We start from the raw sequence: 57,671 nt of genomic DNA on the forward strand, positions 1-57,671 counted from the left end.
CTGTACTGAAATCAAGGTATTATTGGGAATCCCAGCTTAAATCATAGATACCGTAAGGGATTTTATTCTTTATTTAAAACTTTGCAACAGAACCACCATTGAATATATAATCATCGACATAATCGATAATTCCCGTAGCACCATAATAAGGGTATTTACCTGAAATACGAAGATCTGAATCGATAGGAACACGTTTCCCGTCGAATGATTCAGTCAATTCCCCCAACTTCCGCTCTTCCCAATCCTCTGTAAATCCTGGGAAACGGATTTCTGGTCGTGTATCATTACTCATGCTTAAACACCTCCAGCGCACCTTGTAACCACGCTTCATTTTCAGGTGTTGTTTGCAGGGAAGAGATAGCTTCTAAAAGTTCTTTTTCTAGCACTTGCTGTTCTTGTCGTATCTTCTTGATGTCATTTCCGACATGAACCATATCAATTGGTTCTTCTTCTTCGAAAGTATCTACATAGCGTGGGATATTTAAGTTATAGTCATTTTCTTTGATTTCATCAAAGGTTGCCAAATGAGCGTATTTCTCGACATCTTTTCTTTCAGCGTAGGTTTCGAGGATTTTTTGAATGTTTTCTTCCGATAGTTTATTTTGATTTTTCCCTTTAACAAATTCACGACTAGCATCAATGAATAATACATCTCGAGTTTGACGATTCTTCTTCAACACAATCACCGTCGTTGGAATCGATGTCCCAAAGAACAAGTTCGCAGGCATACCGATCACAGCATAAATACTGCCATCTTCTAGTAATTTTTGACGGATGACCCCTTCTGCAGCGCCACGGAATAAAACTCCGTGTGGTAAGACGATGGCCATGGTACCTGTTTCCTTCAAATGATAGAACCCATGAAGAAGAAACGCAAAATCTGCTTTGGATTTTGGCGCTAATTTCCCATAACGATTAAACCGAGAATCATCTAAGAAAGTCGTATCTGCTGACCAATTAGCCGAATAAGGTGGGTTCATTACTACTGCATCAAATGTGTAAGGTTCATCTGTTGGCCAGTCCTTATTCAACGTATCCCCATTGCGGAGATTCATTTCTTCGGCGTCGACACCATGTAAAATCAAGTTCATTTTTGCTAGATTGTATGTCGTTGTATTTAGTTCTTGCCCATGATATTTAACGTTATCTGGGTGTGTTAAGTAGTTACGTACGTTTAACATCAATGAACCTGAACCCATCGTTGGATCAAAAACACTAAAGAATCGTCGTTCCTTTTGATCGAGCGTTACGATTTGCGCCATCATATCAGAAACCATATGAGGTGTGTAAAATTCTCCGGCTTTCTTCCCTGCTTCTGAAGCAAATTGACTGATCAGAAACTCATACGCATCCCCGATCACGTCCCCATCGTGTTCTAAAACATCTACATCATTCAATTTCTTGATGACTTCGGTAATCGTCACATTTCGTTGTTGCTCATCTGTTCCTAGTTTTTTTGATTGGAGATCCACATCATCAAATAACCCATTAAATTGATTGTAGGTAGATGCCAATTGCACAAAGGCTTTGTTTAGATCGTTCAATTGGAACGTTGCTTGTTTTGCTTGATCCGCTAAGACGTTGAAAAGATACTCTGGTGCAATTGCATATCCCAAAATATCAACGATTGTGGCAATCAGATCTTCTTTTGATTCTTCATCTGAAAGTAATTCACGATACAACATTGTTTGTTTGCTTACTGTGTCATATTCCTCTAAGGATTCATCTGCTAAAAGAACCACTTGTTCCAACAATCGATCGGATAAATATTTATAGAAAATCAGTCCCAATAAATAATTTTTATATTCTGACGCATCCATTTTACTACGGAGATTATCTGCCGCACTAAATAATTTTTGATTTAATTCTGCACCCAAAAAGATACACTCCTATCTCTTATTTAAAGTTGCTATATACCCTCTTATTTTAGCATACTCCCTTTTAGAAAAAGCAAAAAAAAAAGAAAGAAACTTATTCTTGCTAATAAACTACGCGAAAGGAGTCTAACGTTGTTTGATATAACTTAGACTGATCGTTAACTTATTTTTTATATTTCTACATAGTTATCTTTAGAACCATTTCAGATACATATGAAACAATTACATATGATTTTTTCATAAAAAAACAGTACTGTCTAGTAGTATAAAATATACAAATTTCTTAAAAATTTTTTCACTAAAATCACTACCTGAAACAGTCTAAAACACTTATATATCAACGTTTAATGAAACTATCTCCGTTTCATTTCAGATACAAATAAATATAGTCGGGCTCCAAATCCGAAAAAAAATACCCCCAGTAGCTTATCCTAAGCTACTGGAGATGTATAAGTACGGTCATATAACAACGGGGTAGGGTAAATAAATGAAAAAGATGGAAGAATCATTATTCAATAACTTTTTTAAATACTTCGTTGTAATCAGTTACCTGTCCGTTCTTAAATACCACAGAATAATCTTTTTTCCCATTTTCAAGTAACCGAAGTGGAATGTCTTTACCAACTTGCTCTGTCACTGCATTACTGATACCTGTTAGATTAGCTAATAAATCTGATAAAGATTGAGCATCTGTAGAAATCTCTGTATCAGTATTTATCGTGATTCCTTTATCTTCATTTACAAGCTTCCAAGTAGGTGGTATAGCTGTGTATGTTTCGATGAATGAATCAATTCTTTCATCTATCGTCTTCCCAGTATCTACTTCTGTCTCATTACTCTTAGATGAATCGATTCTTTCATCCATCGTCTGCTCCGTAACTGCTTCTGTCTCATTATTCTCACCGGAAACTCTCTTCACACCCAAACTTATATATTGTCCATCTTTAGTGTGCATAGTTAAAATTCCCACGCTTTTACTAATAAATTCACTATAACCAGTTCTTTCAATAGAGACTTCAATGTATTTCACACTATCATACTCAAAAGAAAAATAGACATGTAAAAGCATTTTGTTGTTTACATCTACATAATAATCCTTTGACTCTACTTGAGACCTTCCTATACGGAATACAGCTTTACTGTCTGATATCTCTATACCAGCATCCTTATTATTAATCTGCCAATCTCCAAGTAGCTCTTCTGGCAAGCTAGTAGTTTCTTGTGAACACTTTACCACTTCACTGGTAGAGGTCGAAACATTCACCTCCGCACTGTTAGAAGAATTTTCCAAGGAATCAGGAGCCTTAGCACAACCAACAAGTCTTTATATATTGTGCAGCCGATATTTTCTTCATTCAGTACACCCTTGAAATATGCAGTGTTAGATAAAGCAGTTCGTCCTGATTTGCTGAGGCACCCATCTCTTCTTGAACGTACTCCTTGATTTTCAAGGCCGCCCGATACTCTTTCGGAAAACGCTGCTTCACTGAAGCCAGCAAAAAATCATCCTTCTCCGGCAACTCTTCCTTCTTAATCATTCGGGCAATAAAAAACTGTAAATGCGTCACAAATCTTAAGTAAAGCATCGAATCTTTATCAACCTTTTTTTCGGGAAACAGATATCCTAGCATAGCCAAGATATCCTTTAGTGCTCTTACCGAGAGCATGGTTTCTTCCATATTTGCTTGTTCACTTTGGGCATTTACAATGTGAAACGCAATGTTTCCAGCCTCCTCTTCTGGCAACTGAACATTCATTTTTTTGTTGATCAATTGGATAGCATAGCAGCCGATCTCAAATTCTTTTGGGTAATACTTTTGAATTTCAATCAGCAGGCGATTTTGAAAAACAATGCCTTTTTGACTGCGTTCAATGGCATGCTTCAAGTGATCAACCAAGGTAAAAAATAGACTTTTATTCAGCTTAAAGTCAAACTTGGCGTTGGCATAATCGATAATTCGCTTGACGCAAATAATTAGATCATCCGGAGCAGCCTCAAACAGTTTAATGTAATCCTTTTTTAGAGCATCAGAAAGTGAATCTAATTTAAATACTTTTTGGATTTTGTCAGCCGGAACCAAATCGCCTTTCTTTAGTTGAAATCCAATCCCTTTCCCCATCAAAATTACTTCTTTGCCTTGCTTATCTAAGCAAAGAATTAAACTGTTGTTTAACGTTTTAATTACTCTCATTAGATTCACCGTTCTCTCTAAGCTAAGCCATTTCTTGCGATTACTTTTTGATACCAAAAGAAGCTTTCTTTTTTTATTCGTTTTAATTCTTTAAGATTCTCATCGGTTCGGTCAACATATATAAAACCATAACGCTTATTGAAGCCTTGATGGGTACTAACAACATCAATCGCTGACCAAGGTAAATAACCAAAAACATCTACACCATCTGTTAAAGCTGCTTGAATAGCCAGAATATGTTTGGCTAGATAATCAATTCGATCCTGGTCATTAATTCGTCTATCTTCCTCAACTATGTCGGGTGCCCCATAGCCATTTTCAGTAATTAAAATAGGTAAATCATAGCGATCGTACAATTTCCTCAATGTTAATCGTAGTCCAGTAGGGTCAACTACCCAGCCATATGGCGTTTTATCTACATAAGGATTTTCAGCTGCCCGGTAGACACCTTCTTCTCCCAACATGATCTGTTGATCCCCCGCTCTAGCGGAAACATCTGATCCGTCATTTTTGCTGGCAGCGATGGTGGCAGTTGAATAATAATTAATCGCAATAAAATCGGGTTTACCGGAGGATAAAATTGCCTGATCCTCTGCCTCAATTTTAGGATATAATCCACGATCATTCAAATAGTTTTCAAACAAATAATTGTATTTTCCCCGAACTGCTACATCTAAGAAAGACCAGCCTCTCAATGTTTCCCAATTATGGGCTGCAATTGCATCTTCTGGACTGGAGGTAGCTTGATACATAGCCGTTAAATTGATTGCTGGACCGATTTTTCCTTTAAGATTCAACTGATGATACAAGTGAATTACTCTAGCTTGAGCTAATAAAACATGGTGATTAATTTGAAAGAGTTCTTTTTTTGAAGGCAGCTCTCCACTTGGTGGCAAACCAATCGCTCCAGGATGAAGGATCATCGTGTTTTGCTCATTAATTGTCAGCCAATAGTTCACCTTGTCACCATACTCAGTAAGCAATACCTGTACATAGTCCACAAAATAATCGATAGTTGCTCGATTTAACCAACCGCCCTGCTCCTCTAGAAAATAAGGTAAATCGAAATGGTACATGGTGACAATCGGTTCGATTCCCTGATTCAGGCATTCATCAATTACTTGATGATAAAAAGAAATTCCCTTTTGATTGGTTTTATTATTTTCAATATCCATAATTCGCGTCCAAGCGATGGAAAAGCGAAAAGCTTTTAAGCCTAATTCTTTAAACAGCTGTATATCTTCTTTATAGTGATGGTAAAAATCCGAGGCAACTTCAAAATTAGCTACCCCTTCTGTATGCTGATACTTGTCAATAATAGACGGTTGTTTCCCATCCTCCTGATAGGCACCCTCTGCCTGGTAGGCACTAATGGAGGCACCCCATAAAAACTTCTCTGGAAATGCTGAAAGCTGTTTGTATTGCACAAAAATCCTCTCCTTAACTAATTTGCATCAATGGTTCGTGTTCCTTTAAGCTTCCGCTTGCTTCACTAATTCCTGCGTAATTTTCACTGTTGGTCACTACCACAATCACTGTATCATCGTAGCCAGCGTTTCTAATGGCAGCGAAATCGGCGTTGATTAATAATTGTCCTGCTGACACCTGATCTCCTGCTTTTACAAATACTTCAAAGGGTTCCCCTTTTAAATTCACGGTGTCGATCCCCACATGGATCAATAATTCAATACCTTCTTTAGAACGTAGACCAATCGCATGTTTAGATTCTAAAATAGTAATGACTTCTCCCTCAACAGGTGAATAAATGCTGTTTTCTTCTGGATGAATGGCTACGCCCTTTCCCAATAGTCCCTTAGAAAAGACAGCATCGTTCACTTCAGAAATAGGACACACGGTTCCTTTTACCGGATTTTCAACAATGACTGCTTCGGCTATTGCCGTTTGCTCTGATTCATCAGAAGTATCGTCAAATCCAATTAGATAAGCAATGATAAAGGTTGCAACAAAGGCGATTACACACGTAATAATTGCGTGAACAATATTCATTGGATTTTCTCCAATAAAGGCTGGTAAGGCTGCTAAGCCAGGGGAAACAAAGGCATATCTGACTAAACCGCTCAAGCCAGCATACAAACCAGCAATTGCACCACCAATCATGGAAGCAACTAATGGTTTTTTCAGCTTCAAGGTTACTCCATAGAGTGAAGGCTCAGTAATTCCCATTAAAGCAGTGATCCCAGTGGACACAGCTAGCTGCTTCAACTCTTTGTTTTTAGTTTTCGCGGCTACAGCAAAGGTAGCACCTGATTGAGCAATATTAGAAGCCAGCATTCCTGGCCCATTGATCATTTCAGAACCCGTACTGCTCAATTGCATAGTAGCGATTGGCGTCATTGCCCAAGCTGTACCCGTAACCACCAAAAATGGCTGCAAACCACCCATCAAAAATGGAATTAACCAAGCTGCTTTGCCGTTAATCCATTCAGCCCCCATTGCTATAAGATCGTTCAGCAACGTTCCAAACGGTCCAATGACAACCAACGCTAAAGGCCCCATAATTAAAAATACCAGCATCGGCTTAGTAAAGAATTTAATAAACGAAGGCGAAATTCGATCCGCAAAGGGCTCTACATAGGACATGATCCAAACAGTAAAGATAATCGGTAAAACTGATCCCGCATAATCTGCAGCTAATACCGGAATTCCTAGAAAAGAAACGGCATCGCCAGTAGAAAAAAGCTGTGAAATATTTGGATGAAGCAAAATGCCAGCAACAGTAATCGCCAAAATTGGGTTGACATCAAACTTTATGGCTGCCCCATAGGCTAATAGTACTGGCATAAAATAAAAGGCTGCATCAGCAATAGTATTCAAAATGATGTAAGTTTGACTACTGTCTGATAGTACACCAGTCAAAGTCAAGACGGCCAAAATGGCTTTTACCATCCCGGCACCTGTTATAGCTGGAATCATCGGTGTAAAGGTGGTAGAAATGACACTAATCAATCTTGAAATAATACTTTCTTGATTGTCTGAAGAGGGGCCCTTTTTAATTGAAGTTCCCACTTCCTTTTGAATTTCCTTGAAGGCTGTTTGGACTTCATTGCCAATCACCACTTGGTATTGTCCACCGCTATCCACCACACTAATTACACCAAGTGTTTTTTCTAAGGCTTTCGTATCGGCTTTCCTTTTATCTTTGAGTTCAAAACGCAGTCTGGTGGCACAATGGGTTAAGCTGACCACATTTTCTTTTCCCCCAACCTGTTGCAATACATTTCTTCCTACTTCTCTGTAATCCATTATTCTCTCTCCTTAAAGCAGTAAAAAAGACCAAGTCAAACCACGCCCCAATCAACATTGAAGTGTTAGTTTGTCTTGGTCTTGCCTGCATAATCAGTAACATGCCAATAACGTTATTTTGCTGTAATCCAATAATAGCACATTATGATAGCGCAATCAACAGGGAATTTAATTTTTTATCTTTTCGTTTGACCGTATAGGGTAATATAACAGTTAGATCACATCAACTAGGGTATATCTGCGTATACTTACTGCTAAAATAAGTATATCTAATATTAACTATACCAGTAAAACCATTCCTACATAACCAGCGGGAAATTCCCAAAATCGTGAAAGCATCAAAAATGCATATAACGGATCACACAACTTCAACAATTCTGCTCTTGGGAAAAATTGATGAATTTGGTGAGTAAAGGATGGAATAAACAGCATTCCAACAATATAGGCAACAATAGTGATACTTGTTTTTTTGGTAAAAATCAGTAAGCAATAGCCAATTTCAATCATTCCGAGATATAAAGGTATCGATAGAATGATTTGGGCTAGTATTCTTAAAAATTAACTAGCAAATGTTTAAACTGATTTATTTCTAATCTACATGTAGTAAGTATTTCAATTCCACCAATTATCAATAAAAATACCAAACATATCCATAATAATTTTTTCTTTTTCATTTCTTTTATATTGTTATAACAGTGAATAACATAAAAATTCCCGACAATCATTGTAATATTTTTTTGTCACCTGTATTAGTATTTAATTTATAGGAAACTATAAAAACTCCCTAGTGAATTTACACCTTTGGGAGTTCCTGTTTGGACGGTATGCATAATACATTTAAATCAATTTAACATTAACACCTCAGCATATGGTATCTCCACATATATACGGTCTTTCTTTGGATAGTACTCAATATTTATGTTGATAGCACTTCCATTGTCTAATATAGCTTTAGCCCGGTATGTGTTATCTCCATTTTCATGAGTAATCGTCACATCATCACATGATCGATTTAAGTTGTACTGTTCTTGTAAAATCTGTGTTACCAATGGTTTTGATGACTTCTCTAATCCAGATGTACCTGTCATTTTTGAAAAAATAATACCTATAATAGCCAAGACAACAATACCTATAATGACAAACTTCTTGTTCATATTTACTTTATTCAACTTTTTATCTCCTATCTCCAAAATAATTTGCTCTTATCCCTCTTATCAGTACATTGACATCCCTAAAAGTACACCAAAGATTGCTCCAGCTACCCCTGCTATCATCAAAATCGTACCCATTTTCTCATCTTTTTCTCGATATAAGTAGCCCATAATAACAGCAACAGCACCAAATACAACAGGAATAAATGCTAACGATACTACCATAGAAATCCAACCAATAATCAAATACAGCTTCCCTGTCTCTTGTCCATGTACGATTTGTTCCTTCATTTCATTAATTGTCTGCTCAGTACTTTTCTTTACTGTGTCTGTTCCGGTTGTCTCATCTGTTTCTTGTAGTGCTCCACAAAACTGGCAATACTTACTTTCATCTGTTATTTCTTTGCCACATTTTCTACAATACATGTCTTCTCCTCCTAAAATCATTCAATTGCTTATTAGTTAACTGTTTACTTTATTAAATACATCAGAAAACAGCTCATTCATTGGTACACTTAATATCTCAGAAAGCATCTTCATTTGATAGGGTTTAGGAATCGTTCTCCCTGTTTGCCACGAACTTACACATTGCTGTGTAACATTCATTTTTTTTGCTAACTCCGTTTGAGAAAGTCCTTTTTCTTTTCTGTATCGGCTGAGATTACTTACTTTTTTCATGATTCTCCCCTCCTGTTTTATTATATACAACAATATGATGTATTTCAACTCATAAAATATAAAAAACTTCAAATACCATTACAAATACAACAACTTGTTGTACTATACTGAGATGGGGGTGTATTAATGAAACAGAAACAATATGCAAAGGTCATTAGAGAAAAGCGAAAAGCTCTCGGGTGGACACAAAAAGAATTAGCTGAAAAAATCTTCTCTACACAACAGGCAGTAGCAAGATGGGAAAATTCTGTAACAGAGCCTAACCTCGATAGCTTAACAGCTCTTTCTAGAGCCCTAGGAACCCCTGTAAGCCATTTTCTAGACAATGTTGTCGTAGATTATGAGGAAGAGTTTTTGGCTCTCTATCGTTCTCTTAGCACTGAAGATGCAGTTCGAACAATTGACTATATGAAGCTATTAAAAAGGCAAGAAAATGAACGCAATCAGCTATTGAAAGATTGAAAAATAAATAACCCACCGAACTTTAACGGTGGGTGTATTGAGATGAAATAAGATTAAGAGCTATGGATAACCTGTCTAGTTTAATACAATTGGGTCTTTTCTCTTCCTTACTCTCCGTCCATCATCTCTTGTTACACTTGTAAATTGATAAAGAGGAACTAATTCAACTCCTGATAATATCAATTCTTTTATTACTTCATTTATCCCTGCTCCTTTTGCTAGGTAGACTAAAAAACTACTACTTGCTTTCACATTGTATAGTCTCTTAATATCCTTAGAAGCTCGTTCAAGAGTGAATCCTTGTTTAACAAAGTAGCCTCTGTTTTCTTTTAAAGCATTTTCCACGCTGTTATTCCCAACATTACGTAGACGTTCACAAACAGTGTTAGTAAGTTCTTTCTCTGTCATTATATATGTTCCTTGCCACGATAAGCCCTGTAAAACTTCATGTGCCTCATCTAGAATCAATTGTTTTTCCTTGCTAAGTTCTGATCGGGAATTTTGCGGGAATACTTTTTTAGCCTCTTCCTCGCTAAAGCACATCTTAACCCAAGCATAAGAAAAATGTTGATATATAAAGTGGTATTTTTCCAGTGAGGGCATAATATTTTCAGTCAATTCTTGAATCACAGAAGTTGCATTAAAGGCATTTAGTCGATAGACATTGCTTCTCTTATAACTAGAGTTCCCACCTTTTTCACGTAACGCTTTATCTTTCTTTTGCTTATTCAGATACTCGAGCATATCCATAGGGATATCATCGTCATCTAGTTTTTTTATCAAACCTATAAAAGTCATAAATGATAATAACTTATTCCATTTACCTACTGAGGAAACACTCTCTTCACCATAGTAAAAAGACATTTTTTTAGCTAGTTGTTCTCCCGACATAATACAAGTCACGCTTCCTTTACTGTAGTCAAGAAACTGAACATCCAAAAGCAAGGTATCATAGACACGTCGCATTTCCTCTAGATAATTCTTTATTGTCCTGAAAAGCTTGTCTTCCATAGATTCAAGAGTGTCAAAAAGTACTTTTGATTCCTCTTTCAATTTTCGAAAATGTGTAGGATACAGGTCTAGGTTCTCTAATAGCCAATTAAAGGCTTCTACCCGACTATCTTTCTTTAGAATTAACATCACAACCCCAATAAAATCTACACTGACACCACAATTACTAGAATGACAATGAAAAATGGAATGACCACTTTTCCCGGTAAAAATACTAGCAGAGGGATTATGGTCGTCGTGAAACAGACATCTTAAGTTTTTACTTGACTTAAGTAATTTGTTCATATCAATGGTTAACAATCTTTCATAAATCTCATTAAAAGACATGTCGGAGGGATCAAATAAGCAATCTTTAAACCACTGTTGCATTTCTTCCCTGTCTTCATTCTTTATTAACTTAACAAAATCGGTTTCATTTGCTACGTCATAATGTCTTCCTAAATTGTTCTGACAATTTTTAGAACTTGTCACGGTGAAGTCAATCGGATACTCAGCAATATCTAATGTGTTGGCTTCATTAATTATTATCACTGCATCTGACTTATACCCCCCAAAAAACATTCTATTCGAAGCCTTTACATTGTCATCACACCCAGGTATGTTCTTTTTCAAGTATTCGTAAACAGCAACCATTTTACTATGATCAGTAATGGCTTCTTTTAGAATAAAGACAATTTTGAATTTTTCTAGATGTTCAGAGTACCGGATGCTTTTTTGTATCGCAAACGCAAAGTTACGAACTAAATTGATAGATAAAGCCTTTTCTATGCTTAAGTATCTACTATCATCTTTACTCAAATCTACTACATTATTATTCTCATCTTTAACAGTGTTATCGACATCCAGAATAATTACTCTAGTTTCTACAAAGTCCTCATCTTTGTTACTTTTATTCTTTGTCTTGCTTGGAATAAAAGATAGTGATGAATTTAGTATCTCTACAAATTCATCTCTTGTAACTTCTCTATAGTTATCTAAACATCTTTCTCTTATATCAGTTTTTTCTTTTTTTGTAACTGGCTTCTCTAATAGTTTTTCTTGATCTACATAAATATTAATCATTGGTATTTCCTCCTTATAAAATTCTGTTAAAGACTAAAACATACAGATAATAAAAACAAACTCTTTATTACTATATGTTTTAGTCTTATTTGTTTACTCAACCTTTATACCGTTCCATGAAACTATCAATATCAGATTTTTTGAATCTAATGACCGTATCAATTTTTATAACAGGTAACCCGTATTGAGAAACATATTTTCTAATCGTTCCTACTGATACACCTAGATATTCACTTGCCTGCTGATAGTCCATATACTCTAGAGTAACACCAGAAATAATGTCTTCTAGCATAGGCTTTAGCACTGTAATTATCTCTTTCACTTGTTGTTCAACTTGTATAGAAACAATGCTATCAATGATTTGTAGAGACATATTTCCCCCTCCTTTCGTGATTACTTGAACAAATTTTCTAAGAATCATCTTCGTATTATTTGCTCAAAATAAAAGTATTTTGTTGTTATTAACCGATTAATCAAATAAAAAATGATTATCAGTTCATCGACATACACATAATACCTCGATATAAAAGGGGTGTTGATATGTTGTGTAAATTTATTTACAACACCCCCTTTTTTTGAGGTATACTAATTTTAGGAGGTGTGGTCAATATGATAAAGCGTCCACCAATAAATTATTTAGAACGAAAAAAGATACTCGGAACAAAAATAAAAGCTATAAGAAAGAGTAAAAAATTAACACAACCAGCATTTGGTCTTATGATTAACAATGGTCAATTGATTGACAAAAAAACTATCTACGAATGGGAGAAGGGAACCTATTTACCAATACCAGAGCGATTATCCCGAATTGCTGATTTGGGAAATATGAGTATAGAAGAGTTAGTTTGTGGCAATGTAGAAGAATATATTTTGGGAATTATTCTTTATAGAGATAGCATTGTACTAGATGGTATAACATTTCCAGATAAAAACCTGTTCCAGCATCTTCGTCAACAGTTCCCGCCAGTACACTCTAATTTAGATACATGGCTAGATAGATATTCCAAATTAGAACCAGAGATGCAAGAATTTATTGCTAACAAGACTTGTAATAAAGTTAAAAATGAAAAAATTAGTCTTTTCAATATCTTAAAAATAGAAGAATTATTCATCAATGCTATTGTAGAAGAATTTGACAATAACATTCTTTTCCTCACTAGCAGTATAGAAGAACTACTAGAAAGAATGGTAGATGAATGGCTACCTATTCAATTGAAAGACATGTCTTATCCCGAAGAAGCTGTGAGAGAAATTACTGATAATATAAACAAGCTAGAACAAACGATTTCATCAATTGGGAAAAAATACACTAAGAAAAAAATGAAGGGAGGTGATACCATCTAGTGGTAAGTACTCCTTGTAAACTAAGAGGAGATGATTTCATGGCAAAAATATCAAAGTACAAAAAGAAAAACGGTCAAGTGGCGTGGATGTATAAAGGACACATTGCCACCGATCCACGAACTGGTGAAAAAATAAATACTACGAGAAGAGGTTTTAGTAGCAAACAAGAAGCTCAAAAAGATTATGACGAGTACAGACATCAAATATTATACGGTGTTAAAAAGAAAGCACCTGATATGACATTTGAAGACCTGTATAATGAATGGATAACTCATCAGCGTACCAGTGTTAAAGCTTCAACAATCGCAATCTCAGTAAGATACGCAAATAATCAAGTACTTCCAGCATTTGGTAAGCTTAAACTATCGAATATCTCTGTCCCATATTGTCAAAAAGTGGTAGATGAATGGCACAGTAAATATGAAAGTTACGATTATATGAGAAAACAGACTGCACAAATTTTACGCTACGGGGTTGCAATGCAATATATTGACAATAATCCTATGGAAAAAACACTTCTTCCACGAAAAAAAGAGTATGAGAAAAATCGTAAATTTTACTCAAAAGAGGAGCTTAATAATTTACTGGATGCTTTTAAAGATTTTGGTAACATGAAACAATACGCCTTCTTCAGATTATTGGCATACACAGGTATGAGAAAGAGTGAAGTACTCGCTTTACAGTGGAAAGACATAGACACGTTTAATAAAGAACTACATGTCAATAAAACTCTTGCTGTAGATGAATTTGGTAAAGTTATAATTCAATCTCCGAAAACAAGAGCTTCTAGACGAGTTATCTCTTTAGATACTGAGACTCTTTCTATCCTCAACAACTGGAAATTACAGCAAAAAGAAGAGTATTTAAAACTTGGATACAATACTAGCTCTAAAGAGCAACATGTTTTTACAACAGTTAAAAACACTCTATACATTCCAAACACTGTTAATGATTGGTTAAGATATATTTTGAAAAAATATAACTTGCCTCGTATTACACCTCATGGGTTTAGACATACACATGCTAGTTTATTATTAGAAGCAGGAGAATCTGTCAAGGTAGTTCAACAACGATTAGGGCATGAAAATAGTAAAGTGACATTAGACATCTATGCACATCTTACAAATAATGCACCTAAGAAAACAGGTCAAGACTTTGCTGATATGATGGCTCATCAGTAAAAGAGCTGGTCAAAATCTGGTCATTTCTAGTATACAGGCAAAACAAAAAAGCTAGAACCCTTATATATCAAGGGTTCTAGCTCCTATAACAGGTTTACCCAACACTGCCTTCCATCTCATAACTGATCAATCGGTTGAGTTCGACTGCATATTCCATTGGAAGTTCTTTGGTGAATGGTTCAACAAAGCCCATGACGATCATTTCAGTTGCTTCAGATTCGGTCAGGCCTCGGCTCATCAGATAGTAGAGTTGTTCTTCTGAGATTTTTGAGACTTTGGCTTCGTGTTCTAAAGAGACTTGGCTGTTGTGGATCTCATTGAATGGGATCGTATCGGATTTCGACCATTCGTCCATGATGATCGTGTCACATTCGATATGAGAGATCGAACCCGCACTGTTTTTGGCAAAGGTTACTTGTCCTCGATAGTTTACTTCTCCGCCGTCTTTTGAAATTGATTTAGAGACGATAGAGCTAGATGTATTTGGTGCATTATGGATCATTTTTGCACCCGTATCTTGGATTTGGTTTGCTCCTGCAAAGGCGATGGAGAGCATGGTGCCTCGTGCACCTTTTCCATCTAAGTAAACACTTGGGTATTTCATCGTTGTTTTTGCACCTAAGTTTCCGTCGATCCATTCAACGGTTGCGCCTTCGTATGCTTTTGCTCGTTTGGTTACTAAGTTGTACACATTGTCTGACCAGTTTTGGATCGTGGTGTAACGGCAATACGCATCTTTTCTTGTAAAGATTTCTACGATGGCAGCATGCAGACTATTACTTGAATAAGTAGGTGCCGTACAACCTTCGACATAGTGGATGCTTGCTCCTTCGTCAACAATGATCAGCGTACGTTCGAATTGCCCCGTGTTTTCCGCATTGATCCGGAAGTACGTTTGTAATGGAACATCGACTTTGACGCCTTTTGGCACGTAAATAAAGGTGCCACCTGACCATACGGCTGAATTCAGCGCTGCTAATTTGTTGTCGGTTGGCGGTACAAGTTTTGAAAAGTACTCTTTGAATAATTCAGGGTATTCTTTCAAAGCAGAGTCAGTGTCAGTAAAGACGATTCCTAACTTTTCGAATTCATCTTTCATATTATGGTACACGACTTCTGATTCATATTGTGCGGAAGCACCGGCTAGATAAGCTCGTTCAGCTTCTGGTATACCAATCTTTTCAAATGTATCTTTGATTTTTTCTGGTACGTCTTCCCAGTCACGAGCGGGTTTGTCACTTGGTTTTTGGTAATATTTGATGGCATCGAAATCGATGTCTGAAAGGTCGGGCCCCCATGTTTGCATTGGCATTTTATTGAATGTTTCTAGAGATTTCAGACGGAATTCAAGCATCCATTCTGGTTCGCCTTTGATTCTTGACATCTCACGGATCACTTCTTCTGTCAAGCCTTCTCCTGTACTGAAAACCGGTTCGACATCATCGTGAAACCCGAATTTATATTCTTCTAATTCTGGTACGCCCATGTTCTCACTCCTCTTCCTTGTGGTAATGATGGAAAGCTGCGGTACCATCGTTTTCCATTGCTTTTCCTAGTGCTTTCCAGGCAAGTGTCGCACATTTGATCCGAGCGGGAAATTTAGCTACACCACCAAGCATAGCAGCATCGCCTAATTGGTCGGGATCTTTGACTTCTTTTCCTTGGACAAGCTGTAGAAAGTCTACAGTTAAATGTTCTGCTTCTTCTATTGATTTTCCAATGACGGCATCTGTCATCATCGAGGCACTTGCTGTACTGATGGAACAGCCGCTGCCGTCAAAGGCGATATTTTTGATGATTCCATCTTTTACATCAACTTGCAATTCGATCACATCTCCACATGTGGGGTTGTTCAATTCGATCTTGCTTGTCGAGTCAGTCAAGCTTCCACGATGATGTGGATGGGAAGAATGATCCAAGATCACTTGACGGTATAAATTGTCTAATTTAGATAGTCCCATGTTGGAAAAACTCCTTTGTTGCCATGATTGCTTCAACTAAACGGTCGGCGTCTTGCGTTGTGTTGTAGAAATAAAAGCTGGCGCGAGCAGTCGCTGATACTTCAAGGTACTTCAATAGCGGTTGCGCACAATGATGACCTGCTCTAACGGCTACCCCTTCCATGTCTAAAGCTGTCGCGACATCATGGGGATGTAACCCATCCAAATTGAACGCAATGACTCCTGTCCGAAAATTCGGGTCTTGCGGACCATAAACAGTCAATCCATCGATTGCTTGTAATTTTGGCAACACATAAGCGGCTAGTTCTTCTTCATATCGATGGATATTGTCCATGCCGAGTTCTTGCAAATAATCGATTGCATGACCTAATGCGATAGCGCCAGCGATATTTGGTGTCCCTGCTTCGAATTTCCAAGGTAGTTCTTTCCATGTACTGTCGTATAATTCGACAAAATCGATCATTTCGCCACCAAATTCAACAGGTTCCATTTCTTCTAACCATTTTCGTTTACCATATAAAACACCGATACCTGTTGGTCCGCACATTTTGTGTCCGCTGAAAGCAAAGAAATCACAGTCTAGTGCTTGAACATCAATGGTCATGTGCGGGGCAGATTGAGCACCATCTACTACGATGACCCCGCCGTTTTCATGGACAAGTTCAGCTAATTCTTGAACAGGATTGATGACACCTAAGACATTGGATACATGAGCAATGGAGACGATTTTGGTTTTGTCCGTAATCTTTTTCGCTGCATCCTCCATATCCAGGAAGCCTTCTTCTGTTAGTTCGATATATTTCAAGACAGCACCTGTTCGTTTTGCCAACTGCTGCCACGGGATAACATTAGAATGATGTTCCATGTAAGAGAGCACTATCTCGTCTCCTGCTTTGATATAGCGGTCGCCGAAGCTTCTGGCTACCCAATTCAAGCTTGTCGTCGTACCACGAGTAAACAGCACTTCTGCTGTTTCTTTTGCATGGATGAACGCCCGTACTTTTTCTCTTGCTTGTTCATAATCATGGGTCGCGCGTTCTGCTAACGTATGGACACCGCGATGAACATTGGCGTTATCGTGTTCGTAATAGTGCGCTAATGCCTGGAGTACTTGTTTTGGCTTTTGGGTCGTCGCTGCATTATCCAGATAAACTAAAGGTTCATCATTGACGTCTTGAAATAAGATAGGAAAATCATTGCGTAGCTTTTTAGCATCGATCATCCATTCAACTTCCCTTCGATTACTTCGACTAATTCTTTCCGAACTTGTTCTACAGGGATTGCTGTTAAGACAGAACCGAGGAATCCTCGAATCACTAAGCGCTCTGCTTCTTCTTTATGCAATCCTCGACTCATCAGATAGTACATTTCTTCTGGATCAACTCGTCCTACACTGGCAGCATGTCCAGCAGTTACTTCGTTTTCATCGATCAAAAGAATAGGATTCGCATCACCACGTGCTTTATCAGAAAGCATCAAGACACGACTTTCTTGTTGGGCATCTGCACCTTTTGCCCCTTTCAAGATGTGGCCGATACCATTAAAGGTCAATGTTCCTTTTTCTCGGATCACTCCGTGTTGCAAAATATGCCCGATCGTATGAGGGGCTTTATTGGTTACTCGCGTATCGATTCCTTGGATTTGTCTGCCCGAGCTGATTGCCACGATTTTGACTTCTGCGTGTGCACCTTCTCCTGCTAAATCTGAGTCAAAGTCAGCGATCACATGACCGTCATTCATGACACCAATTGCCCAGTCGACAGAAGCATCTCGTAAAATGTGCCCACGGCGATTCATATAAGAAGTAATATTTTCTCCTAATTGATCTACGGCTGAATATTTGATTTTTGAACCAGCTTTAGCGATGACTTCCACGATGATATTACCTGATGATTTTGCTACTTGTTCTTTGGTTGTCTGGAAACGTTCCAGATAAGAAAATTCACTATGTTCATCTGCCACGATCAACACATGCTTGAAGAAGTGCTCATCGGATGCGCCATCTTGAATGAATAAGGACTCGAGTGGTTCATCGATCACGACATTTTTAGGCACATACAGGAAAATACCGCTGTTCATAAAAGCTACATGGAGTGCAGTCAATTGGTCTTCGTTCATGTTTACTGCTTTTTTCATATAATATTCTTGGACTAGTTCTGGATATTCGATCATTGCAGTGAACAAGTCGGTAAAAATGACTCCTTTTTCTGCTAATTCCACAGGCAGTTGTTCAAAAATCGTCCATGAACCTTGTTGGACAAGCACAGGATTGTCTTTCATTGCATCAAATGCCGGAATCGTGCCTGTTTCACTGATGGTTTGTGTTTCTTTCACATCAAATAACGACCAGCGATGGAATTTCACCCGATCGATATGCGGCAATGGCAGTTCATCTGCTTTCGCTAGTGCGTCTTGACGGAAGGTTCTCATCCAATCAGGTTCGCCTTTACTTAAAGAAAAATCATTTACCGCGTCAAGATAATCGAGCCAGTTTTTTTCTTTCATTCTTGCTCCCCCTTACGCTTCTTCTTCTTTATAGTCGATTCCTAATTCTTTACTGATACCAGCGTAGCCTTCTGCTTCCAGACGTTTAGCTAGGTCAGCATTCCCTGTCATGACTACTCGGCCTTCCATCATGATGTGAACGACATCAGGTGTGATATAGTTCAATAATCGTTGATAGTGGGTGATGATCAATGCACCGAAATTGTCTCCGCGCATTTCATTTACTCCTTTAGCAACGACTTTCAAAGCATCGATATCCAGACCTGAATCGATTTCGTCTAAAATTGCAAATGTTGGTTCTAACATCAACAATTGCAGGATCTCATTCCGTTTCTTTTCTCCGCCAGAAAAACCTTCGTTCAGATAACGTTCAGCCATTTCTTCTGGCATATTTAGTAAAGCCATTTTTTCATCTAACTTTTTCAAAAATGCCATAACAGAAATTTTGTCGTTTTCATCACGTTTCGCATTGATCGCTGCACGCATGAATTCCGCATTCGTGATACCTGGTATCTCACTTGGATATTGCATAGCTAAAAATAAGCCAAGTCGCGCACGTTCATCTACTTCCAAGTCTAAAACATTTTTCCCGTCAAACAAAATTTCGCCTTCTGTTACTTCATAGTTTGGATTGCCCATGATAGCGGCAGATAAGGTAGATTTTCCTGTGCCGTTAGGTCCCATGATGGCATGGATTTCTCCGGTTTTCATTGTTAGGTTTACGCCTTTAAGGATTTCTTTTTCCTCGATCGACACATGTAGATTTTTTATTTCTAAGACAGACATGCATTATACCCCCAAATTATCTTTCGTTCTCACTCATTTTAGACTAATTGAGAATGAAGCGCAATGACCTTCCTTACTAAAATCAAATATCTTTTATTTATTATTAAACAATTTTGATTTCTAAATTAGAATAGGTATAAAAAAGATGAGAAATAAGCCATTACAGACTTATTTCTCATCTTTTTTGTTCCATACCTTATTTTGCATCAGCCTTTACTGGTTTAACAGAGCCGCCCCATTTGTCTGTGATCCATTCTTGGACTTCTTTGCGGTGAAGCACTTCAATCAGTTTTTTGATTTTGTCACTGTCTTCATCACCTTTACGAGTCGCAATAATATTCACGTAAGGAGAGTTGTCCTTTTCAAGCAATACGGCATCTTCTAATGGATTCAACCCTGCGCCGTAAGCGAAGTTTGCGTTGATTGCAACTAGGTCACCTTCATCATTTTGGTACGTAGAAGCTAAAAGTGATGGGTCGATCGTATGGTTGAACTTCAAGTTCTTAGGGTTTTCTTCAATATCATCGAATGTTGCTGTTTCCAGATCTACTCCATCTTTGACTTTGACTAAGCCAGCATCTTGTAGAATTGTGATGATGCGTCCCCAGTCTGATTCAGAATTTGAAGTAATGATTGTTGCACCATCTTTTAATTCGGAAACATCTTTGACTTTTTTAGAGTACAAGCCCATTGGTTCGATGTGGACAGCACCGGCATTGACAAAGTCATATCCTTTTTCTTTGATTTCTTTGTTCAAATAAGGAATATGCTGGAAGTAATTGGCATCAATGTCGCCTTCTTCCAAAGATTGGTTCGGTAATACATAGTCATCGAATTTGACGATTTCAAGATCGATTCCTTCATCTTTCAATAATGGTTTCACATGTTCCAAAATCTCTGCGTGCGGTGTCGGTGAAGCGCCGACTTTCAATGTCGTGTCGTCTGCTTTATTTGCTGAATCTTTGCTGTCGCTGTTGTTACCGCATGCTGCTAATCCTACAGTCAGCAAAAGCGCTGCTGCAAATCCAAAAATTTTCTTTTTCATATCCTACATCCCCCTATATCCTATTATCTTTTGTCTGTTTTCTTAGTTAAGAAATCACCGATTCCTTGAACGATAAATACGATTAGTAAAATAATTAAAGTCGCAACGAATGTCACTGTCAGATTACCACGCTGGTAGCCTTCCTGCCAAGCAAGACCTCCAAGTCCACCTGCGCCGATCGCGCCGGCCATCGCAGTAAATCCGATCATCGAGATCGTTGTAACTGTTAATCCAGAAATCAATGCGGGAATACTTTCAGGTATCAAGACCTTCCAGATGATTTCCCAGTAACTTGCTCCCATTGCATCTGCTGCTTCCAGTACACCAGGGCTGACTTCACGAAAAGCAATCTCTACTAGACGGGCATAAAATGGTGCTGCGGATAAAACAAGAGCTGGAATGGCTGCTTGCGCACCTAGCATAGTGCCTACGATTGCTTTAGTAAATGGAATGATCAAAACCATCAGGATCATAAATGGCGTTGACCGGAAAATATTACTGATGATCGATACGATTCCATAAATGATTCGAGCATACGGTTTGTTTTTGCGTCCAATAGAGTAAAGGATCAATCCCAAAACTAATCCGATGATCGTCACTAAGACCATTGAGATTAATGTCATATATAGTGTATCAAGGATAGCCTGATTCATCGTTTCCGGGTTGATTTGTTTAAAATCTAGATATGTTTCTGAAAAGCTTTTATCCACGATGGATCACCTCAATTCCTACTCCTTGTTCTTTGATGAACACTTCTGCTTGATCTAATTCTTTGGTTTCACCAGTCATCAAGACAGTCAATGAACCAAAGGAACCTTCTTTCACTTGTTTGATCTTTCCATACACAACGTTGACATCGATGTTATAGCGTCGAATCGCTTGGGAAATGACTGGCTCGTTGGCATTTCTTTCGCTAAAGGTCAAAGTTGCCAAACGGCCGCTTGGATTTTCTTTGATGAGTTCAGCTAATAGTTCTGTCGAATCAGCTTCTGGTTCGATGTCTTGTTGTACAAAGCGTTTGGTTACTTCTTTTTTCGGTTGTCTGAAGACAGTCAATACGTCTCCTTCTTCTACGACTTTCCCCAACTCCATCACAGCGACTTTGTTGCAGATTTTGCGGATCACATTCATTTCATGTGTGATCAAGACGATGGTCAAATTCAATTTCTTATTGATCGCTAACAATAAGTCTAATACTTCTTCTGTTGTTTGCGGGTCCAATGCGCTAGTAGCCTCATCACAAAGCAGGATCTCAGGATCATTTGCCAATGCTCGTGCGATACCGACGCGTTGTTTCTGTCCGCCGGAAAGTTGTGAAGGATATGCTTGTCCGCGTCCTTCTAACCCGACTAAACGCAACAGTTCTTCTGCCCGTTCTTTACGTTTGCTCTTTGGTACGCCAGCTAATTCCAGCGGCAGCTGGATATTTTCAAGTACAGTTCTTGACCATAACAGGTTGAAATGCTGGAAGATCATACCGATTTTCTTTCGGAATGTACGTAATTCTTTGTTTTTTAATTTTGTAATATCTTGATCGTTTACGATCACTTCGCCGCTCGTGGGAAGCTCAAGTCCATTCAGGAGACGGACTAATGTACTTTTTCCTGCGCCAGAATAGCCGACGATTCCATAAATATCCCCTTTTTCAACGTTTAGTGAAACGTCATTGACGGCTTGGATGTTTCCGTTTTTCCCATTGAATGTCTTTTTGACATTCGTTAGTTGGATTAATGACATGCCATTCACATCTTTCTCTTATGATTTTTCAAACAAAAAAGCCTTCGCCCTCTTGCCTTAAGCAAAAGGACGAAAGCTTGAACTTCCGTGTTACCACCTTGATTTACCGTTACTTCGCAATAACAGCCTCTTCCAGTACTTGGACTTAGCTTCTTTCCGTATACTGTCGCGCTGTAACGGGCACTCCCGTAGTAAGTTTGCTTACGCTCGCTTACTCTGCTCTAAGACCATCTTCCATCTCATTTTCGTTACCCATTTTCAGCAAACAGGGCTCTCTTCAAACGTCCGTGACATGTACTCTTCTTTTCAAAGCTTTCTCGTTTCATATAGGATTGCTTATGATTATAGCAACTGGAAGAATCAGTGTCAACTTTTTTCAAGTGATTTTCTGATTTTATAATTCGTCAAATTCTTTTGGATCAACATCTTTGAAACTTAAGATCCACGCATTCATTTCATCTGAATCATTCAAGATATTGATATCTTCACCGATTTTATCATTAACAGAAGAAACTGTACCCGTTAGCGGGCTGGCAAATTCATTGACCGCTTTTTCCGCTTCAACTTCGATCAGAGGTTCATCTTTTTTTAGCGATTGTCCTGCTTTTGGCAGATTGGCAAACGTGATGTCTCCAAGTTCTTCTTGCGCTTCATTTGTCAAACCAACACAGTATTCTTTTCCATTAAATAAGATCCAAAGGTTGTCCTTTTTCTTCAAATGCTTGCCTGCCATTTTATATCAGTTCTCCTTCATAAATTTTTTCATTGAATCCAATTGCAACAAGCTGGTCCTCTCGTAAGATCAGTGGCCGCTTGATCAGCATACCATCTGTCGATAAGACTTGGCTCGCTTTTGAAGCCGTAAACTCGCCTACTTGATCTTTCAGTCCAAGTTCCCGATATTTCATCCCGCTTGTGTTGAACAGGCGACGGATTGGTACTTGACTCGTTTCTAGCCAAGTCTCAATCGTTGAGGCCTTCGGTACTTCTTTGATCATATCAACAGTTTGATAACTAACGCCATGCTGGTCTAACCACGCTTTGGCTTTTTTGCATGTTGAACATTTCGGGTACCAGTAAAAGGTGTACAATTTTCTTACCTCCTTGAAGATCTTGCAGGTGCTTCATTTTGGTATCTCATCGATAATATCAACCCGATACCGATCATGTTCCCTAAAATCGAAGATCCTCCCTGACTAATGAAAGGCAATGGGATCCCTGTTAAAGGAAGTAATCCGATATTTGCTCCAATATTCTCAAAGACATGGAACAGCAGCATCATGATCAAACCGCTTGCGATATAGGCGTAAAATTCATTATTCGTATCGAAACACACCCGAATCATACGATAGATTAAAATAAAATACAAGAAAATGACGAATGCACCACCGATAAAGCCGAAGTTTTCACCGATAACGGTAAAAATCATATCGGACTCACGAACAGGCACATAAATATTGCTTACGTTGAATCCTTTACCAAACAAGCCACCGGTACCAATTGCCAAAAGTCCTTGGGCCGGCTGATAACTCATTCCTGACGTATCATGGAAAGGGTCCAGCCATGAATCAATACGTGCAAACTGATAAGATTTGAAGCCAACTTTGTAAAGCAAGTCTCTTCCGCCTTCAGTCGTAACCAAGAAGATCGTTCCTGCTCCAACGACTACTGCCAAGATTACTACAGGTGCGATGATGCGCCAAGAGATTCCAGACATCAAGAAAATCCCGCCAAAGATCGCAAGAAAGACAAGCATCGTTCCAAAGTCATCTTGGGCCATGATCAATGCTAAAACCGGTATTGTCACGATCAAGAGCTTCCCAATCAGCCAAAAGTCCGATTTCATCGTCCGTTCTTTTACTTGCGTATTATGTTTAGTTACGATCAGTGCCATCATCAAGATGTACGCAATCTTCATCAACTCTGCTGGCTGGAAAGTAAACGCACCGAATCGAAACCAGTTTTTAGACCCTGTTGAAGCAGCTAAATTCTGATCATAGAATTTGAGCAAGAGTCCCATTACCACTAACCCCAAACCATAAAGGTAAGGAGTCAGTTTCCAGATCCATTTGGAATTCAAATGCATGATGACAACGATTGCTGCCGCTCCAACTAAATACCAGACAACTTGCATCCCTACGCCTTTCAAGACTGCTGGATTGTTCGGATCATGGCTAAGTGCTACATATAATGAGAGCAGACCAATCAAACATAACAGAAAGACTGGTAAAATCACGCCATAATCAATACGATTATCGTTCGAAGCTTTTAATTTTTTTTCCATGTTTCATCCCTTTTCTTAAAAACCATACTGCTGATTATTATAGCGGTCCAGTTAGATAATGGAAAGTCTTTCCATAGACATTTGGGAAAAATTAACTTTCCGTTTGTGCAGTTGCTTGAGCAAATGCAGTACAAAAGCCTACTGCTTATCTTTAGTGTATCATAGAACTTTTTTTGATACATGCAATTATCTACCAGCTGAGATTCTCCTCGCTGTGAGAAGTTTCTGTGCTTTCATTGTATCGAAGGATCTCTTCGGCAATCTCTAGCAGCTGATCAGAAACCAGATTGGTTCGTTGGATGAAATAAAAATATCGATGGAAATTCAACGGAGTCATTGGCACATTTTCTGGAACAGAGCGCTTAGACAAAATCGAGCGACCGATTCCTTCCTTCAGCAACGCAACAATTACATCGTTACTTTTCACGATCATCTTCTTATCTTGGATATTCATCTCTTCAAAATAACGCTGCGTATAATGAAAAACACCAGAGTTTGCTTCTCTTACAAGCCACAATTTGCTTTTTGGGTCCCCAGCGATGACTAGCTGGTCTTCCATCAAAGAGTATCTTTGTACGCCGGAAGTCTCTAATGGCTTTTCGATAAAACCAAAATCGGATTCATGTTTCGCTACTTGTTCTAATGATTCATGAGAATTCGCGATTTCGATCTCAAAATGCACTTTAGGAAACCTTTTGATCAGATGTTTCATCAACTGAGGCAAAAGATAGACAGCAAAGGTGTGGGAAGCAACGATCCGACATACTTCTTCTTCATTTTGTTCATTGAGCAATTTTTGCTGAGTTTCTTCCCATTCTTCTAACAAAACCAGTGTCCGTTCATATAATAAGTCGGCTTGCTTAGTTGGAAGCATCTCTTTTCTTCCGTTACGTTGAAAAAGATCGATATTCAATTCCCGCTCCAACTGTTTGATTTGATTCGAGACTGCTGGTTGAGATAAAAACAGTACTTCTGCTGCTCTGGAAAAATTTCTTGTTTCATATACTGCTCGAAAAGTCGTTAATAACTTAAACATGGCACCACTTCCATAACTTTTTATGATAATTACTATAAAAACTATTTGATTTAAATATACAAAAAACCATCTATAATAGAAATGTACAACAAAACAGTTGCTGATCCAACTAGTAAATTAGATGAAGACAATCAGCTGTCTGCTTGCTCGTAATCATACATTCCTATTCATTTTACAATGTATTCGTTCATCTTGGTACTAAAATCTATTAAATAAAAAGGAGAATATTATATATGAAGAACTTTTTGAAAATTATTCCGATCCCGATCTGCGGGTTGATCCTTGGGTTAGCTTCCCTTGGAAATCTGTTTAAAGACTATCACCATGTTGCTTTAGGCAATCTAACTGGCGGTATCTCTATGATTCTTATGATATTCATTTTTGTTAAATTGTTTATCTTATTCGAACACACGAAACAAACGTTGCATGATCCAATCATCGCCTCCGTTTCACCAACTTTTACGATGTCACTCATGGTTATTTGTACTTATTTTGTTTCATATGAAAGTATTGCACCAATTGTCAAATTCATTTGGCTGTGCGCTGTTATCTTCCAAGTGATCCTTGTCTTTTATTTCAATTATCACCATGTTATCAAAGCTGATCTTTCAATTGAAGCAATTTATCCAAGCTGGTTTATCATTTACGTTGGATTTGGGGTCATCACTGTAACTGCCGGGAACTTCTTCCCGCTTATTGGAAAAATTTTCTTTTGGATTTCATTGATCTGCTATGCGTTCTTATTGCCGATCATCATCAAACGTGTCTTTTTCGTAAGAAATATGGCTCATCCGACACGTCCGCTGATTACGATCGTTGCAGCACCTGGTTCTCTTTGCCTAACAGGTTATCTTAAAAACTTTGCTGAACCTAATTTTTATCTTGTCGTAGCATTGTTCGCTTTATCTCAAGTATTGTATTTCGTTGTGCTGTCTATGCTTCCACGTTTGTTCAAGCTTCGTTTTTATCCAAGCTATGCAGCCTTTACATTCCCGCTTGTTATCTCTGCAACAGCTATATTTACTACTGTTCATTACTTCAACAGTTTAGGTATCTATAGTAGCGTATTGGATTTCTTAAAAGTTGCGGAATGTCTGTTTGCAAGTGTAGTTGTCTTCTACGTTCTTGCTCATTACGTACGTTTCTTAATTAAAGAACATAGCAAACATGGAAAATTTGTTTCTAAAAAAATCGCTTAATAATCGATTCAATAGGTTGTGAAAAAGCTGTTCTGCATCAAGTAATAAGAACGGCCAAACAAAAACAGCTGTTCATGTTTTTGTACTGGTTGGGCTTAATACCGAGAAACTGGCTTTTGAACACCGTTTATTCGAAACAAGAGGTCGTGACAAGACTTTTGTCACGACCTCTTGTTCTTTTGTCAAAATACTGGTTTAGTGCTACTATGTTCGAGTATGCTTTTAGTATTTATTGACGAAAGGAACCGATCAAATGAAATCATTGTCACATCCAATAAAATCTGTAAAGGATTCAGCGGTCCGCGAAATCTTACCCGGTTTACTGCTTTCTTTTGCCATCGCTGCCTTCAGCAGGCTTCTTGCTATTTATCTGCCACAGTTAGGTGGAGCGACTATTGCTATTTTATTGGGTATTTTATTAGGAAATACTTTTTTTAAACAGCCTGTTCTAGCAATCGGCACAAAATTTGCTGAAAGCAAACTATTAGAATTCTCTGTTTTTTTACTAGGTGCAACTGTCACAGCTCAAACGATTGCTCAAATTGGTATAAAAGGAATTGTTTTTGTGTTACTGCAAATGTCAGTCACTATCATCGGTGCTTACTTGATTGGTAAAAAACTGCAATTCAGCGATACTTCTTCTTTGATGATGGCTGGAGGAAACGCTGTTTGTGGTTCTTCTGCTATTGCTTCGATCGCCCCTTCCATCCATGCGAAAGAGGAAGAAAAAGGACAGATCATCACACTAGTCAATCTACTGGGTACTGTGATGATGTTGACTCTCCCTTTTCTTGGATTACAGTTGTTTGGTGGAAATCTCATTGAAAAAAGTGCACTTTTGGGTGGCACACTCCAATCTGTTGGTCAAGTAGTCGCTGGGGCAAGCTTACTTGACAATTCTGTTGTCGAATTCGCCATGCTATTTAAGATTCTACGTATTATGATGCTCGTTGTTGTTGTCTATCTGTTTGAAAAATTCATGCACAAGAAACAACCAGCTCTGTTTGAAACGCCAACTGATACGCAGAAAAAACGAAAATTACCACTTCCTTGGTATGTATTAGGGTTTGTGATCTTTTGTTTGGTCAACAGCTTGTTTTCTTTACCTGTAGTTATTGACCAATCGGCACATTTTATCAGCAGCTGGTTTGAGATCACTGCTTTAGCGGCAATTGGTCTGCGTTTAGACTTTGCAAAATTCATGAAAGAAGGTACACGCTTCTTATTTTATGGATTAGCTGTCGGGCTTCTCCAAACAGTGATGGCTTTACTATTTATTTGGCTGATCAAAGTTTAGAATGAACATGAAAAAACAGTTGTGATTCTCGCATGGAACAATGTCCGAATCACAACTGTTTTTAATTTTGCAGATATCCTTCTAACAACAACAATTGGCGTTTGATTTCAACCCCATCTATTGCGTTTCCCATATATCCTGTCAGTTTTCCATTTTGCCCGATCACTCGATGACAAGGAATAACGATTGGCAATGGATTGGTTCGATTTGCCTGCCCAATCGCTCGCACAGCTTTCGGACTATCAACAGCAACGGCTACTTCTTTATACGTTCGGATTTCTCCATAAGGAATGGTCGACAAAGCTTTCCAGACATTTTGCTGAAAAGGCGTACCTCTCTTTATAGATAAAGGAACATCAAATTCTTTTCTTTTTCCCGCAAAATATTCTTCAAACTGTTCTTGTGTGCGCGTTAAAATTTGCTGATTCGCTGATTCGCTTTCTGAAATTGGCTGAAAAGATACAGCAGTCAATCCGGATTCATCTGCATCTAACCATAAAAAGCCGATAGGTGTGTGTATTTTCATTTTGTTTGCTCCTAGTCAATAGACTGGAACTTCCTCCTTTTTCTCTATCCAAAACTACTTGCCAACTAATAAAAATTGTTCTTAAAAGTTTGATAAACCGAGGAAACATGGTAAACTAAATACGTTAGTTTACAAAAAGAATACCTGTTCTTTTACGTAAAATCAAATTTTAAAGGTGTTATTTAAGGTTTATTAAATTTTGAATGTAAACCATATATAAACATACGATTGAAAGGATAGAAACGATGAAAGTATCAATTGTTGTCCCATGTTTTAATGAAGAAAAAACTGTTCCTCTTTTTTTTGATGAGGTTGAAAAATTCAAAGGTGCCCATGAGTTCGAATATTTGTTTATTGACGACGGATCAAAAGACGGTACGTTAGCAGCAATCAAGAAGCTAGCCTCAGCTTATCCTTATGTCCGCTTTGTCTCATTTTCCAGAAATTTTGGGAAAGAAGCGGCTCTATACGCTGGATTGCAAGCTTCTACAGGAGATTTAGTGACCGTGATGGATGTTGATCTGCAAGATCCGCCCGAACTGCTTCCTGAGATGATCAACCGGATCACTACTTCTGATATCGATTGTGTCGGCACCCGGCGTTCGACTCGTGAAGGCGAGCCTGCGATACGCAGTTTCTTTGCGAAAAAATTCTACCAGTTGATCAATAAAATCAGCGATACAGAAATGGTCGATGGCGCTCGTGATTTCCGCTTGATGACTCGTCAAATGGTGGATGCCGTCCTAGAATTAACAGAATACAACCGATTTTCAAAAGGATTATTTAGCTGGGTCGGGTTTAAAACAGAATATATTTCTTATGAAAACCGCGAACGTGTGGCTGGCGAAACATCTTGGTCCTTCTGGAAATTATTCAACTACTCGATTGATGGTATCGTGAACTTCTCGGATGCACCGTTAACGATTGCTTCATTTATCGGCGCTTTGTCTTGTGTCGGTTCTGGTATTGCAATTTTGTTCATTATTTTGCGGGCATTGTTGTTTGGTGATCCTACATCAGGATGGCCTTCCATGGTCTCGATCTTCCTGTTCATTGGTGGAATCCAATTGTTATGTCTTGGAATCATCGGGAAATATATCGGGAAAATCTTCTTAGAAACGAAACAGCGTCCTGTTTATATCATAAGAGAAACAGAAAAAGTGAAGCCAAATGAATTGAAGCCTCACCAATAATATACGTCAAATGAAGTAAACATTTTTTTAAATGAAAAAGGACTGTGACAAAAGTCTTGTCACAGTCCTTTTTTCCGAATAAATGGTGTTCCAGAAGTAGCTTCTTCGGAAATAAGCCGAAATTTCACAAAAATTTGAGAAGCAATTTTCGTAAATTCCTTCTTATTTCTTGAAGCTGACCACTTCTGTCACAACCTCTTTCATATCTTATTATTTCTTCATTGCCGCTTTTAGTGCTGCTGCTAATGGGCTTTCTTCTGGTTCTTCTGCTTGTGCATATTTTTTCAGCAAGCGTCGTTCTTCATGTTTGGTCATTTTCTTCTTCTGCTCTTTTTTATCAAGCATTTTTTCTGTCGTTCCATCGTATTTACAACGGAAATAAGCACCGTTTTTACCTTCGATGATTTCCATTTTCCGGTGACATTGCGGGCATCGATGATTAGAGACTTTTGGATCTTTTCTTCTGCGGTAGTTGCAATCTGAATTGGTGCAGACATAGATTTTGCCGTCACGTGTGTTTTTCTCGCGCAGATTGGCCCCACATTCTGGGCATTTCTTTTGGGTAATCGAGAAATCTTGATATTCTTGTTTGCTTGATTTGATCTCATTCACCAAGCGTTTTGTTTCTTTTTCGATTCCATTCAAGAAGGTTCCTGCTTGTTTCTTTCCTGCAGCAATAGCTTCAAGGTCTTTTTCCCAGCTTTCTGTCAAATCTGGTGTTACTAAAGAGGGATTTACCAATACTAATAATTGCTTACCTTTAGGAGATACTTGCAGTCCTTGAGGGGTACGTTCCATCAGTTCAGATTTGATTAGTTTCTCGATAATCTCTGCACGCGTAGCTGGGGTTCCCAGACTGTATTTTTCCATTTGACCAAGCAAGCTTGCTTCTGACAATGGTTTAGGCGGTGCAGATAGTTCTTTTTTGATGGCGAAATCGGGATTGATTCTCATTCCTTTTTCCCATTTGACTGTTTCCGTCTCAGTTTCAGTTTCGCCTTTCCATCCTGCTTGGACGACACGATTTTGCCGAAAAATGAATCGTTCTTTACCAAATTCAACCGTAACTTTTGTTTGGCTGACTTTATGGGGTTGAGCAAACAGTCCTAAAAAACGAGAGACAATCATTTGATAGATTTTTTGCTCTTCATTACTTAATTTTTCATAACGTGCTCTGTTTTCAGTTGGCAAAAGTGCATGGTGATCGGTCACTTTACTGTCTTGGAATACTTTTGTCTGTTGGACGATGGCTCCGTTTTTCAAATACTGCTTGACCTCAGGAGCAAAGTCGCTGACTGCTTGCAATCGTTCTTTCATCGTACTTTTCATGTCATTTGTCAGATATTTGCTGTCTGTACGCGGATAAGTAACGATCTTATGGGTCTCATACAAACTTTGTACAAGATTTAATGTTTTCTTTGCAGAATAGCCATAGCGTTGATTGGCTTCTCTTTGGATCTCTGTTAAATCATAAGGCAATGGCGCAGATTCCGTTTTTAATTTTTCTTGGACTTCTGTGACAGTTCCTTTGCTTGTACTGATCAATTGAACAAGTTTTTGTGCTTCTTCTTGTGTTTTTAAAGCAAATTGATTTTTTTGAAGCATTTTGGCTTGTTCTTTTCCAGCTTGCAACGTGATCGTGAAATACGTTTGTGGACGGAACTGCTCGATTTTCTTTTCTTGGTCTCTCACTAATGCTAGTGTCGGTGTCTGCACACGGCCTGCTGATAAATTATCCGCGTACTTCACAGTTAAGGCTCTGGTCACATTCAATCCTACCAGCCAGTCCGCTTTTGCCCGGGCAAGAGCAGATTCATACAATGCATCATATTCTTTCGCAGGTCTTAGTTGCTTGAATCCAGTTTTGATTGCTTTATCTGTTTGAGAAGAGATCCATAACCGCTTCACTGGTTTATTGAAATGCACATACTCTAAGATCCAGCGAGCAACAAGTTCCCCTTCTCTTCCGGCATCTGTCGCAATGACTGCTTCTGAGACATCTTTTCGCTGAGCTAGCTGCTTGATTGCTTTTAATTGATGTCCTGTTTTAGGAAGTGGTTTGATTCCTAGTTTTTTAGGGATCATTGGCAACGTGTCCATTTGCCAGCTCTGCCATTCCTTATTCAGATCTTCCGGCATTTTCAATCCTAATAAATGACCAAGGGCCCAAGTAACGATCACCTTGGGTCCTTCATAATAATTTTTGTGCTTTTGATTAGCACCAAGCACCTTGCTTAGGTCTTTCGCAACGCTTGGTTTTTCCGCTAGAATTAGTTGTTTCATAAAATTCCTTTCCGCTTTCTACTGTGATGGGCTGATGATTTTTCAACAACGCAAGTCCTTTGTATTGCTGTAAATCATCGTCACACTCTTCACACCAGCGCTCATCTCCGTCATTCCAAAAGGCGCTGAGAAAGTTACTTTTTGCATTGATATATTCATAATTTTGATGGATTTCGTTCCATTGTTTTTCGTACGCTTGTCGTGCTTCTTCGAAAGACTCGAATGTTTCTTCTGCTTCAATATCTTCTTCCCAGTCTTCAAAAAACCACCAAGGCTCATTGTCCCCGAACATGGTAATTACTTGATACATACTCGTGCTCCTTCTTTCAGCTTTTCTAGACTCATCTTAGTCACTTTTCAAGAAAGTTGCAAGAATTTTCTCTTATAAAAGGGTCATTTAATGAACATCTTAAAATTGTTACAAATGAATCTGATTGTTTAAGGCAAAGTAGCGATAAAGTCATTGATCATCCAAAAATAGCTGTCTTCTGGATCGATTGTTGGTTCTTTTGTAAAGTATCCTAAAAAACGTAAGGAAAGATAACCGTGGATCATACTACGAAGTTCCCTGCTTCGATGAACTTTTTCTTCTTTCGTTAATTGAAAAGCCTCAAATATCTGCAAAATGATCTGATTCGTTTCATGGATTCCATCTAATAAAACAGCTTCATTGGTATGCGGTACACTGATCAGTAACTCATACACTGCTTGATTTGAAAAAGCAAAGGATCGATAAGTTTCTGCATAGATCTGCAGTGCTTCCTGACCACTTTTTCCTACAAGAGCCCGACGCAGCTGGTCATTAAGTTCCTGCAGAAGTTTCGCTGTTAGCGCTGTTTTGACATCACGAATATTTTTGAAATGGTTATACAGCGAGGGAGCCTTGATATCCAAGCGTTTGGCTAAATGCTGAAAGGTTATTTGCTGAACATCCATCTCTTCTGCTAGTTCTCGAAAGCAGTCGATGATTTTCTCTTGAGACAGATTTCTTTTTTTCATTTCCATGTTTCCTCTCATAAAATAAATCCTTCACTCTTTCAGTTTACCACGAAAAAGAAAGAGAAAAAAGAGACTTTCATTGATAAACTACATATTGTAGTTTATAATAAAGAGCTGTAGATGAAAATTTTCAGAAAGAAGGAGTCTAATTGGCTGCAAGAATAAAGGAAAAATTATTTAGGAAAAGAGAAACTTGGGAACAAAACTTGTTTGTCTTATGGTTTGGAACATTTATGGCTGGTATCGGATTTAGTTTAGTCATGCCTTTTATGTCACTTTACATAGATACGTTAGGTAATTATAGTACGTCACAATTGAACTTTTGGAGCGGATTGACTTTTTCATCTACTTTCTTGGTGACTACGCTGATCTCTCCTTGGTGGGGAAAATTAGCCGACCAAAAAGGAAGAAAATTGATGCTGTTGCGTGCTTCATTAGGAATGGCAATCGTCATTTCTTTGATGGGTTGCGTGACTAGTGTGTATCAATTAGTCGCATTGCGTCTGCTTCAAGGGATTTTTTCTGGTTATATCAGTAATGCCACTGCCCTTGTCGCAACTGGGACGCCAAAAGAAAAAAGTGGTCAAGTTCTTGGAACCTTAGCAACTGGTTCTGTTACAGGAACATTACTTGGACCGCTTCTTGGCGGGATCTCTGCTTCAGCGTTTGGCTATCGCCCTACCTTTTTCATTACAGGGATCATCTTATTTTTCGTCTTCTTGTTGAGTCTGTTTTTCGTCCATGAAAAATTTGTCCCAGTGAAAAAAGAAAACATGGTTTCTGCCAAACAGATTTTCAAAGACTTGAAATATCCACACGTCGTCATCGGTATGTTCGTCACAACGATGATCATCCAAGCATCCAACAATTCCATTAGTCCAATCATCAGTCTGTACATTCGCCAATTGCTGCATGGACATGGGAATGTTACGTTGATCAGCGGAATCATCGCTTCGATACCTGGGATTGCCACTTTGATAGCCGCTCCAAGATTTGGTCGCTTAGGTGACAAGATCGGGAGTGAAAGAATACTTGCGATTGGTTTGGGTTTTGCGATTCTGGTTTATATCCCAATGTCATTCGTCACGAATGTTTGGCAATTAGCTGCCTTACGTTTTTTGATTGGTATCTCTGATGCTTGTCTGCTCCCTGCTGTCCAAGCATTGATCACAAAATATTCGCCTCATCAAGCTGCTGGACGGATCTTCAGTTATAACCAATCTTTCCAAGCAACTGGTAACGTAGTAGGGCCTATGATCGGCTCCAGTGTTTCCAGTGCATTTGGTTATCGTGGCGTTTTTCTTTCGACTTCTCTTCTTGTTTTGGTCAACTTCTTGCTTGTACGACACAATACACAAGAAATCCATCAGCAAGAAACTGCAGAAGAAAAAGCTTCAGGAGTCTCCATATCTTCAGGGCACTCTCCTTCTCATAGACAATAAGCGTAAATGAAAAACACTGCTTGAACAGTTGTCACAGACTGTCCTTGCAGTGTTTTTGTTTAGGCCTGTTTTTTCAAGAACTCAGATAAGAGGAATAATCCCTTTTCCAAGGTTTCTTTTTTACAACAGTAACCTAGTCGGGCATGCTTCGGTAAATCAAAGGCACTTCCTGGTACTAATAGTACTCCTGTTTCTTCTAATAAATTGATACAAAATGTCTGGTCATCTTCTTCGATGGCTAATTTAATGAAAGAAGTAGAGACGTAATTGGGAGCGACAAGTTCAACTTTCGGTTCATTGGCTACCCATTGTTTTAAAATCACAAGGTTCTCTGTAATGATCTTTTTGTTTCGCTCCAATATTTTTTCTTTATTCTTCAATGCATGTACAGCAAGATCATCTGACAGGACTCCGCCGCAAATCATCGTGTAGTCTCGATACTTTCGAAAAACTTCTGCCAACTCAGGTCCAGTAGCTGTCCAGCCAATACGAATACCTGGAATGGAGTAGGTTTTGGATAGGGAATTGGTTGCTATACCTTTTTCATAGACATCTACGATCGACAAGAATTCACCTTTATCCGTTAAAGGCGCATATACTTCATCTATCAATACATATGCATCTACTGTACGAGCAATTTCTGCGATTTTTTCTAAAGTTTTCCGATCTAGCAATGTGCCTGTAGGATTGTTTGCACTATTCAAACAGATGATTTTTGTTTCAGGTTTGACTAAGGCTTCTAGCTGTTCTAAATCAAACTGCCAATCTTCTTCTTCCTTCAAATGAACAAAGTCAACAGCGGCACCTAAAGATTTGGGGATGTCATATAATTGCTGATAAGTAGGAAGCATCGAAACAACATGGTCTCCTGCTTCCACTAACGCGTATAGAGCTAAAAGATTAGCACCAGTCGCTCCATTCGTTTGTAAGATGTTTTCCGGATTGACGGTTTGATAAAGAGAAGCGACTTCTTGTTTGAAAACATCTGATCCTTCGATCCAGCCATAGTCCAATGGTTCGTTTTTGCGTTTTTCGAAAAATTCACTTACGCTAGTCCCATCTAAGCCAACGAGTTCGTCTAATGTCAATGCTTCGATCGAGCTTTGTGCAATATCATATACCGCTTTCTTTTCCCATTTATTTAGCCATTCTTCTACACCGAAATTTGCGATTTTCATGTTTCTTTCCCCCTTATATCTTGATCCAGCCTACAGCAAGCAACCCGATTGAAAGCAGTGCGGCCACACAAATCAGCCCAATCATTACTTTTTCTTTTCCCGTAATTTGATGTTTGGTTTCACGACAAGCGATCCAGTAGAAGCAAAAACCAGGAAGATAGGCAATACTACATAAAAGGACATAAGAAAATCCTGCTAAAATGATGCCCATCAATTCAAAAACTACAGCAATCCCACCGATCACTACTTGTTTTTTGATTCCTTCTTTTAAAGAAAACTGGACTTGATAGATCCCGACAAGTAGATAACAAATCAAAATTGCCGCTGTACATAAAGAATAGGCAAATTGATAGGCATAATCAGTAACTAAGAAAGTCAATAAGAATAGATTAGTCAAGATTGCAGTAACAACTAACGAATAAGTTGGGGCATTTTTTTTATTCGTTTTTCCCCAACCTTTCGGCAACAGACCGTCTCGAGCCATCAACATCGTTGTTTCTGCTGGGAGCATCGTCCAAGACAACCAAGAACCAATGATCGAAATAATCAAGCCGATATTGATCAGCGCTGCTCCCCAATTTCCCACGATTCCTTTTAAAATATTTGCCATAGCAGGTTGTGAAATAGTTGCTAACTCTTCTTGAGATAAGACGCCGTATGGCAAGATCGAAGCAAGGATATAGATAAACAATAAACAAAGCAGACCAATGATCGATGCTTGCTGGGCTTCTGAACGTTTCTTCGCGCGGTTGGCTAAAACACTTGCGCCTTCGATCCCTACAAAGACCCACATCATAACCATCAAACAACCTTTAATCTGCAACCAGATCGTTCCTTGCTGCCCTGTTCCATTCACTAGATTATCAGATACGTTACCCCAAAAATCAGCAGTGAATATATTCACTTTAAATGCGATAAATACAAATATTAAAAATAGGAATAATGGCACTAATTTACAGATCGTCACGATTGTATTGATGACGCTCGCTCCTTCAACTCCATTGTTTACTAATAAAGTCAGACCCCAAATAAAAATACTTGCAAATAAAATAGAAGGAACATTTTGTCCACCTTTGAATATCGGGAAAAATTCTCCCATGGCGCTCATCAGCATCGTTGCAAAAGCAACATTTCCCAGCCACGCAGACAACCAGTAACCCCAACCACTGATGAAGCCACCTAATTTACCAAATGAAGCTTCCGCGTAACCGAAAATACCACCATCTAGATCTGGACGTTTTTCTCCTAAATGATTCAGCGATAATACCAAAGCTAAAATACCAATCCCAACGATTATCCATGAAAGGATCGCTGGCCCTGGAGCTGCAGAACTAGCCAGATCACTTGTGATCCCAAACACACCGCTTCCGATTGACGAACTGACAACCAGAGCAACCAGTCCCCATTTGCTAATACCCGTCGATTTCTTTTCCATTTCCATCACCCTCACTTATAAAATTGAACAAATCACTTGCAAAAGATTCCCTTCTATTTTGCAACTGCTCTTGCTTAACAAAAAGCAACTTTATTCATATTATTGGATATTATGAACTTTTTACACAAGTATTTCAAGTACAAAATGAATAAAAATTAATTTTATTGCAAAAAAACAGCTATGCTATCCAAAAGAAAAGGTGTTTCTTTTGTTAGCCATAGCTGTTTTGATTCATTTAATATCGCTTAAACGTATTGTAAAACTTTTGTTTCTTGATATGCGTGGTCGATCAAACCACCACCCAGACATTCCATTCCATCATAAAATACAACTGCTTGTCCAGGAGTGATTGCACGTACAGGTTCGTCGAATACGACTTCTGCACGATTATCATCCAATAAGCGAACTGTCACAGGAACGTCTTGCTGACGATAACGGAATTTCGCTGTACACTTGAATTCTTTTGGCATTGGTTCATTCGTCGTAAAGTGGATTTCACTTGCATCCAAGCTTGTGGCATACAATGCAGGATGATGGAACCCTTGCCCCACATATAATGTGTTTGTCGCTAGATCTTTTCCTACAACAAACCAGGGTTCTTGCGAATCTCCTCCGCCACCGATCCCTAGTCCTTGACGTTGACCAATCGTATAATACATCAAGCCAGCATGTTGTCCTTTGACTTCACCATCAAGAGTGACCATATCTCCTTTTTTTGCTGGCAGATAGTTGCTCAAAAATTGTTTGAAGTTCTTTTCACCAATAAAGCAGATTCCCGTTGAATCTTTTTTCTTAGCAGTCGCAAGGCCTGCGCGTTCAGCAATTGCCCGTACTTCTGATTTTTCCATGCCGCCTAGAGGGAACATCGTTTTTGAAAGCTGTTCTTGTGATAATTGGCTAAGGAAGTAAGTTTGATCTTTATTATTGTCTACTCCACGAAGCATGTGGACCACGCCGTTTTCATCGCGAGTGACTTGCGCATAATGTCCAGTAGCTACATAATCGGCGCCAAGATCCATTGCATAATCCAAGAATGCTTTGAATTTGATTTCTTTGTTGCACATCACGTCTGGGTTAGGTGTACGTCCTGCGCGGTATTCGGCTAGGAAATATTCAAATACACGATCCCAATATTCTTTTTCAAAATTCACAGAGTAATAAGGAATCCCGATTTGAGCAGCTACTTTCGCTACATCCTTATAATCTTCCGTGGCCGTGCATACACCGTTTTCGTCCGTGTCATCCCAATTTTTCATGAATATTCCGATCACGTCGTATCCTTGTTCCTTTAACAAAAGTGCTGTTACAGATGAGTCGACACCGCCGCTCATCCCTACGACAACGCGTGTTTTGCTGTTGTCTGTCATGATATCACCATCATTTCAATTAGATTCTGAAACATCTACGAGTTGAAGGTCGCAACTTTTCAGTATTTTACATTATACGTCATATTTCTGAAAATTTCATCCCTTAATTATCAAGTCGTAAAAATACTGTTCTACTGGACCTATTCAGTACACAAACATGATAGTCAACCAAAAAATCACTCATCTTTTGAGCATTCGATATAAAAAATTGGCATACTCATAAAAAGGGCCAGCCTTTCGGCAATAAGGAATAATTTTGTAAATTGTGAAAAACTATTTTTCAAAATTGCTTCTTATCGCTTAAAGCTGCACGTCTCATTTACAACCTTTTCTTTTTAGATGTTATGAGTTGCTCAGATAAGTGATTTTGTTTACTCTAAGAAAAAAGGGAGGCAAGAGATACATGAATTACTTTACCAGTGATATGCACTTTTTCCATGAACGCTTATTAGGAAAAAACGACTTTGCTCCGCGGCTCTTTGCAAATGTGGATGAAATGAACCAACAGTTGATCACTAGCTGGAATGCAGTAATAAAAGAAACCGACCATGTTTATCATCTAGGCGACCTTGCTATGCATCCGCAATATGAAAAAGCAAATGCAGAAATTTTGGAACTGGTCACTCAACTGCAAGGAACAATCCACTTGATCAAAGGGAACCATGACAGTCGTGCTTTTTTCCGTTATTTAGAAAAAAATGATCCTAGGCTTACTGACGGAAGTCCCAAATTTTATTTTTATGATGTAGGTGCCATCGTTAAATTCGACCATCAACAATATTACTTGACTCATTATCCGATGTTGCTCGGGCCTAACGACACTATCCGCAATCTTCATGGACATATCCATCATTACAGCGTACCTATCGAGAACGATGTCAATGTAGGCGTAGACGCACCGGAAAGAGAACTCTTAAAGGAAAAACTACCATTTGGCACTCCGTTATCTGAGCAACAAATCAAAGAAATCTATGAAGCAAAGAGGAAGTACGATAGGTCGTGAAAAAACTGCCCTATATCAAGTATTAAACAAATAAAGATAATTACTCATATTTTTCATTTGAGTAGGCTTATTGCCACAGGAACATTAGGATCAGAAATGGAGTTGTAACAAGACTTCTGTCACAACTCCATTCCATACTATTCGTCTTTTTGCTCATGGTGTTCTTTTACCAATTTTTTCTGTAATTCTTTATCATAATTTCGAGCAGCTGACGTTAAAAATAAAACGATTCCGCATAATAAAATCCCGATTCCAGAAAACAAGAACATTTTTTCTACCCCTAAACGATCAGCTAATGGTCCTGCAAATAATAATCCAATTGGACCTGCCAGGTTCATCAAAGAGTTGAAGTTCCCTAAGACACGACCTAAAACATTCGATTCATAACTCTGCTGGATCATTGCCATCAGCAGTGTATTGAAATATGGCGTTGCACAACCTGCTCCTGCATTCAAGATAAGAAAGTACAAGAACCCTTGACTATCGTTTGGAACCAATCCGCTTGCACCGATCGTCAGGCCCATAATGATGTAGGCTATAATAATAGGTTTCATTCGGTCTTTCCATGTTCCTATAAAACTGATCAGTGCACCGCCTAAGAGCATTCCGACTGCGTAGACTACTTCCACTGCTCCCGCCTGTCCAACGGAACCACCAAAGTAATCTAGCGTCATCAATGGATACAGACTGATTGCTGGCATGAACAACAGCATCACAAATGCACCATTGATCGTTATGTACCATAACCCTTTGTTATCCATCAATTGCTGCAGCCCAAATTTTGCATCTTTAAAAATAGTAAGCGGAACTTCCAATATTTCAGGAGAAACTTTTGGGATCTTCACAAAAATCAATAAGCCGACACCAAAAACTGCCCCCAATACATCTAATAAAATAAGGTAATTGACAGGAACGACTGAAAACAAAGCCGCACCTAGAGCTGGCGCAATGATGAAATTCGCTGACTGGACCATTCCTAACTGTCCATTCGTCCTTGTTATGTGAGAAGATGGAACGATTGTCGGCATAATCGACTGGATCGTTGGCATTTGGAATGTTTGTGCGACCGAACGCATAAACAAAGACACAAAAACTAGCCAAATCGGGAAGGATTCTGAAATCGTTCCGACTACTGCTAAAATAAGCGCGAAAATCGCTACAATAATATCCGTGACAATCAAAAGAGCTTTTTTATCCCAGCGATCCACTAGCGGTCCTACAAATGGGCTTAGTAAAACCATGGGAATCATTCCTAGTAAAGTAGCAAAACTCAAAATTGTCGCCGAACCGGTTTCTCTTGTCAAATACCAGATGATCGCATATTGGACGACCATACTAGTGATTACTGACAAAAACTGTCCCGATAAAAAGAACAAATAATTTCTCTTCCAATTCGTTAAAACGACCGACTGTTCATTTTCCATAAACATCCCTCTTTTCTTTTTCATTTTGTATAGCGTTTGCACAACAATCATTATACGGGATTCTTTTTTCAAAAAATACCTTTTTCCCTAAATAACAATCGTTTCAATTTAAATTTCTTTACTTAGAAACAATAAATCAGCAAAATATTAAAAATAACAACATGTGTTAAATTTAAAAATAAAAAAGACAACTAATTTGCGTCGTCCTTACAAAGTTAGTCATCTAACAATAGGCCGTTTCAAAACTAGTTGTCTTTTTATATCCACAGATCATTCGACTTTTTCGAATAACCCACGGCTAATCATCCCATCCATCAGAAAATAAAATTTATCTTGGCTCATTTTCTGTTTTGGATCTTTGAAAATATTGACTGCTTTCAATCCATTTGCTGTAGTGATCGACATTTTCAATGTTTGAATATCTTTTGATACAGTGATTTTTAATTTGAATCCTTCTTTGCTTTGCGGCGTGGCATCTAATGGTCGGATCAATTGATAATTGCCTCCGTTTGTTTCTGTAAATCCATTATCGCGCAATGTATATCTTTTTGCATCAGGATGCAAACGATAGCTAATTGGTGCGCCCAGTACCGTTGCTGTTGTTTCAAATGCCATGATTTTCACCTCGATAAAATTAGTTTCTCTTTATTATAAAAGTTTATCCTGATTTTTACTAGGTTTTTCAGTTAAGTTCCCTAAAAAATGAAGGCGTTCTCTCAGACATCTGTTCATATAAGAATGACTTCACTAGTTATTTTTTGACAGCACGAACTAATTGATCAAGGAAATACTGGATGTCGTCTTCGGTATTTCCCAAACCAAAGCTGATACGGATGGATTCTTTTAGTATCGGTGTATCTTCTCCATACATTGCTTCTAATACGTGTGAAGGCTCGATATTTCCTGCTGTACAAGCTGAACCAGTAGAAATAGCGACCCCATTAAGATCAAGCTTCATCAGTAGCAAATCATTTGCTTCGCCAATTAAGCGAAGATTCAACACATGAGGGAGTTTATTCGTTAAATCACCATTTACTTGATAAGGGATTTCGTTTGCTTCTAATGTATCAAGAATCAATTGCTGGAATCCTTTATATTTGTTGTTACGTGCTTCACGTTCTTCAGATGACAGCAGTTCAACTGCTTTTGCCATACCCCAGATCCCTGCTAAATTTTCTGTACCTGCACGCCGCTTTTCTTCCTGCTCCCCGCCTAAAAGCAATGCAGGGATATTTACTCCGTCTCGTTTATATAAGAAACCGACGCCTTTTGGCCCATTGATTTTATGAGCAGAGATACTTAATAAATCGATTCCTAATTCTTCTGGATGGATCGTTTGGTTTCCGTACGCTTGTACCGCATCTGTATGGAAATAAGCTGGATGATCCGCTAAAAGTTCACCGATTTCTTTGATTGGCATCAAATTTCCGATTTCATTGTTCCCGTACATCACAGAGACCAAGATCGTATCTTCTCGTAACGCTTTTTTGACCTCTTCGATCGACAGATTCCCTTTTTCATCTACAGGCAGATATGTAACGTCAAACCCCTTTGTCTCTAAATATTTCATGGTATTAAGAACAGCAGGATGTTCGATAGCTGTAGTGATTAGATGTCTGCCTTCTTTTTGACGCGAGAACGCTGTTTCTAAGATAGCTGTATTATCCCCTTCTGTTCCACCACTATTAAAGATGATCTCGTGAGGTTTTGCTTGCAGACTGTCTGCAATGATTTGTCTTGCTGTTTCCAATTTTTCATGCGCGTGGCGACCAAATCCATGTATGCTTGAAGGATTTCCAAACGTGTCTTGCATGATTGCCGTCATCGCTTCAATTACTTGTGGATGCATGGGGGTAGTTGCCGCATGATCCAGATAAATAGTTTTCACTTCATTCATCCCTTCCAAATTATTGCTAGGCACATTCTAGCATAAAATAGCGAACAAACCAAAGAAGAGCTCATTTTTGTCTAGAGGACGTTTCATGGGCATAGAAAAAAGGAGCTGTGACAAAAGTCTTGTCGCAGCTCCTTGAAGCTGCTCACTTGTGTCACAACTTCTTTCCCTCTTTTTTTGTTTATTCGAATTCTTTTTCTTCCAGACGGAATAACGGACTCATCGGTGTATTTTCATGGATGCGTTTGACCGCTTCTCCCATTAATTCTGAACATGTAACGATTGTTAAGTTTTCTGGATGACGATTTTCTTCTGTGAAAACAGAATCAGTGATACAAATATCTTTGATTGGTGCATTGTCTAAAATACTTTTCGCATGATCGGACAATAATCCATGTGACGCACAGGCATATACTTCTTTTGCGCCGTTTTCTTTTAATACATTTGCTGCTCGTGCAAGCGTTGCTCCTGTGTTCAAGATATCATCTACCATGATACATGTCTTTCCTTGAACATCACCGATCACATAACCACCCTCAGTTGAAGCATCATCTGCATGATCTACGATGGCTAATGTGCTGTTCAAATATTCTGAAAGACTACGTGCACGCTGAACACCGCTGTTTTTTGGCGAAACAACTACGATGTCATCTCCCGTCAGACCTAATTGACGGTAATAATGAGCAAACAACGGCATCGTAAATAAATTATCTACAGGAATATCAAAGAATCCTTGTACTTGAACCGTGTGCAGATCTAAAGTCAGTACTCGAGTTGCCCCTGCTTCTTCGATCAAGTTAGCGATCAATTTCGCAGTGATCGGTTCATGAGGTTTCGCCGTGCGGTCTTGCCTAGCATACCCATAGTAAGGCAATACGACATTGATCGTTTTCGCACTTGCTCGCTTCATTGCATCGATCATGATCAGTAGTTCCATATAGTAGTCATTGACAGGTGCATTCGTTGATTGAACGATATACACATGATCCCCTCGAATACTTTCTTCGATATTGATGGAAATCTCGCCATCACTAAATTGCTTCACGACGCTTTTACCTAATTCTGTTCCGAACACTTTCGCGATTTTTTCAGCTAATGGACGGTTGCCATTCAAACTAAAAATCTTCAACGTGTCATCCTGATACTTATTACTCATGTAGTCCTCCCCAAAACTTCTCTATTCTTCGATAGTTTAACATATTTTTCCAAGATTTTCTGTTAATTTCAGCAAATTCTTAAGGAAGTGAAACTGTTCCGTTACTCCAACTGGCAGGAATGACTTTATGATAATCGCCCCAGTTGTCGTGTACTTTGTAATAACGTTCTCCTGTTTCAGTTTCAAAATAAGCGTACGCTGTCACCCAATGATTGCCATATGTACTGCCAAGTACTTTCAAAATACCAATCATCACAGGTTTGCCTTCACGTATACGTTTTGTAGCTCGCTGCCATGAACCTAGAAGAGTTGCTCGTGCACGCTCATGATTGCCATTCTTCTTTAAAAAACTAGAAATCCCTGTACTAACCTGAAAAGGAATCGTAGGAAGTCCTAGTGGTTGGATCTGGCTACGCAATGCCTTCGTCAAAACCAACGAATCAGCCGTATTTTTCTTGCAAATCTCATTTGGAAGCATCCACCCCTTACGATAGTCTTGATAATAGGCAAGGAGAACTGCTGCCGCGTAAGTACCACAAAGATAGCCTGAGGGGGTAGCCCATTTCTTATACCTCAAAAAACGTTCTTCTGGCAATCCCACCCAGCAATTTGCGAGTTCCTTTCCTGACCTTTTTTCTTCGATCAAAACGGGAATATCTTCTTTTCTGTTGATCCATCTAGATAACTCGATTGGCTCTTCATTGATCAGCTTCCATTTTTTACAAGAAAGACCCTCTTGATAAGTATATTTTGCTGGAGAATATTCTACCGGATGTCCTGATTGATCGATAATCACATAACTTTGATCTTCAAAAACCAGAGCTAAAAAAAGCAATTTACTTTTTCTTGACTGCAGCTGCTGAGTGCTGGCTAATTTTTTAATTTTTTTATCTACTTTGAAATATAAAGGTTTATCCACTACTTGATTCAGTTGGGATCGCCTCCTTTTTTTCATTATAAGTGAAGGATTGAAAAAAACAAATCAGTTTGATTGTTCGAATTTTCAATTTTTTATGTTCTATTTGTTAATTCCTTCATTTTGTAAGATAATGGGCACACGAAACAAAAAAGGAGCGATCGATGAATGAACAAAGAACGATTGAAACAAGATTTCTATGAAGCAGTCAATGAAGAATGGCAAAAAACAGCAAAAATCCCTGCAGATAAACCAGCTACAGGCGGTTTCCAAGATTTAGTTGACGGGATCGACCAACTTTTGATGGGAGAAACAGACGATCTGCTTGCCCATCCAGAAAAAGTGTCTTCAGAAAAAATGAAACATTTCCTTGCATATTATCAACTGGCAAACGATTATGACCGAAGAAATGAGTTGCATGCTCAACCACTTCAACCTATAATCGAAAAAGTTGAATCATTGCAGTCTTTCGACGAATTGAATGAGCAATTTCCAGAATGGCTGTTGGATACATTACCATTGCCATTTAATCTGGATGTAGATGCAGATATGAAGAATGCGCAAACGAACGCCTTCTTTGCTTATCCGCCTTCTTTATTCCTTCCAGATAAGACGTATTATGCATCAGACCACCCCAACGGTGCACAACTAATAGGCGTTTTCTTTGATATGGCTGTTCAGTTATTAGAGCTTGCCGGCAAAGAAAAAAGTCAGGCAGAAGCAATCACGGAACAAGCAGTGCAATTTGATAAATTGATTGCTCCTCATGTAAAAAGTGCAGAAGAAAACGCAGATTACAGCAAAATGTATAATCCGCAATCTTTTGATACATTTATTCAATACACAGATAAACTGGACTTGAAAAAACTTGTCACGGGTTTGATTGGGACAACTCCAGATAAAGTGATCGTAACTGATCCAGTGTACTTCGATCATTTGAATGACATCCTGACAGAAGCTCATTTTCCGTTATTCAAAAGCTGGATGATCATTAAAACAGTACGTTCTCTTAGTGGTTATCTATCAGAAGAATTCCGCCAAGTCAGCGGAATCTATTCTCGCGTATTGTCTGGAACAGACGAAGCAATGCCTCAGAAAAAAGCAGCGTATTACCTTGCCTCTGGACAATTCGATCAAGTAGTTGGCGATTACTACGGAAAAAAATATTTTGGCGAAGCTGCTAAAAAAGACGTAGAACAAATGGTGAAAAAAATGATCGCCGTTTATAAAAAACGTCTAGAAGAAAATGACTGGCTTGGGGATGCAACAAAAGAAAAAGCCGTCATAAAATTAAATAACTTAGGTATCCAAGTAGGCTACCCCGATAAGATCCCAGCATTATTCGACCAGTTCAAAACAGTACCTGCAGATCAGGGTGGTACTTTGCTTTCAAATACTCTTGTTTTCAGCAAACTCACATTAAAAGATCGTTTCAGCAAATGGAACAAACCAGTGGATCGTTCAGAATGGGAAATGAGTGCTGACACGGTCAATGCTTATTATCATCCATTTCGGAATGTGATCGTCTTTCCGGCAGCGATCCTTCAAGCACCATTTTACAGTCTAGAACAATCAAGCTCTGCTAATTATGGTGGAATCGGAGCTGTTATCGCTCATGAGATTTCCCATGCATTTGATAATAACGGCGCTTTATTTGACGAATATGGCAACTTGAACAACTGGTGGACAGAAGAAGATCTTACACAATTTCAAAACAAAGCACAAGCAATGATCGAAGAATTCGATGGTCTGCCTTTTGCTGACGGAAAAGTAAACGGAAAATTAACCGTTTCGGAAAATATTGCTGATGCAGGCGGTCTAAGCTGTGCATTGGAAGCAGCAAAAACGGAATCAGATCTTTCTATCGAGGAATTTTTTGTCAATTGGGCAACGATTTGGCGTACAAAAGCAAAAAAAGAATACCAACAACTTTTACTGCAAATCGATGTCCATGCCCCTGCTAAACTCCGAGCAAACGTGCAACCAAAAAACCTTGACGAATTCTATGAAACATTTGGTATCACGGAACAAGACGCTATGTATCTAGCGCCAGAAAAAAGAGTGCGAATCTGGTAAGAGGTTGTGAAAAAGCCGCTTAGTTTCAAGTAGTAAGAAAAATTTTGTGAAAATAGCTTTCCACATTTTTGCATAAATTTGACTTACTACTGAGAAACTGGCTTTTGAACACCGTTTATCGAGAGGTTGTGAAATCAGCGTCCTGACCTGAGTATTAGAGAAAAAAACGGAAAAATAGTTCTTCATATTTTGCCGTTTGTTGAGCTAATACCGAGGGTCAGCTGATTGAACACCGTTTAGTGGAGAGATTGTGAAAAAGCTGTCCTGCATCAAGTAATAAGAACAGCCAATCAAAAGCAGCAAGGAGAACCTCATCTATAAAAAGATAGAAGGAAGTGAGACATCTATTGGTCTCATTTCCTTCTATTTTTACTTTCCTCAGTCAATTGTTTTACATCATAAAAGGAGAAATTCCACTTATTTTTTTCGCTGTTTCATGACATAAACAACTACACCGATTAACAAAATTCCTCCAGCTAATGCTAGCAACGGGTTATTAAATTCTCCCGTTTTTGGGAGTCCTTGAGTGCCATTTTTTTCACTTTCTTTTGCTGTCCTATCCGGATGAGAAGGTTTTCCATTTGGTTTTCCATTTGGTGATTCATTTCCTGGATTTTCTCTTTCTGGTTTGTCATTTCCCGGGGGCACATCGGCAGTTTCTCGCACAGTGATCGCTTTTTGCTGGGTAACAGATTCTGTATGAGCAGACCATTTTTCCCCATCAAATATTTCCGAACGATAAGTGACTTCTAGCGTATATTCTCCTTTTGAAGGTGCTGAAAAAATAGCGGTATGATTAGAAAATTGAGCACTTGACTGTGTTTCAACGATTTGGATCTTTTCTGGGAAATAACGCATATCTTCAAAGACAGGCGTTCCTTGATTTGGTGTGAAAGTTGACACAAAAACTGTAAAAGGCTTCAGTTCAATGATATTTCCTTCTGCATTCTCCGCCACACCATTTGCTTCTTGTATAATAATCGGATTATTTTGTTCATTTGGTTTTGTCTGATTTGGTTCTTGTACGATTGCATATTCTGGATACTCCGAAGACGGTGAGGTTTCTCCGTCAAAAGTAGCACCTACAGATAGTGGAAGACCATCTACTCTTCCCTTTTCTGTTTGACGATTCTCCGGTTTGATTTGCATCAATCCATGGACATGGATGCTTCCATTCGCATAGCGAGTAACAGGCTGCTGCCCTTCTTGCGAATGTGTATTTAGAGATTCGATCCAATCTTTTGATACGGTATGTCCAAGAGTATTTTCTGATTGTTTCTCTCGTTCATTCCAATAGTAGTTCAACGAGTGATAGATTTGATCTTCGTTTTGATTCAATGGGCGGATCTGCTCTCTCATCTCAAGATTTTCTGTTCGGAAAGATAAGATACCAGAAGCATGGAAGTCTGTGTTTCCTGCCGAAGAGGTATAAAGAGCCACATTATATGAACCGTTATTAAAACTTGTACTGCTATTGACGATAATATCTGTTCCGCTATTGGAATCGATTCCTTTTGCAAGATTTTCGAAAGACAAACTATTGATCAATTCATGAGGGCCCGATAAAGAGGAACCACCCATTTTGAATCCATTACCGTTCCCTTCTCCTTCAACTCCCGGTACCCAACCGTTTCGATAAGCAACTGAGTTTTTGATGACTACTTTCCCGATTGAACCTGTTTCATTTTTAGCAAAAAGATCCCAACCATCATCTGCATTATGATAAGCGATACAACCGTCAAATACATTCCCTTCTCCTATTGTCAGTTTGGCCGCAAATCCATCGGCATCTTCAAATCCTGGATCGGCATTTTCAAAAGATGTACAGTTCTTGACTAAGTTATGCGCTGGCCATGCTTCGAAAGGATCATTTGAGCTACCACTGATTTGGATTCCTGTATTTCCATTCCGATAAGCATGGATCTCTTCAATCAAATTATGGTTTCCAGAAATCTGCAATCCTTTTTGCATAGCGGCACTATTTGTAACGTCAAACCCACGTAAAACCCAGTAATGACTAAACAGTGTCATCCCATTTCCAGTTCCTTTAAAATCAAGTACAGGTCGCTTGTTTTCTGGATTTTTCTCTGCAATCAATTGAATCGGGTTTTCTCTTGTCCCGTTAACTCCTTTTGGAATCGTCAATCCTCTTTCAAAGGAATAAGTTCCAGGAGCCAGGACGATTGTCTGCCCAGCATATGCGTATCTCAATGCTTGCGTCAGAGATAACGGATTTTGTCTACTTCCGTTTCCTGTATCTGACCCTTCCGGTGTTACATAAACTGTCGAATAGTTAGGTTTACGGTAGTCAACTGTATGCAGAATCTCTTTTGTTTCATAACTAGCCATCTCTACGTATTCTTCTGGCGGATAGTTTTTATCTGGTGTAAAACTGAAAGTAAATTCGTTCGTTCCTTCCATCAGTTTTGTCTGATAATCAAATTCCCGATTTGCAGTGATTGCCAAGTCTTTTGCGTTCTCAAGTACCTCTCCTGTTGCTTGATTTTTGATTGTTAATAATCCGTCAGCATTTGCTCTAAAGGACATAGTATGGTCTTGGTTTCCTGAATGATTACTAGAGGTCACAGTGTAAATCGGATCAATCAAGCGAGTAGGTCTTTCTTGCCCAGGAGGATCTGTCGCAGGATCCGAGTAAGCAACTTCGATTCCTTCTACCTTGATCGTCATATTCCTTGCTGCAGCAAATCCTGCATAAATAACCGATTCATCTGAAGCGTATAATTTTTCCCAGTCATACATGATGTCAGAAGCCATTTCTTCTCCTGTTTCAGGATCGTAATAATATGCCTCTAAACCAGTATTCGTTTTTTTCATCTCTACGTCCAGTTTAGTAATCGAGTTCGTGGCCGGAAACAGATTCCCATGACCGTTTCCGAATATATTATAAGAACCTGTTTCTTTTTCCAAGAACCCTGCTGAAGTCTCTAAAGGTGTTGTTTCCACTGAGACACTCCCAGGAGCTGGCGCAGCTTGCGGATCTTCAGATGATATTCCTGTGATTGCCCGTGTCCCTAATCCAAGTCGCATCGTATATTTGCTGCCGCTCGTGTTGACCACTTCTTGTCTATCCGAGTCCCAGACATATTCGATCCGACTGCCTAGTATGGCAAATGAATTTGAATAAAATGCCTGCCCAAACAAATGATCTTTTGGTACTGCGTCTCTTACCATTAAAGCAAATCCTTCTTGGGCATTCGTATAGGTCCAAGATTCTATTTCGATCGTCGCCCGCATCCTAAAGTTGATGTCTTTGGGGATTGCTTGATAATAATAGGTCATTCCATCTGATCCGCTTGACTGGAATTTTCCGCCGTTATTCGTGGAAGAGAGCCGCACGCCGTCTTCTAATGGTTCAATGGCATACCTACTAGCACTTGTGCTTTCTCCGAAAACAACCCCTTTCCACTCTTCATTTGCTTCTTCAGATTGCTTTTTTGTCTTTTCATTTTCTGATTCTTTCATCATAGGATCATTTCCTTCTTCCGTATCCACATCTTCACTAGTTCTTGGTACTTCCTCCATTGTTGACATCCCTTCAATGTTCACGTGTGCATTTTCTTCGTTCACAGACTGTTGTTCGTTAGCAGCAACTTCAACGACAGAAATTAAAACCGGGGTACTGAGCATAAGGAGATTCATCATTAGCGCACTGTATTTTATACGTTTTTTTAACAAGTGTATTCCTCCCGTAACAAATTAGAAAGCGTTTACTTAAAGTATTACCTAATTTATTTTCACTGTCAATAAAAAACAAAATTATAATAAGTGTATTTTATAAAAAGAAAAAATATAACTTAAGTTGTTGATAATAAAGAGATTTATTAACGTAAAAAGAATAATATTTTTTTAAAATAACGTATAAAAAAGAGCGTAAAACAAAGTCGTTTGTTTTATGCTCTTCTTTTATTATTTTGTGCTTTTTATTTTATCAAATCACTTTGTTTTTTTATAAAATTTCTGCGCCTAGTGTGGATTCAAAATGTCTCAATGCCCATTCATGTCCAACGGGATCGAAACTTGCCACGGCATCTTTGAAAATATGGAGTTTGTATCCAAGATTATACGCATCGACTGCTGTATGCAACACACAGATATCTGTACATACGCCGGTCAAATAAATATCTGTGATCTGGCGTTCTCGCAAACAGATGTCTAGATCTGTTCCACTAAAAGCGGAATAATGCCGTTTGTCTATCCAATAAACATTTTCCTCTTGCTCATAGTCTTGGTATAAACTTTTTAAAGAGCCGTACAATTCCCGTCCACCCGTTCCTATCACATTATGCGGAGGAAATAAGCGGTTCTCCGGATGAAAGGAATCTTTTGGATCATGCGCATCAATGGCAAAAACGACAAAATCCTTTTGATCAATAAACTTCTTTGTATGAGCAGTCAGCTTTTTTTCAATTACTTGTCCTGCTGTCCCAGTAGTCAGCTTTCCATCCTCTGCAACAAAATCATATGTGTAGTCAATCGAGATCAATGCGTTCATCTTAGTCCTCCTTATACGAGATGTTTGACAAATTCGATCACCATTTCTGCTGATCGTTTGCCTGCGTCTTCGATAAATTCGTCAAAGCTTTGTGTCGCCGAGTGATCTGCTGTGTCGCTCATTGCACGTACGATCAAAAATGGGATATTGAACTGACGAGCTGTTTGTCCAACAGCGGCTCCTTCCATTTCGCAAGCTAATGCTTCAGGGAAATTCGTTAAGATTTCTTTGATTTTATCTGGCGAGTCGACAAATGTATCACCTGTAACGATCAATCCTTCTTTTGCGTTCAAATTCGTTGCTTTTGCTGCTTTAACCATTTCACTGCGCAAATATGTGCTTGCTTCATAATATAGAGGCATTCCTGGTAATTGTCCTGGTTTGTAGCCAAATCCTGTTGCATCTGCATCAAAATAAGCTACTTTGTCTGATATAACGATGTCACCTACTTGTAAGCCTTCACCGATTCCGCCAGCTGAACCTGTATTGATCACCATGTTCACGCCGTATTGTTGGATCAACAGACTTGTGGTAATAGATGCTAAGACTTTTCCTATACCGGAACGTACGACGATCACTTCGTGGTTACCTAATGAACCTGAAATAAATAAAGCGCCTGCGCGTTCCCATGATAATGGTTCGCTTAGGTTCTCTCTCAAAATTTTTACTTCTTCTTCCATTGCGCCGATAATACCGATTTTCATCTTTTTAATTCCTTCTTTCTATATAAATGCGATTGCTAAAAAAACCACACATAACATTAGGATAACAATAATAAGAGATTTCATCAAAAAAGAGTTCCATTTGGTCGTCTTTTCCCGTTCGCTGATCCTTGTTTTCGTGATTGGTTTATTCTTTTTGCTTTCTTTACGATAAAAGCTAGCAATCTTTTTTTCTTCTTGCTGATAAGCTGTTTCTGCTTTTCGCTGTTTTTTTAATGACTCGCTTGCTTGTGCTTGTTGTCGCTTGCGAAGTTCGCTTCGCGTAATAAGCGGTCCTTTGGCCATAAGCCGATCCCTCTACTTTCCTTTGGTCAATAGTTCCCAGTATTGAATCGCATAAATCGTCTTTGCATCACAAATCAACTGATCTTTCATCGCTTGTTGCGCCTCTTCAAGAGTTAGATGATACAACTCCAGTACTTCGTCTTCATCTTGTGCTAAAGGATTCTCGACCTTCTCTACCCCTTGTGCATGATAAATATGAAGGACTTCATTTGCAAAACCTGGTGAAAGATACATCGAAGTAAGATGGCTCAGCGACTTCGAACGATAGCCAGTTTCTTCTTCTAATTCTCTAGCTGCTGTCATTTCGGGATTTTGTCCTTCTCCTGGATCGATTTTTCCAGCTGGAATCTCCAAAATCACTTTTTCTAAAGGTTTTCGAAATTGTTTGACAAGAAGCAGACGATCTTGTTCGTCAAAAGCAATGATCCCGACACCGCCAGGATGAAATACCAGTTCTCTCTTCGAAGTTCCTCCATCTGGCAAACGAACTTCGTCTACAGCAACATTAATAATTTTTCCGCTATAGATTTCTTTGCGACTGATTGTTTTTTCTTCAAATTGCTCATTGTTCAGCATATCTTCTCCTGCTTTCTTTGTAATCATAACTGCTTTTTTTTCATTTTTCAATTTTTCTCAAAAACTCCTTATTAGTTTACCATAGATAAACCTTAGATTTTCTCTAAATATAGAAAATCCTTCTTTAGTCCGATACTCTTTCTAGTAGTCCGTATGCTAAAATAAGTATGTAATCGAATAACGAAAAGAATTCAATACTCAACGATAAATGACATGGAGGGTTTATTATGATAAAACGAAATTGGCCGTGGCTTCTAGCATTGGTCTTGCTATTTCTCTTTGTCCGAAACAATAGTTTTTCTTTTGTTCTAGGACTTTTATTGATAGGTGTAGTTTTAGTTTTGTGGGGACTCTTTGGTTCGCGCAGGAAAAAGGGAAAACAAGAAGAAATTCCTGCACTGACTGACGAACTTGAAACTCACTATGAAAAAAGCGGTATGACAGCGAATGAAATTTCATTTTTTCGACAAACAATGAATCAAACAAAAAATGAGATCAATCAATTGCAAATGAATATGCAGCAGACAGCCAAACTTAAAGCAATCGATCTCCGCCATGATCCAGTCAAAGCAGCAAAAGCTTTATTCAAAGAATTGGTGAAAGAACCAAACCGACTGCATGAAGCAAGTCAGTTTCTTTATACGCATCTGCCGAATCTAGTTGATTTGACAAATAAGTATAATGAGATCAATGACCATGAGATCAAAAACAAACAGACCTATGAAAAACTAGAAGAAAGCGCGCAGATCATCGACCAGCTGTCAGCTTTAATCGCACAAGATTATCAAAAATTCGTTGCTGATGATCTAGATGATATCGATGTAGAGATATCTGTTGCGAAACAGAGCTTAAAGCGTGATAATAAATATGAACCAGAACAAAAGGATTAACTCTTTTGTTCATAAAAGAAGACTCGGAACATTCAGATGATGTCTGGCTGTTTCGAGTACTTTTTCTAAAGTAGAGACATTCATGTAAGAATCGAGAACAGATTCAACAAGGAGGAATTTTTTATGGATCATAAACCGACTGAAACAAAAGATGTTACACCAGTTAACGATACACTTGAAGATTTATTGAACAACCCGTTTTCAACTCCAACAGATACGCTGACCACTTCACAACAAGCGGAGATTGATCAGCTCCAAGAGCAACAGACAGCTGCTCGTTTAATTGACAAACTACCGGCGGAACGCCAAGAACAAGCTAAACAGTTAGCAGCAAAAATCGATGCTAATGATGCACAGTCTGTCATCAGCTACGGATCGGCTGCCCAAGCAAAATTAAGTGAATTCTCACAATCGATGTTGAATCATGTGCAAGCACAAGATATTGGTCCTGTAGGAGATTCCTTAACTGAACTGATGTATCGTCTCCAAGAAGCCAATCCTGACGAACTGCGTGCCGGAGAAGGGAACATCTTCCAGCGTGTCTTCGGGAAGGTCAAACAATCGATCTATGAAGTGACAGCAAAATATCAAAAGATTGGTGCACAAATTGACAAGATTTCAGTGAAATTAGATAAAGAAAAAGACGGTCTGCTAAAAGATAATCTGATGTTAGAACAGCTTTACCAGAAAAACAAAGACTACTTTGATGCACTGAATATTTATATCGCTGCTGGAGAATTGAAAATGGAAGAACTTCAAACAACGATCATTCCAGAAGCGATGAAAAGAGCAGAAGAAACTGGCGATCAGATGGATGTTCAGATTGCCAATGATTACACGCAATTCCTAGATCGTCTGGATAAACGTACGCATGATCTTCGCTTAGCTAGACAGATCACGATCCAGCAAGCACCACAAATCCGTTTGATCCAAAACACAAATCAGGCCTTGGCTGAAAAGATCCAAGCATCTATCGCTACAGCCATTCCGCTGTGGAAAAACCAAGTCGTGATCGCATTGACCTTGCTTCGTCAAAAAGATGCAGTAACTGCTCAACGCCAAGTCTCTGAAACAACAAACGACTTATTGAAGAAAAATTCAGAAATGCTGAAAATCTCAGCCATCGAAACAGCGAAAGAAAATGAACGTGGAATCGTGGATATCGAGACCCTTCAAACCACTCAAAATGATTTGATCGAAACAATCCAAGAGACATTGCGTATCCAAAAAGAAGGAAAAGAAAAACGTCGTCATGCAGAAGTAGAGCTTGGACACATGGAAGAAGATCTGAAACAAAAACTGTTGGATTTAACCCAATAGATCACCTTTCGCTTGTTACTAAAACAAACGCCCAACAACAGTTGTAATAAACTGTTGTTGGGCGTTTTTCTTATCTTTCTTCTAACTTCTCCATTGGAGTCTATTTCTCATTCATCTTGCTGTGTCCATAGCCATAGCCAAAATAAATGATCAGTCCAATAACCATTACGATACCGAACACGATCCATGTCACAGTTTGCAGACGAAGCATCAATACAATACAAGTCAAGATGGAGACGATTGGCAATAGCGGAACGAATGGCACTTTGAATTCTCCAGCTTTTGGTTTGCCAAACATTTTTCTCAACTTCAGTAAGCCTAGACTAACAAGCATCAAATAGGCGAGCGCCATGATATTCGTTAGTTCCGCTAATACATTCAATGGGAAAAATCCGGCAAAGAATACAGCTGCCACACCAGCGGCATAAGTCGCTTTTTTCGGTGTACGATGCTTTTGATCGATTTCTGTCATAAACTTAGGAAGTAAGCCATCCTTGCTGACAGCAAACAGTAAACGAGCAAGTGAATACATCATCGAGATCGTTACCGTCAGTAGCGTTAAAATTGCCCCTACAGCGATCACCGCGCCCACTGTTCCATGTCCTACATACCTCATTGCAAAAGCCACTGGGTCATTGACTCCTAGTTCAGTATACGGAACGATTCCTGTCAAGATCAGCGTCACGATGATGTAAAGGACAGTAGCAATCAGTATCGAACCAATGATTCCTCTTGGCACATCTTTTTGCGGGTTTTTGACTTCCTCGGCTGCCATTGCAACGGCATCAAATCCCAAGAAAGCAAAAAACACAAGAGCTGCACCATCTAGCACACCGGAAAAACCAAAAGGCATGAATGGCTGCCAGTTATCAGGTTTAACGAAAAATATTCCTACAATGATAAACAACGCGATGATACCAAATTTGACATATACCATGGCATTATTCAAACGTAATGCTTTCTTGGCTTCAAGCGACACGATGTAAGTGACGAATATCACTACGAGCACCGCAATCAAGTCAATGTATGTACCATTTTCCGGATTGTACCCGCCAGTTAATGCTTGTGGAAGTTCGGCCCCTAAACTTTTCAAAAAACCTTGCATATAGCCAGACCATCCGGAAGCAACAGAGGAAACCGCTAGTAAAAATTCCCCGATCAACAACCACCCTGTCAGCCAGGCAGCAAATTCACCAAATACAACATACAGATAGGCATATGGCCCACCAATCACTGGCACTCGCGAAGCAAATTCTGCGAAACTTAGTCCAGACAAAATGACAACGATTGCAGCTAAGACAAATGAAAGTGACAGTGCTGGACCAGCATTTTGATTGGCCGCAACCCCTGTCACCACAAATATTCCCGTACCGATGATCGCACCAATTCCAAGCATGATCAAATCAGACGTTTTTAGTTCTTTTTTCATCTCACTCGTATGATTGAGATTGATCTCTTTCTTACGAAACAAATCCATTGAAGTTCCTCCCCATTTTAGGTTGGAAAACAGCGATTAAACTGTTTTCATATACCCTAAAAGGATACCACCTAAAATGACTAAAAGGCAACCAACAATAACATAAATGAGCTCTTTTTTCGTTTTTCTTTCGCCAAGGATGAAAATCCCACCTAAAGTAGAGATAATGATCCCCATTTGTGAAAGTGAGAAGCCAACAGCTAAACCAAGTGATTTGACTGTTAGAAGCATGCAGATGTTTCCTAAGCCCCATAATAATCCACAGATCATGTTTTTCCACACAAACTGATCGACTTTAACTTTACGGAAAGCAAAGAAGCTTGCGCCTAAGATCATTCCGATACTTTGAGGTAAGATAATTGACATCGCATCCAAATTCGCCCAGTTGACGATGATGGTATATACACCATAACCAATCGTAGAGAAGATCAATGCTCTAAAACCCTTACCAAAATCAAGCATTTTATTATCTGTATCTATTTTTCCTTCGTCATCTTGTCGGGCAGTCAAATACGCACCGCTTACAAGAAGAGCTAAAGCAATAATACCGTATACATAATCTTTTGTTTGTGTCCATTCATGGAAGAAAACGGCTCCCGCAATCGTATTCAAAATTAATTGAAAACCAGTAGACAATGGTAACCCTACAGAAACACCCATGTACTTCATTCCATGGAACTGTCCATTTTGTCCAACACTCCAAGCTAAGCCGGATAAAAATCCGATCAAGAAAATCCAAGGGGTGATTACAGGACTAACAACGAAAAAGACAACTAAAGAAAACAGAAATGCACCGATCGTCATTCCTAGTGTTTGTTGATTGGCATCGCCACCAATTTTACCACTTACTAAACCAATACTACCCCATGCCAACATAGGGACTAATGCTATTAAAATTTCCATAACCAATCTCCTTTTATTTCA

Annotated in this window: 54 protein-coding genes and 1 other annotated feature; of the genes, 11 read left to right on the forward strand and 43 right to left on the reverse strand. The window is 38.8% G+C overall.

Features of this window, described 5'->3' with window-relative positions; translation table 11 throughout:
* Window positions 1-73 precede the first annotated feature (73 nt).
* The 10 genes from DIZ30_RS00345 to DIZ30_RS00390 form a co-directional block, all read right to left on the reverse strand.
* Window positions 74-292, reverse strand: a complete 219-nt coding sequence (locus DIZ30_RS00345) for a restriction endonuclease subunit S (RefSeq protein ID WP_002392002.1) — start codon at window positions 290-292, stop codon at window positions 74-76.
* Complete coding sequence (locus DIZ30_RS00350) at window positions 285-1,877, reverse strand: type I restriction-modification system subunit M (protein ID WP_078131146.1); 1,593 nt, start codon at window positions 1,875-1,877, stop codon at window positions 285-287. The genes DIZ30_RS00345 and DIZ30_RS00350 overlap by 8 nt, the downstream gene beginning before the upstream one ends.
* Window positions 1,878-2,385: 508 nt before the next feature.
* Entirely contained in the window at window positions 2,386-3,168 is a 783-nt protein-coding gene (locus tag DIZ30_RS00355; protein WP_002317770.1) for a hypothetical protein, read from the reverse strand.
* 64 nt (window positions 3,169-3,232) lie between these two features.
* Entirely contained in the window at window positions 3,233-4,069 is an 837-nt protein-coding gene (locus tag DIZ30_RS00360; RefSeq protein WP_002298387.1) for a PRD domain-containing protein, read from the reverse strand.
* A gap of 17 nt (window positions 4,070-4,086) precedes the next feature.
* Window positions 4,087-5,496 carry a glycoside hydrolase family 1 protein gene (locus tag DIZ30_RS00365; RefSeq protein WP_002298389.1) on the reverse strand — a complete coding sequence of 470 codons (1,410 nt, stop codon included), beginning with the start codon at window positions 5,494-5,496 and terminating at the stop codon, window positions 4,087-4,089.
* A gap of 13 nt (window positions 5,497-5,509) precedes the next feature.
* The gene (locus DIZ30_RS00370) at window positions 5,510-7,333 is read right to left on the reverse strand and encodes a beta-glucoside-specific PTS transporter subunit IIABC (RefSeq protein WP_002298390.1); all 1,824 of its coding nucleotides are present in this window, start codon (window positions 7,331-7,333) and stop codon (window positions 5,510-5,512) included.
* A gap of 279 nt (window positions 7,334-7,612) precedes the next feature.
* Complete coding sequence (locus DIZ30_RS13580; RefSeq protein WP_002298392.1) at window positions 7,613-7,840, reverse strand: hypothetical protein; 228 nt, start codon at window positions 7,838-7,840, stop codon at window positions 7,613-7,615.
* Between the two features lie 335 nt (window positions 7,841-8,175).
* Window positions 8,176-8,502: a hypothetical protein gene (locus tag DIZ30_RS00380; protein WP_002298394.1), complete on the reverse strand. Its 327-nt coding sequence runs from the start codon at window positions 8,500-8,502 to the stop codon at window positions 8,176-8,178.
* A gap of 45 nt (window positions 8,503-8,547) precedes the next feature.
* On the reverse strand, window positions 8,548-8,910 hold the full coding sequence (locus DIZ30_RS00385; protein WP_002298396.1) for a zinc ribbon domain-containing protein: 363 nt from the start codon (window positions 8,908-8,910) through the stop codon (window positions 8,548-8,550).
* Between the two features lie 36 nt (window positions 8,911-8,946).
* Window positions 8,947-9,162, reverse strand: a complete 216-nt coding sequence (locus DIZ30_RS00390) for a helix-turn-helix transcriptional regulator (RefSeq protein WP_002298398.1) — start codon at window positions 9,160-9,162, stop codon at window positions 8,947-8,949.
* Window positions 9,163-9,288: 126 nt separating this feature from the next.
* On the opposite strand from DIZ30_RS00390, the gene DIZ30_RS00395 reads away from it, so the two are divergent.
* On the forward strand, window positions 9,289-9,624 hold the full coding sequence (locus DIZ30_RS00395) for a helix-turn-helix domain-containing protein (protein ID WP_002301912.1): 336 nt from the start codon (window positions 9,289-9,291) through the stop codon (window positions 9,622-9,624).
* 75 nt (window positions 9,625-9,699) lie between these two features.
* Here the strand turns inward: DIZ30_RS00395 and DIZ30_RS00400 are convergent, their stop codons facing one another.
* Window positions 9,700-11,697, reverse strand: coding sequence for a hypothetical protein (locus tag DIZ30_RS00400; protein ID WP_002380578.1), 1,998 nt, complete (start codon window positions 11,695-11,697; stop codon window positions 9,700-9,702).
* A 97-nt stretch (window positions 11,698-11,794) separates the two neighbouring features.
* Window positions 11,795-12,070 carry a helix-turn-helix domain-containing protein gene (locus DIZ30_RS00405; RefSeq protein ID WP_002287723.1) on the reverse strand — a complete coding sequence of 92 codons (276 nt, stop codon included), beginning with the start codon at window positions 12,068-12,070 and terminating at the stop codon, window positions 11,795-11,797.
* A gap of 236 nt (window positions 12,071-12,306) precedes the next feature.
* Between DIZ30_RS00405 and DIZ30_RS00415 the strand changes: the two genes are divergently transcribed.
* Both DIZ30_RS00415 and DIZ30_RS00420 read left to right on the forward strand, forming a co-directional pair.
* Window positions 12,307-13,041 carry a helix-turn-helix transcriptional regulator gene (locus DIZ30_RS00415; RefSeq protein WP_002287709.1) on the forward strand — a complete coding sequence of 245 codons (735 nt, stop codon included), beginning with the start codon at window positions 12,307-12,309 and terminating at the stop codon, window positions 13,039-13,041.
* Between the two features lie 38 nt (window positions 13,042-13,079).
* Entirely contained in the window at window positions 13,080-14,222 is a 1,143-nt protein-coding gene (locus DIZ30_RS00420; protein ID WP_109023036.1) for a site-specific integrase, read from the forward strand.
* 94 nt (window positions 14,223-14,316) lie between these two features.
* Here the strand turns inward: DIZ30_RS00420 and sufB are convergent, their stop codons facing one another.
* The 12 genes from sufB to DIZ30_RS00485 all read right to left on the reverse strand — a co-directional run bounded on the left by sufB (window position 14,317) and on the right by DIZ30_RS00485 (window position 25,576).
* Window positions 14,317-15,708, reverse strand: a complete 1,392-nt coding sequence (sufB, locus tag DIZ30_RS00425; RefSeq protein ID WP_002287686.1) for a Fe-S cluster assembly protein SufB — start codon at window positions 15,706-15,708, stop codon at window positions 14,317-14,319.
* A 4-nt stretch (window positions 15,709-15,712) separates the two neighbouring features.
* On the reverse strand, window positions 15,713-16,183 hold the full coding sequence (sufU, locus tag DIZ30_RS00430; RefSeq protein WP_002287684.1) for a Fe-S cluster assembly sulfur transfer protein SufU: 471 nt from the start codon (window positions 16,181-16,183) through the stop codon (window positions 15,713-15,715).
* The gene (locus DIZ30_RS00435) at window positions 16,170-17,405 is read right to left on the reverse strand and encodes a cysteine desulfurase (RefSeq protein WP_002325111.1); all 1,236 of its coding nucleotides are present in this window, start codon (window positions 17,403-17,405) and stop codon (window positions 16,170-16,172) included. The genes sufU and DIZ30_RS00435 overlap by 14 nt, the downstream gene beginning before the upstream one ends.
* On the reverse strand, window positions 17,402-18,688 hold the full coding sequence (gene sufD, locus DIZ30_RS00440) for a Fe-S cluster assembly protein SufD (protein ID WP_002287681.1): 1,287 nt from the start codon (window positions 18,686-18,688) through the stop codon (window positions 17,402-17,404). Before sufD ends, DIZ30_RS00435 begins: the two co-directional genes overlap by 4 nt.
* Before the next feature lie 12 nt (window positions 18,689-18,700).
* Entirely contained in the window at window positions 18,701-19,474 is a 774-nt protein-coding gene (gene sufC, locus DIZ30_RS00445; RefSeq protein WP_002287679.1) for a Fe-S cluster assembly ATPase SufC, read from the reverse strand.
* Between the two features lie 196 nt (window positions 19,475-19,670).
* Window positions 19,671-20,519, reverse strand: coding sequence for a MetQ/NlpA family ABC transporter substrate-binding protein (locus tag DIZ30_RS00450; RefSeq protein ID WP_002287678.1), 849 nt, complete (start codon window positions 20,517-20,519; stop codon window positions 19,671-19,673).
* Window positions 20,520-20,542: 23 nt separating this feature from the next.
* Window positions 20,543-21,229 carry a methionine ABC transporter permease gene (locus tag DIZ30_RS00455; RefSeq protein WP_002287674.1) on the reverse strand — a complete coding sequence of 229 codons (687 nt, stop codon included), beginning with the start codon at window positions 21,227-21,229 and terminating at the stop codon, window positions 20,543-20,545.
* A complete protein-coding gene (locus DIZ30_RS00460; protein WP_002304234.1) occupies window positions 21,222-22,256 on the reverse strand; it encodes a methionine ABC transporter ATP-binding protein in 1,035 nt (344 codons plus the stop codon). Before DIZ30_RS00460 ends, DIZ30_RS00455 begins: the two co-directional genes overlap by 8 nt.
* A gap of 62 nt (window positions 22,257-22,318) precedes the next feature.
* Window positions 22,319-22,575 (reverse strand) — a binding site (T-box leader).
* Window positions 22,576-22,650: 75 nt separating this feature from the next.
* On the reverse strand, window positions 22,651-22,989 hold the full coding sequence (locus DIZ30_RS00465; RefSeq protein WP_002291179.1) for a glycine cleavage system protein H: 339 nt from the start codon (window positions 22,987-22,989) through the stop codon (window positions 22,651-22,653).
* Between the two features lies 1 nt (window position 22,990).
* Complete coding sequence (locus DIZ30_RS00470) at window positions 22,991-23,347, reverse strand: arsenate reductase family protein (protein ID WP_002295166.1); 357 nt, start codon at window positions 23,345-23,347, stop codon at window positions 22,991-22,993.
* Between the two features lie 5 nt (window positions 23,348-23,352).
* The gene (locus tag DIZ30_RS00475; protein ID WP_002291183.1) at window positions 23,353-24,540 is read right to left on the reverse strand and encodes an FtsW/RodA/SpoVE family cell cycle protein; all 1,188 of its coding nucleotides are present in this window, start codon (window positions 24,538-24,540) and stop codon (window positions 23,353-23,355) included.
* 190 nt (window positions 24,541-24,730) lie between these two features.
* Window positions 24,731-25,576, reverse strand: coding sequence for a LysR family transcriptional regulator (locus DIZ30_RS00485; protein WP_002291186.1), 846 nt, complete (start codon window positions 25,574-25,576; stop codon window positions 24,731-24,733).
* Between the two features lie 233 nt (window positions 25,577-25,809).
* On the opposite strand from DIZ30_RS00485, the gene DIZ30_RS00490 reads away from it, so the two are divergent.
* Together DIZ30_RS00490 and DIZ30_RS00500 are read left to right on the forward strand one after the other, a co-directional pair.
* Window positions 25,810-26,775 carry a TDT family transporter gene (locus tag DIZ30_RS00490; RefSeq protein ID WP_002291188.1) on the forward strand — a complete coding sequence of 322 codons (966 nt, stop codon included), beginning with the start codon at window positions 25,810-25,812 and terminating at the stop codon, window positions 26,773-26,775.
* A 253-nt stretch (window positions 26,776-27,028) separates the two neighbouring features.
* Window positions 27,029-28,072: a YeiH family protein gene (locus DIZ30_RS00500; protein ID WP_002298276.1), complete on the forward strand. Its 1,044-nt coding sequence runs from the start codon at window positions 27,029-27,031 to the stop codon at window positions 28,070-28,072.
* 61 nt (window positions 28,073-28,133) lie between these two features.
* On the opposite strand, the gene DIZ30_RS00505 is transcribed toward DIZ30_RS00500, so the two are convergent.
* On the reverse strand, window positions 28,134-28,598 hold the full coding sequence (locus tag DIZ30_RS00505) for a methylated-DNA--[protein]-cysteine S-methyltransferase (protein WP_002298278.1): 465 nt from the start codon (window positions 28,596-28,598) through the stop codon (window positions 28,134-28,136).
* Between the two features lie 245 nt (window positions 28,599-28,843).
* Here DIZ30_RS00505 and DIZ30_RS00510 point away from each other — a divergent pair, with 245 nt between their 5' ends.
* Window positions 28,844-29,791, forward strand: a complete 948-nt coding sequence (locus DIZ30_RS00510) for a glycosyltransferase family 2 protein (protein ID WP_002289773.1) — start codon at window positions 28,844-28,846, stop codon at window positions 29,789-29,791.
* 210 nt (window positions 29,792-30,001) lie between these two features.
* On the opposite strand, the gene DIZ30_RS00515 is transcribed toward DIZ30_RS00510, so the two are convergent.
* The 3 genes from DIZ30_RS00515 to DIZ30_RS00525 all read right to left on the reverse strand — a co-directional run bounded on the left by DIZ30_RS00515 (window position 30,002) and on the right by DIZ30_RS00525 (window position 33,073).
* Window positions 30,002-32,074: a DNA topoisomerase III gene (locus DIZ30_RS00515; protein ID WP_002306019.1), complete on the reverse strand. Its 2,073-nt coding sequence runs from the start codon at window positions 32,072-32,074 to the stop codon at window positions 30,002-30,004.
* Window positions 32,007-32,384, reverse strand: coding sequence for a DUF1033 family protein (locus DIZ30_RS00520; RefSeq protein WP_002291196.1), 378 nt, complete (start codon window positions 32,382-32,384; stop codon window positions 32,007-32,009). The genes DIZ30_RS00515 and DIZ30_RS00520 overlap by 68 nt, the downstream gene beginning before the upstream one ends.
* 128 nt (window positions 32,385-32,512) lie before the next feature.
* Window positions 32,513-33,073 carry a TetR/AcrR family transcriptional regulator gene (locus DIZ30_RS00525; RefSeq protein WP_002323745.1) on the reverse strand — a complete coding sequence of 187 codons (561 nt, stop codon included), beginning with the start codon at window positions 33,071-33,073 and terminating at the stop codon, window positions 32,513-32,515.
* A 149-nt stretch (window positions 33,074-33,222) separates the two neighbouring features.
* Between DIZ30_RS00525 and DIZ30_RS00530 the strand changes: the two genes are divergently transcribed.
* Window positions 33,223-34,515, forward strand: coding sequence for a multidrug efflux MFS transporter (locus tag DIZ30_RS00530; protein WP_002291199.1), 1,293 nt, complete (start codon window positions 33,223-33,225; stop codon window positions 34,513-34,515).
* A 59-nt stretch (window positions 34,516-34,574) separates the two neighbouring features.
* On the opposite strand, the gene DIZ30_RS00535 is transcribed toward DIZ30_RS00530, so the two are convergent.
* The 3 genes from DIZ30_RS00535 to mnmA all read right to left on the reverse strand — a co-directional run bounded on the left by DIZ30_RS00535 (window position 34,575) and on the right by mnmA (window position 38,495).
* The gene (locus tag DIZ30_RS00535; RefSeq protein WP_002298286.1) at window positions 34,575-35,693 is read right to left on the reverse strand and encodes an aminotransferase; all 1,119 of its coding nucleotides are present in this window, start codon (window positions 35,691-35,693) and stop codon (window positions 34,575-34,577) included.
* Window positions 35,694-35,706: 13 nt separating this feature from the next.
* A complete protein-coding gene (gene arcD, locus DIZ30_RS00540) occupies window positions 35,707-37,128 on the reverse strand; it encodes an arginine-ornithine antiporter (protein ID WP_002286721.1) in 1,422 nt (473 codons plus the stop codon).
* A 245-nt stretch (window positions 37,129-37,373) separates the two neighbouring features.
* Window positions 37,374-38,495 (reverse strand): tRNA 2-thiouridine(34) synthase MnmA, encoded by a 1,122-nt coding sequence (gene mnmA, locus DIZ30_RS00545; protein ID WP_002300525.1) that lies wholly within the window; start codon window positions 38,493-38,495, stop codon window positions 37,374-37,376.
* A gap of 403 nt (window positions 38,496-38,898) precedes the next feature.
* On the opposite strand from mnmA, the gene DIZ30_RS00550 reads away from it, so the two are divergent.
* Window positions 38,899-39,498 carry a metallophosphoesterase gene (locus DIZ30_RS00550; RefSeq protein WP_002291205.1) on the forward strand — a complete coding sequence of 200 codons (600 nt, stop codon included), beginning with the start codon at window positions 38,899-38,901 and terminating at the stop codon, window positions 39,496-39,498.
* Between the two features lie 137 nt (window positions 39,499-39,635).
* Here the strand turns inward: DIZ30_RS00550 and efmA are convergent, their stop codons facing one another.
* The 5 genes from efmA to DIZ30_RS00575 all read right to left on the reverse strand — a co-directional run bounded on the left by efmA (window position 39,636) and on the right by DIZ30_RS00575 (window position 44,927).
* Window positions 39,636-40,922: a multidrug efflux MFS transporter EfmA gene (gene efmA / locus DIZ30_RS00555; protein WP_109023037.1), complete on the reverse strand. Its 1,287-nt coding sequence runs from the start codon at window positions 40,920-40,922 to the stop codon at window positions 39,636-39,638.
* 270 nt (window positions 40,923-41,192) lie between these two features.
* Complete coding sequence (locus DIZ30_RS00560) at window positions 41,193-41,537, reverse strand: DUF1831 domain-containing protein (protein ID WP_002286736.1); 345 nt, start codon at window positions 41,535-41,537, stop codon at window positions 41,193-41,195.
* A gap of 136 nt (window positions 41,538-41,673) precedes the next feature.
* Window positions 41,674-42,819: a cysteine desulfurase family protein gene (locus DIZ30_RS00565; RefSeq protein ID WP_002300523.1), complete on the reverse strand. Its 1,146-nt coding sequence runs from the start codon at window positions 42,817-42,819 to the stop codon at window positions 41,674-41,676.
* Window positions 42,820-42,997: 178 nt separating this feature from the next.
* Window positions 42,998-43,972 carry a ribose-phosphate diphosphokinase gene (locus DIZ30_RS00570; RefSeq protein ID WP_002286741.1) on the reverse strand — a complete coding sequence of 325 codons (975 nt, stop codon included), beginning with the start codon at window positions 43,970-43,972 and terminating at the stop codon, window positions 42,998-43,000.
* Between the two features lie 79 nt (window positions 43,973-44,051).
* A complete protein-coding gene (locus DIZ30_RS00575) occupies window positions 44,052-44,927 on the reverse strand; it encodes a dihydrolipoamide dehydrogenase (protein ID WP_109023038.1) in 876 nt (291 codons plus the stop codon).
* Between the two features lie 129 nt (window positions 44,928-45,056).
* Between DIZ30_RS00575 and DIZ30_RS00580 the strand changes: the two genes are divergently transcribed.
* On the forward strand, window positions 45,057-46,964 hold the full coding sequence (locus DIZ30_RS00580) for a M13 family metallopeptidase (RefSeq protein WP_002301660.1): 1,908 nt from the start codon (window positions 45,057-45,059) through the stop codon (window positions 46,962-46,964).
* Between the two features lie 417 nt (window positions 46,965-47,381).
* Here the strand turns inward: DIZ30_RS00580 and DIZ30_RS00590 are convergent, their stop codons facing one another.
* The 5 genes from DIZ30_RS00590 to DIZ30_RS00610 all read right to left on the reverse strand — a co-directional run bounded on the left by DIZ30_RS00590 (window position 47,382) and on the right by DIZ30_RS00610 (window position 53,060).
* Window positions 47,382-50,660, reverse strand: coding sequence for a right-handed parallel beta-helix repeat-containing protein (locus DIZ30_RS00590; protein WP_109023039.1), 3,279 nt, complete (start codon window positions 50,658-50,660; stop codon window positions 47,382-47,384).
* A 271-nt stretch (window positions 50,661-50,931) separates the two neighbouring features.
* The gene (locus tag DIZ30_RS00595) at window positions 50,932-51,477 is read right to left on the reverse strand and encodes a cysteine hydrolase family protein (protein ID WP_002298881.1); all 546 of its coding nucleotides are present in this window, start codon (window positions 51,475-51,477) and stop codon (window positions 50,932-50,934) included.
* An 11-nt stretch (window positions 51,478-51,488) separates the two neighbouring features.
* A complete protein-coding gene (locus DIZ30_RS00600) occupies window positions 51,489-52,181 on the reverse strand; it encodes a 5'-methylthioadenosine/adenosylhomocysteine nucleosidase (protein WP_002291218.1) in 693 nt (230 codons plus the stop codon).
* A gap of 18 nt (window positions 52,182-52,199) precedes the next feature.
* Complete coding sequence (gene macP / locus DIZ30_RS00605; RefSeq protein ID WP_002286760.1) at window positions 52,200-52,484, reverse strand: cell wall synthase accessory phosphoprotein MacP; 285 nt, start codon at window positions 52,482-52,484, stop codon at window positions 52,200-52,202.
* Between the two features lie 12 nt (window positions 52,485-52,496).
* A complete protein-coding gene (locus DIZ30_RS00610) occupies window positions 52,497-53,060 on the reverse strand; it encodes an NUDIX hydrolase (RefSeq protein ID WP_002323741.1) in 564 nt (187 codons plus the stop codon).
* Between the two features lie 227 nt (window positions 53,061-53,287).
* On the opposite strand from DIZ30_RS00610, the gene DIZ30_RS00615 reads away from it, so the two are divergent.
* Entirely contained in the window at window positions 53,288-53,950 is a 663-nt protein-coding gene (locus tag DIZ30_RS00615; protein ID WP_109023040.1) for a 5-bromo-4-chloroindolyl phosphate hydrolysis family protein, read from the forward strand.
* A gap of 123 nt (window positions 53,951-54,073) precedes the next feature.
* On the forward strand, window positions 54,074-55,270 hold the full coding sequence (locus DIZ30_RS00620) for a toxic anion resistance protein (RefSeq protein ID WP_002286766.1): 1,197 nt from the start codon (window positions 54,074-54,076) through the stop codon (window positions 55,268-55,270).
* 100 nt (window positions 55,271-55,370) lie between these two features.
* Here the strand turns inward: DIZ30_RS00620 and DIZ30_RS00625 are convergent, their stop codons facing one another.
* Window positions 55,371-56,747, reverse strand: coding sequence for an amino acid permease (locus DIZ30_RS00625; protein ID WP_002286768.1), 1,377 nt, complete (start codon window positions 56,745-56,747; stop codon window positions 55,371-55,373).
* 36 nt (window positions 56,748-56,783) lie between these two features.
* Window positions 56,784-57,650: a GRP family sugar transporter gene (locus tag DIZ30_RS00630; RefSeq protein ID WP_002286769.1), complete on the reverse strand. Its 867-nt coding sequence runs from the start codon at window positions 57,648-57,650 to the stop codon at window positions 56,784-56,786.
* Between the last annotated feature and the right edge of the window lie 21 nt (window positions 57,651-57,671).

Source organism: Enterococcus sp. H57 (genome assembly GCF_003112495.1).
In the GTDB taxonomy this organism is placed as follows: domain Bacteria; phylum Bacillota; class Bacilli; order Lactobacillales; family Enterococcaceae; genus Enterococcus_B; species Enterococcus_B faecium.

What these genes read in the sequence shown, in the direction of transcription:
- DIZ30_RS00620 (WP_002286766.1), top strand. Translation starts at nt 54,074, where the DNA reads ATGGATCATAAACCGACTGAAACAAAAGATGTTACACCAGTTAACGAT.
- DIZ30_RS00465 (WP_002291179.1), bottom strand. Translation starts at nt 22,989, where the DNA reads ATGGCAGGCAAGCATTTGAAGAAAAAGGACAACCTTTGGATCTTATTT.
- DIZ30_RS00505 (WP_002298278.1), bottom strand. Translation starts at nt 28,598, where the DNA reads ATGAAAATACACACACCTATCGGCTTTTTATGGTTAGATGCAGATGAA.
- DIZ30_RS00575 (WP_109023038.1), bottom strand. Translation starts at nt 44,927, where the DNA reads ATGAAAAAAAGGAGGCGATCCCAACTGAATCAAGTAGTGGATAAACCT.
- macP (WP_002286760.1), bottom strand. Translation starts at nt 52,484, where the DNA reads ATGGCCAAAGGACCGCTTATTACGCGAAGCGAACTTCGCAAGCGACAA.
- DIZ30_RS00525 (WP_002323745.1), bottom strand. Translation starts at nt 33,073, where the DNA reads ATGAAAAAAAGAAATCTGTCTCAAGAGAAAATCATCGACTGCTTTCGA.
- DIZ30_RS00345 (WP_002392002.1), bottom strand. Translation starts at nt 292, where the DNA reads ATGAGTAATGATACACGACCAGAAATCCGTTTCCCAGGATTTACAGAG.
- efmA (WP_109023037.1), bottom strand. Translation starts at nt 40,922, where the DNA reads ATGGAAAATGAACAGTCGGTCGTTTTAACGAATTGGAAGAGAAATTAT.
- DIZ30_RS00630 (WP_002286769.1), bottom strand. Translation starts at nt 57,650, where the DNA reads ATGGAAATTTTAATAGCATTAGTCCCTATGTTGGCATGGGGTAGTATT.
- DIZ30_RS00510 (WP_002289773.1), top strand. Translation starts at nt 28,844, where the DNA reads ATGAAAGTATCAATTGTTGTCCCATGTTTTAATGAAGAAAAAACTGTT.
- DIZ30_RS00370 (WP_002298390.1), bottom strand. Translation starts at nt 7,333, where the DNA reads ATGGATTACAGAGAAGTAGGAAGAAATGTATTGCAACAGGTTGGGGGA.
- arcD (WP_002286721.1), bottom strand. Translation starts at nt 37,128, where the DNA reads ATGGAAAAGAAATCGACGGGTATTAGCAAATGGGGACTGGTTGCTCTG.
- DIZ30_RS00565 (WP_002300523.1), bottom strand. Translation starts at nt 42,819, where the DNA reads ATGAATGAAGTGAAAACTATTTATCTGGATCATGCGGCAACTACCCCC.
- DIZ30_RS00490 (WP_002291188.1), top strand. Translation starts at nt 25,810, where the DNA reads ATGAAGAACTTTTTGAAAATTATTCCGATCCCGATCTGCGGGTTGATC.
- mnmA (WP_002300525.1), bottom strand. Translation starts at nt 38,495, where the DNA reads ATGACAGACAACAGCAAAACACGCGTTGTCGTAGGGATGAGCGGCGGT.
- DIZ30_RS00500 (WP_002298276.1), top strand. Translation starts at nt 27,029, where the DNA reads ATGAAATCATTGTCACATCCAATAAAATCTGTAAAGGATTCAGCGGTC.
- DIZ30_RS00595 (WP_002298881.1), bottom strand. Translation starts at nt 51,477, where the DNA reads ATGAACGCATTGATCTCGATTGACTACACATATGATTTTGTTGCAGAG.
- DIZ30_RS00415 (WP_002287709.1), top strand. Translation starts at nt 12,307, where the DNA reads ATGATAAAGCGTCCACCAATAAATTATTTAGAACGAAAAAAGATACTC.
- sufU (WP_002287684.1), bottom strand. Translation starts at nt 16,183, where the DNA reads ATGGGACTATCTAAATTAGACAATTTATACCGTCAAGTGATCTTGGAT.
- DIZ30_RS00520 (WP_002291196.1), bottom strand. Translation starts at nt 32,384, where the DNA reads ATGTATCAAGTAATTACCATGTTCGGGGACAATGAGCCTTGGTGGTTT.
- DIZ30_RS13580 (WP_002298392.1), bottom strand. Translation starts at nt 7,840, where the DNA reads ATGATTGAAATTGGCTATTGCTTACTGATTTTTACCAAAAAAACAAGT.
- DIZ30_RS00435 (WP_002325111.1), bottom strand. Translation starts at nt 17,405, where the DNA reads ATGATCGATGCTAAAAAGCTACGCAATGATTTTCCTATCTTATTTCAA.
- sufC (WP_002287679.1), bottom strand. Translation starts at nt 19,474, where the DNA reads ATGTCTGTCTTAGAAATAAAAAATCTACATGTGTCGATCGAGGAAAAA.
- DIZ30_RS00610 (WP_002323741.1), bottom strand. Translation starts at nt 53,060, where the DNA reads ATGCTGAACAATGAGCAATTTGAAGAAAAAACAATCAGTCGCAAAGAA.
- DIZ30_RS00450 (WP_002287678.1), bottom strand. Translation starts at nt 20,519, where the DNA reads ATGAAAAAGAAAATTTTTGGATTTGCAGCAGCGCTTTTGCTGACTGTA.
- DIZ30_RS00570 (WP_002286741.1), bottom strand. Translation starts at nt 43,972, where the DNA reads ATGAGTAATAAGTATCAGGATGACACGTTGAAGATTTTTAGTTTGAAT.
- DIZ30_RS00390 (WP_002298398.1), bottom strand. Translation starts at nt 9,162, where the DNA reads ATGAAAAAAGTAAGTAATCTCAGCCGATACAGAAAAGAAAAAGGACTT.
- DIZ30_RS00405 (WP_002287723.1), bottom strand. Translation starts at nt 12,070, where the DNA reads ATGTCTCTACAAATCATTGATAGCATTGTTTCTATACAAGTTGAACAA.
- DIZ30_RS00485 (WP_002291186.1), bottom strand. Translation starts at nt 25,576, where the DNA reads ATGTTTAAGTTATTAACGACTTTTCGAGCAGTATATGAAACAAGAAAT.
- DIZ30_RS00580 (WP_002301660.1), top strand. Translation starts at nt 45,057, where the DNA reads ATGAACAAAGAACGATTGAAACAAGATTTCTATGAAGCAGTCAATGAA.
- DIZ30_RS00385 (WP_002298396.1), bottom strand. Translation starts at nt 8,910, where the DNA reads ATGTATTGTAGAAAATGTGGCAAAGAAATAACAGATGAAAGTAAGTAT.
- DIZ30_RS00560 (WP_002286736.1), bottom strand. Translation starts at nt 41,537, where the DNA reads ATGGCATTTGAAACAACAGCAACGGTACTGGGCGCACCAATTAGCTAT.
- DIZ30_RS00475 (WP_002291183.1), bottom strand. Translation starts at nt 24,540, where the DNA reads ATGGAAAAAAAATTAAAAGCTTCGAACGATAATCGTATTGATTATGGC.
- DIZ30_RS00395 (WP_002301912.1), top strand. Translation starts at nt 9,289, where the DNA reads ATGAAACAGAAACAATATGCAAAGGTCATTAGAGAAAAGCGAAAAGCT.
- DIZ30_RS00535 (WP_002298286.1), bottom strand. Translation starts at nt 35,693, where the DNA reads ATGAAAATCGCAAATTTCGGTGTAGAAGAATGGCTAAATAAATGGGAA.
- DIZ30_RS00400 (WP_002380578.1), bottom strand. Translation starts at nt 11,697, where the DNA reads ATGATTAATATTTATGTAGATCAAGAAAAACTATTAGAGAAGCCAGTT.
- DIZ30_RS00550 (WP_002291205.1), top strand. Translation starts at nt 38,899, where the DNA reads ATGAATTACTTTACCAGTGATATGCACTTTTTCCATGAACGCTTATTA.
- DIZ30_RS00420 (WP_109023036.1), top strand. Translation starts at nt 13,080, where the DNA reads ATGGCAAAAATATCAAAGTACAAAAAGAAAAACGGTCAAGTGGCGTGG.
- DIZ30_RS00615 (WP_109023040.1), top strand. Translation starts at nt 53,288, where the DNA reads ATGATAAAACGAAATTGGCCGTGGCTTCTAGCATTGGTCTTGCTATTT.
- sufB (WP_002287686.1), bottom strand. Translation starts at nt 15,708, where the DNA reads ATGGGCGTACCAGAATTAGAAGAATATAAATTCGGGTTTCACGATGAT.
- sufD (WP_002287681.1), bottom strand. Translation starts at nt 18,688, where the DNA reads ATGAAAGAAAAAAACTGGCTCGATTATCTTGACGCGGTAAATGATTTT.
- DIZ30_RS00515 (WP_002306019.1), bottom strand. Translation starts at nt 32,074, where the DNA reads ATGAAACAACTAATTCTAGCGGAAAAACCAAGCGTTGCGAAAGACCTA.
- DIZ30_RS00625 (WP_002286768.1), bottom strand. Translation starts at nt 56,747, where the DNA reads ATGGATTTGTTTCGTAAGAAAGAGATCAATCTCAATCATACGAGTGAG.
- DIZ30_RS00600 (WP_002291218.1), bottom strand. Translation starts at nt 52,181, where the DNA reads ATGAAAATCGGTATTATCGGCGCAATGGAAGAAGAAGTAAAAATTTTG.
- DIZ30_RS00460 (WP_002304234.1), bottom strand. Translation starts at nt 22,256, where the DNA reads ATGTCATTAATCCAACTAACGAATGTCAAAAAGACATTCAATGGGAAA.
- DIZ30_RS00360 (WP_002298387.1), bottom strand. Translation starts at nt 4,069, where the DNA reads ATGAGAGTAATTAAAACGTTAAACAACAGTTTAATTCTTTGCTTAGAT.